Origin of the sequence: Mesorhizobium sp. LNHC221B00, assembly GCF_000502935.1 — a bacterium.
Lineage (GTDB): Bacteria > Pseudomonadota > Alphaproteobacteria > Rhizobiales > Rhizobiaceae > Mesorhizobium > Mesorhizobium opportunistum.
Genome location: NZ_AYWR01000013.1, coordinates 56,494 through 111,441 on the forward strand (window position 1 = coordinate 56,494; position 54,948 = coordinate 111,441).

The following is a 54,948-nucleotide window of genomic DNA, read 5'->3' on the forward strand; positions in this document are numbered from 1 at the left end:
CTCGAAGGAGAAATCGGGTTTCTCGACAATTTCGAAGAGAAGCGGAGAATCAGAATGCGCGCGAGCCATGTTGCGGCGAGGTTCGCATCGGTTCCGATTCTCCGCAAGTCCCTCCGGGTCGGGTGGGGCGCCGGACCGGGAGGGCACCGTCTGCTGGCCGGGGCAGGCCGGACGGGATTTCACAAGCGAAAAGGGCAGATCAAAGCAGCATCAGCTGCTCCTGGTCCTTTCCCGCGGCGACGAACTGGTCGGTTCGCAGCGTGCGCCGTTCGGCATTGAGGCCGAGCCGCTTGGCGGTGATTTCGAAGCGCCGGCCGATCTGCCAGGCATAAGGTCCGGCGCCCTTCATGCGCTTGCCCCATTCCGAATCGTAGTCCTTGCCGTCGCGCATCGAGCGGATCAGCGACATCACGTGGCGATAGCGGTCGGGATAGTGGCGCAGCAGCCAGTCCTTGAAGATCGGGCTGACCTCCAGCGGCAGGCGCAGCACGACATAACCCGCCTCGCGCGCGCCGGCAGCGCTCGCCGAATCGAGGATCCGTTCCATCTCCTGGTCGGTGAGGCCGGGGATGATCGGCGCCACCATGACCGAGGCCGGAATGCCGGCATCGGAAAGCTGCCTGATCGCTTCCAGCCGCTTGGTCGGCGTCGATGCGCGCGGCTCCATCGTGCGCGCCAGCATGCGGTCGAGCGTCGTCACCGACAGCGCCACCTTGGCGAGCCCGCGCTCGGCCATGCGCGACAGGATGTCGATGTCGCGGGTCACCAAAGCGGATTTGGTGACGATGCCGACCGGATGGCCGCGCGCCTCCAGCACTTCGAGGATCTCGCGCATGATCCGGTACTGCTTCTCGATTGGCTGGTAGGGATCGGTGTTGGTGCCGATGGCGATGGTGCGCGGCTGGTAGCCGTCCTTCGACAGTTCCTTGTCGAGTAGCCGCGCCGCGTCCGGCTTGGCGAACAGCTTGGATTCGAAATCCAGGCCCGGCGACAGGCCCATGAACGAATGGGTCGGCCGCGCGAAGCAATAGACGCAGCCATGTTCGCAGCCGCGATAGGGGTTGATCGAACGGTCGAAGGAAATGTCGGGCGATTCATTGCGGGTGATGATGGTGCGCGGCTTTTCCACCTGCACCTCGGTCTTGAATGGCGGCAATTCCTCCAGCGAACTCCAGCCATCGTCGAAGACATGACGGGTGACCGGCTCGAACCTGCCGGACGGATTGATGCCCGCCGAGCGGCCACGGTTGCGATCCGGGCGGATGCGCATGCCGCTCTGCTCGATCATCGCATTGGCCATCTCGGCCCGTCCTGCTCCGAAGGCTGCAATGTCGGCGCGCATGATCGGCTCCATCTTCGCCCGCTCCCAGGGACTGTCCATGTTGTGTCGAATCGCTCTGCTCATGAAATTATTCCTATTTCCTTGATGAGAACAAAGCAAGAACTTTCTGCGGTGCGCTGCAGGAACTGGCATCGCGGCCGTCTTTCCGCTATTCGGCTGACGATGCTCAGTGTTCTCATCGAAACCCGCAATGACGAGGAGGGTCTCGCCCGCACGCTCGGTTCGCTGATTGGCGGCGCCGTCGAGGGCGTGGTGCGCGAGGTCGTCGTCTGCGATATCGGCTCCACCGACCAGACGCATCATGTCGCCGAACATGCCGGCTGCCACTATGTGGCGAGCGGCGGTATCGCCGCCGGCATCAGGCAAGCCAAGGGCGACTGGCTGTTGCTGCTGGAGCCGGGGGCGCGGCTGGTGGAAGGCTGGACCGAAGCGGTCGTCGCCCACACAGCCCGGCAAACGATGGCGGCGCGGTTCTCGCGCTCACGCGGCAGCCGTGTGCCGTTCCTGGCGCGGGTGTTTTCGGGAAATCGCGCGCTGGCCGGCGGACTGGTGATCAGCAAGCGGCAGGCAGCGTCCTTGTCGAAGCACGCCGGCAGTGCCGAGGCGCTTGCACGCGGCCTGGCGACAAAGAAGCTCGACGCCGAGATCTGGGTAGCGCCGGCGAAGCGGGAATCGCGCAAGTGATTCTTTTGCAGCTGCACGTCTACGTCAGGGCAGCCACAATCGCCGCGCCCTCATGCATCAGCTGGCCCTGCTGGTCGGGTCATCCCGCCAAGGAGGTCTTGGACGTCTATGGCGAGCAAAGCTTGGTGACGCTGACCGGCGAAGCTGGCCTCGGCTTCGTCGAGGACCCGTCGGCTTCCACATGGGCACCGTGCCGGCGCGCACTCCGCGGCTGATGATGGAAGTCGACATCGGCGTATCCGCGCCTTCGCGCCGGCGGTTTCACGGCGAACCGGTCATCCGCTGAAAGCGGACAGGATCTCCATAGGCATCCAGCGTGCCTGTCGCCGGGCAATGCGGCCTTGCCTGCTCTCGGCATCATAGTCCATGGCCGCTGGCTCGCGGCTGAACCGCAGCCGGTCGTCCAGGGCATTGGCGATGACGATCGCCCTTGTATCCCCACTGTCGGTGGTGACCGCCGCGATATAGACGCCGCAGTCCCGGCAGATCAAATAGTCGGCGGTGCGCAATCCGAACCGGTATCTGTGCAACCGGGCGTCGTCCTCGACCGAGACGATCAATTGGCCGTTCGGATCGGCAACGGCGCGCGAGCCATGTTTGACGCAGAACGCGCATTGGCAGGCGCGGACTTCGATTTGCGAAGGGTCGAGCTCGGTTGAAAATCGAAGGCGTATGTTGCCGCAATGGCATCCGCCGGCATGCACAGTCATCGCTTCCGCCTCGTGTCAACGGCAAGGGCCGCCGCCACGAAGGGTACTTCCTCCGGCATCGGGTTTGGAATGGTCTTTCGAAGGCGAGGGCAGCCTTTTGCCTGGCAAACGCGACGTGAAACCAGCGCCTGGCCTCGGCTTTACGGAGCTGATTTGCCGCGCCGCAGGTGCTCGTCGAGGCGCGGCATGATCTCGACGAAGTTGCAGGGCATATGCCGGTAGTCGAGCTGCGCCTTCAAGATGCCATCCCAGGCGTCCTTGCAGGCACCGGGCGAGCCCGGCAGTACGAAGACGAAGGTGGCGTTGACGACGCCGCCGGTCGCCCGGCTCTGGATCGTCGAGGTGCCGATCTTGTCGTAGGAGATGCGGTGGAACACTTCCGAAAAGCCGTCCATGCGCTTTTCGAAGATCGGTTCCAGCGCCTCCGGGGTAACGTCGCGGCCAGTGAAACCGGTGCCGCCGGTGGTGATCACGACATCGATCGCCGCGTCCTTCGACCAGCCAAGCACCTTGTCGCGGATCTTGTCGCGGTCGTCGGTGACTATGTCGCGGGCGGCCAGGATGTGGCCGGCCTCGGTGATGCGGTCGGCCAGCGTCTGTCCGGATTTGTCGTCGGCGAGGCTGCGTGTGTCGGAAACGGTCAGCACCGCGACACGCACCGGAACGAAGGAACGGCTCCCGTCAGTTCTGGCCATCAGCGCCCTCCGATGCGATGCTGCGCGTCGCCGCGACGAACCAGTCGGGCTGGCGGCCGCGGATCTCGGCCGCCGCGCGCTTGGCGACATTGCCAGTCTCGAACAGGCCGAAGCACGTCGCGCCCGATCCGGACATGCGTGAAAAACCCGATCCAGCCTTGTCGAGCCATGAAAGCGCCCGGCCTATGGCGGGCTGTATCGCCTGCGCCGCCGGTTGGAGATCGTTGCGGGTGAGTTCCAGCCAGTTGCGCAGGCTGTGAAAGTCGATGCCGCGCGGCAGCGGCGGCAACGGCTCGTTGTCGCGGCGGGAAAGCGCTGCGAAGACATCCGCCGTCGAGACCGGCATGCCCGGATTGACCAGCACCAGCCCCAGCGCCGAGACGTCCGGCACCATCGACAGCTCGTCACCAATGCCGCGCGCGACCAGCGGCCTGGCCGCCAGGCACATCGGCACATCGGCGCCAAGCGAAAGCCCGATCCGCGCCAGCCCGGCGCCATCGATGTCCAGACCCCATGCCTGTACCAGCCCGCGCAATACCGCCGCCGCGTCACTGGATCCGCCGCCGACACCGGAGGCGACAGGCAGGTTCTTTTCAAGCTTGATGGCGACAGGCGGGGTCTTGTGCGGTCCGGCCTCTCCTCGCAGCGCATCGCGCGCCTTCAACACCAGATTGCCGGCGTCGAGGGGAACCTCCGGCGCATATCGCCCGGACACGGTGAAATCGTCGCTGTCGGCGAGCGCGACCTCGACCCGGTCGCCAAAACGCGTGAACACCGCCAGGCTTTCGATCAGGTGATAGCCGTCTGCGCGCCTTCCCGTGACATGCAGCGCCAGGTTGATCTTGGCGGGCGCATGCCAGGTACGCGAACCGATGTCGGTGTTCACGGCGTCAGTCGTTTGGGAGATGATGCTCAGTCCTTGGCCAGCCGGTATTCGCCGGTCTTGGGATCCTTGACCAGCGTTCCCATCGCGCCGTTGGCCGCCTGCTTTTCGGTGCGCCGCACCTTGGCCGTCACGCGCTCGGCTTCGCGCACGAATGTGCGGTAGCCGAAATAGGCGGCGACGCCAACGACGGTGAAGAAAATGATCTGCGGCATGTCAAAACTCCTCCCACGCTGGGCCGGCGAAGGCGGCCGGTCGGGTCGGTTGATGCATGTCGCCCAAAAATGTGTTCGGTTTTGGCAAGACGACAGGCACGAGACTTCAAGGCACCTATGCTAGACGGTTTTACGCGGTTTTCAAAGCCCGAACCGAGCCCACAACGCGCGCTCTTCCGCCGCATCGATGACCCCGCTGGCAGCCGCAGCGGCGATATCGGGCGCGGAAAAGCCCTGGCTCGAGCCGAACAGGCCGAAGCGGCCGAGGAAGCCGCGCGGCGCGGTAATCAGCCTGAGCTGGGTCTTCGCCCCGAACCGGGTCTTGAGCACCGTGCGCATGTCGCTGAGCGCATCGACGAGGCCAAGCTCCAGGCCCTTCTTGCCGGTCCAGAACAGGCCGGTGAACAGGTCCGGATCGTCCGTCAGCTTGGTGCCTCGCCGCTCCTTGACCAGATCGATGAAGGTCTCGTGCACCTCGAGCTGCAATGCCTTCAGCCGTTCGACGTCCTCCTTCTTCTCCGGCTTGAATGGATCGAGCACCGCCTTGTTCTGGCCGGCGGTGTGGACACGGCGCTCGACGCCGATCTTCTTCATCAGCTCCGGAAAACCGAACGAGGCCGAGACCACGCCGATGGAACCGACGATCGAGGACGGATCGGCGAAGATTTCGTCACCGGCGACCGCGATCATGTAGCCGCCCGAAGCCGCGACATCCTCGACGAATACCAGCACCTTTTTGTTCTTTTCGGTCGCCAGGTCGCGGATGCGCTTGAAGATCAGCCGCGACTGGACCGGTGAGCCGCCAGGCGAATTGATCGAGATGGCGACAGCGGGCGCTTCGAAGGAGAACGCCTTCTCGATCAGGCCGGCAGTGGAGGCAAGCGACAGGCTCGGCCGGAACGGACCGCCGCCGGCCATGATGGTGCCGTGCAGCCGGATGACCGGAATGGTGACGACGGTGGAGCGCCAGGATTTCGGCAGCAGGCGGTTGAAAAGACGTTTCACGTGGATGGGCTCTCCGGTCGATGGGTTGCAGGCATGTAGGGATTCCCCGGCCAACGGCAATGTGGTGGCCAGGAATAGCTCAATCTCCGAACAGCGAGGCGAGACCGTTGGTGATCATTTCGCTGCGCTCGTCGGGACCATTGCCCGATAGCGCGTGAAGCATCAGCGGCGGGCGGATGGCAAGCTTTCCCCGCGCCCCGAGCGTCGCCCGCACGACGATGCGGATCGCCGCCGCGTCGGGGCGAGGATGGACAGCGAGCATCTCGGCATCGCCGAAACGGCCTGATATCGCATCGAGGATGGCACCGAGTTGCTCGGGCCGCGCAATGACCGCAAGCCCGCCACGCGGCCTGACCACCGCCGCCGCACTTCTGATCCAGCTCTCGAACAGCCCGTCCTCCATGACATGGGCTTCCTTCCTCAGGGGGGCGGGGGTTGCCCGGTCCCGGGGGGCATTGAAAGGCGGGTTCATGATGACGAAGTCGAAGTCATTGTCGGCGAGGCCGGACGCCGCCCGTGCCCGGCCCGACATCGTGACATCGGCGACAAGCACCGACGCTCGATCGCTGAGATGCGCATTGCCGGGATGGGCAAGGGTGGCCGCCGCGAAGGCCGCCATTTCCGGCGCGCGCTCGACGAGCACGGCCGCCGCACCCGGGCAGCGCGACAGCACGGCGAGGCCTGCTGCGCCCGCTCCGGCACCGAAATCGGCGAGGCGTCCGCCAAAGGAGGATGGCACGGATGCCGCCAGCATCATTGCATCCATGCCGGCGCGATGGCCGCCATGCTTTGGCTGCACGAGCCAGAACCGGCCGCGATGGAAGGCGTCGACCGTGTGGGCCGGTGTGTCCGGGCCAAAGGTGTCAAGGGCAGGGGCGGCTGGGGCTGCCAACATTATTTTCCGCGTATCTCGTTGGCGATGCCGGCATCGGTCAGGATACGCCGCGCCGCGTCGGCCTTTTCGGCGTCGACCATGACGCGCCGTGGCAGGATGCCGAGCGAGCCGTCGAGCACGCTCATGTTCTGGTCGGCGACGAAACAGCCGATGCCGGCATCGCGCATCAGCGATTCGACAAAGGAGATGATGACGGCGTCGTTGGTGCGGATCAGCTCTATCATCGGGCGAAACTCTCAGTTTGCGGCGCCGATGTAAACGGCCATGCGGATTCCATGGCACACTCCGACTCAGTCTCGGCCCGCTCCGGCGTTGGCCCCGATCGGTATCGGTTGACAGCCTGTCATCGTCGCCGCGCCAATTCGCCACTTGCCGTGGCCGTATCCGCCGCCCTAGAGTCCATACGGGACTAAGGGTGCCGTCGCACGCGTTATACCAAGACGGGAGTGATTGTCGTGGGTGTCGTTCTCAACATCGAAAATGGGAAGCGGGAACCCGCGTCCATCAAGGATCTCATCGACCTGACGGCAGCCGACATGGGACGCGTCAACGAATTGATCCTGTCCAAGGCCGGCTCCGACGTCGAGATGATCCCGGAGGTCGCCAACCATCTGATCTCGTCCGGCGGCAAGCGGCTGAGGCCGATGCTGACGCTCGCAGCCGCCCAGATGTTCGGCTATTCCGGCGAGGGCCACGTCAAGCTCGCCACCTCTGTCGAATTCATGCACACCGCCACGCTGCTCCATGACGACGTTGTCGACGAGAGCGGCATGCGCCGCGGCAAGAAAACCGCCCGCATGATCTGGGGCAACCAGGCGAGCGTGCTGGTCGGCGATTTCCTGCTCGGCCAGGCGTTCCGCATGATGGTCGATGTCGGCTCGCTGGAAGCCCTCGACATCTTGTCCAGCGCAGCCTCGATCATCGCCGAGGGCGAGGTCATGCAGCTTGCCGCCGCCAAGAACCTCGAAACCACCGAGGACGAGCATTTCGCCGTCATCAAGGCCAAGACCGCTGCCCTGTTTTCGGCCGCTGCCGAGGTCGGTCCCGTCATCGCCCAGGCGACCCGCAACGACCGTGCGGCCCTGCGCTCCTACGGCATGAATCTCGGCCTCGCCTTCCAGCTGATCGACGATGCGCTCGACTATGGCGGCACCAGCAAGGACCTCGGCAAGAATGTCGGCGACGATTTTCGCGAGGGCAAGGTGACCCTGCCGGTCATCCTCGCCTACCGGCGCGGCAGCAAGGCCGAACGCACCTTCTGGAAGCGCGCCATCGAGGACAATGTCGTCGATGACGCCGGCCTGGAAAAGGCGATCGGCCTGATGACCCGCCACGGCGCCATTGCCGACACGATCGGACGCGCCCGTCATTTCGGCGAGATCGCCCGTGATGCGTTGGCGCCGCTGGAAGAGACGCCGCCGAAGTCGGCGCTGATCGACGTCATCGATTTCTGCATCAGCCGGGTGAATTGAGGGGCTGTCTTTCACGGAATTCCCTCTGGCTCGTGCCGAGGGGGAGAATCTGTGAAAGCCGTTCTCGCCGTCTCGACAAACCACCCCGTCGCAAATTATCTATAAAACATGGCAAAGGGCACGGACGACACCATCGCGGTGCGCATCGGCAAGGCGCTGGCGGACCGCATCATCTCCGGCGCGATCGAGCCGGGGGCAAGGCTTCGGCAGGATCATATCGCCGAGGAATTCAACACCAGCCATGTTCCCGTGCGCGAGGCTTTCCGCCGCCTGGAGGCGCAAGGGCTAGCGGTCAGCGAGCCGCGCCGAGGGGTGCGCGTAGCGGCTTTCGATCTCGGCGAGGTCAAGGAAGTCGCCGAAATGCGGGCCGCCCTCGAAGTGCTGGCGCTGCGCCATGCCGCGCCGCATCTGACGTCGGCCATTCTCGATCTCGCCGAGGAAGCGACAAAGGCAGGCGACAAATCCCGCGACGTCAGGTCGTGGGAAGAAGCCAACCGCGCCTTTCACCGGCTGATCCTCGCGCCATGCGGCATGCCGCGCCTGCTCGCCACCGTCGACGACCTGCACGCCGCCAGCGCCCGTTTTCTGTTCGCGGCATGGCGCTCGGAGTGGGAGACGCGGACCGATCAGGACCACAGGGCGATATTGGCCGCCTTGCGGCAGGGAAACACCGAATCCGCCGCCGCGACGCTCGGGCGGCATGTCCAATGGATTGGCCGCAAGCCGGTCAGGACGGCCTCCGGCGCGACGCGCGAAGCCTTTGCCATCGTCGGCTGAAGCACGTCGCCCAACGGGCCCCGGTTTGGTGAACGACATGCATAAAAACAAACAGGCCTGAAGCACGCCGCGGCATGCTTTTGGCAGCCTTTGCACAGCGAAGGCTTGCTATCCCCGAGGAAATGTGGATTCGATAATAGATCGAAAACGGAAATTATCTACAATTTCAATCGGTCGAAGGAATTCTCATGACAGACATCGCATTCGCGTCCCGCAAGCCGTCCTTCAGCCCGCTCCGGCTCCAGGATCGCTCGCTCGCATGGCAGGTCGGAGCCGTCGTGCTCGGCACGCTGTTCCTTGCGCTGTCCTCCTACATCGAAGTGCCCATGGTGCCCGTGCCGGTGACCATGCAGACCTTCGCCGTGACCCTGATCGGTGCGCTCTACGGTTGGCGGCTTGGCACGGTCACCATTGCCGCCTGGCTGGTCGAAGGCGCGGCCGGCTTCCCGGTCCTGGCCGGAGGCGCTGCCGGGCTGCAGCATTTCGTTGGGCCGACTGGCGGCTATCTCTTTGCTTTTCCGGTCACCGGCGCGCTTGTCGGCTGGCTGGCCGAACGCGGCTGGAACGGCAACAGGGTGGTGCTCGCCTTCGCCGCCATGCTGCTCGGCAACCTTGCCTGTCTGGTGCTCGGAACGGCATGGCTCGCTGTCATGATCGGCGCCGAACAGGCCATCACCTTCGGCTTCCTGCCGTTCATCGTCGGTGGCTTGCTCAAATCGGCGCTCGGTGCCGCGACGCTCATGGCGCTTCGCGGCAAGGCCAAGCCCGCCAATTCGTGACGATCGTCCAATCCGTGACGATCAGCCAATCCGTGACGATCAGACTGCGCGCCCACCATCTCCTTTGCCTGCTCACCTATGTGGGCAAAGGATACAGCTCTGCCTTCACCGCCAACTATGACGGGATCGCGGAGCGCCTGAGCCGGGGCGAGGATATCCTCCTCGTCTCCGGACCGGACGACATCTGCGCCCCGTTGCTCGACGAACCCGAGCCGCACTGCCTGCGCGACAGCGCGTCCGCACGCGACCAACTGGCCGCGCGGGAGGTCGAGGATCTGCTGGCCCGGCCGATCCACGCCGGCGCCCGTCTCGACCTCGACGCCGCCACGCTGGTGCGGATGCGGCAGGCATTTTCGACCGGCCTCGTGCGCAAGGCGTGCGAAGGCTGCGAATGGAGCGCGCTGTGCAGCACCGTTGCGGCCGGCAATTATCGCGATACGCGGCTGCAGCGGTTCGCGGAGACGGAAAACTGTCCTTTCTAGCCATGGTTTGTTAATCGGGTGACCCGATTGTGAATTTCAGGCGGATTGAAGCGCGACCCCAAAAAGGACATGCTTTGCCTGGAAAGATCGAGTCTACGCCGATTCCGCTGACGCGGTGACGGCGCGTGGCTGAAAGGGATACGATGCAGCAAGGACGTGCGCGCTGGCTGACAAGGCTGGCAATTGTGACGGGCATGGCGCTCTCGGCTTTGCCGGCCTATGCCAAGCAATCTACCGAGCCGGTCAAGATCTCGTCATTCTCTGGCGCCTATCTGGCGGCCCGGATCGCCGAAGGCGACAACGACCTCGACAGCGCCATCGCCTACTACAAGCAAGCCCTGGCCTTCAATCCAAGCGACACCGCGCTGCAGCAGAGCCTGATGCTGTCGCTGATCGCGCAAGGCCGCTTCGATGAATCGCTGGTCTATGCCGACAAGCTCAAGGAAGTGCCCGACGTCGAGCGCTTCTCGCGCCTGGCGCTGGCGGTCGATTCCTTCCACAAGAAGGATTTTACCAAGGCGCAGTACTGGCTCAAGCTGTCGTTGGAATCCGATCTTGATCGGCTGATCTCGGGCGTCATGTCCGGCTGGGCCGAACAAGGTGCCGGCCAGCCCGCCGACGCAATGGCCGCGATCGACAAATTGCAGGGGCCGGACTGGTTCGGCCTGTTCAAGTCCTTCCACCGCGCGCTGATCGCCGATGCCTCCAACATGCCCGAGAAGGCCGAGGCGATCTACGCCGCGACGATGCAGGATACGGCCGCCGGCGGCGCGGCTCCCGAAACCTGGATGCGCAACGCACAGGCCTATGCCTCGTTCCTGGCCCGCAAGGGCGACAAGGACAAGGCGATATCGGTGCTCGATCAGGCCGAGGCGTTCTCGCCCGGCAAGCTGGAAATCGTCACCTTGCGCGACAGGATCGCCAAGGGTGACAAGATTGCGCCCTTTGTTTCCGGCCCGTCCGACGGTGCTTCCGAAATCCTGCTCGATCTCGCCACCGCACTCAACCGTGGCGGCGGCGAGCCGTTCGTGCGCCTCTATTTGCAATATGCCTTGGCTCTGAGGCCTGACAGCGACGCGGCTCTCGTGCAGCTCGCAGCCGTCGCCGAGCAGTTGAAGGACGGCGAGGGCGCCATCGCGCTCTATCGGCGCATCCCCGACTCTTCGCCGCTGAAGCAGCTTTCGGACCTGCAGCTTGGCCTCAACCTTGCCGATCTCGACCGTCATGACGAGGCGATCACGCATCTCAAGGCTTTCGTCGACGCCCATCCCAACGACATGCGCGCCTATCTGGCACTCGGCGGGGTCTATTCCTCGAAGGAGGATTTCCGCTCGGCCGCCAACATCTACGACAAGGCCGTCGACGCGCTGAAGACGCCGACCGCGGCCAATTGGAACATCTTCTACCAGCGCGGCATCGCCTATGAGCGCCTGAAGGAATGGCCGAAAGCCGAGCCTAATTTCCGCAAGGCGCTGGAATTGCAGCCGGACCAGCCGCAGGTTCTGAACTATCTCGGCTATTCCTGGGTCGACATGAACACGAACCTCAAGGAAGGCCTGGCGATGATCCAGAAGGCCGTCGATCTGAGGCCGAGTGACGGTTACATCGTCGATTCGCTGGGCTGGGCCTATTTCCGCCTCGGCAGGTTCGATGACGCGGTGCGCGAAATGGAACGCGCCGTGTCGCTGAAGCCGGAAGATCCGGTTCTCAACGACCATTTGGGCGACGCCTACTGGCGCGTCGGCCGCAAGCTGGAAGCTACCTTCCAGTGGAACCAGGCCCGCGACCTGAAGCCGGACCCGGATGTGCTGGCCACCTTGCAGCAGAAGCTGATGAAGGGCCTGCCGCCGATCGAATCCAACACGGCGCAGGAAACCCCGAAGGTGAAGCCAGAGCCGGTTCCCGCCCCGAAAGGGTGATGTCGACCATCTTGATTGCGAGAGGGCTCCGATTTGGAGCCCTTTTTCGTTTGCAGCGACGCGCTTTAAAACAGCTTCCGGTAGACGACGAAGCCGGAGCGCTCGCCAACCTTGTCGTAGAGCTTCATCGCCGTGTGGTTGGTCTCATGCGTCAGCCAGTACACCCGACCCGAGCCGGCGGCCTGGGCGCGCTCATAAACGCCTTCGATCAGGGCCCGGCCGATGCCTTTTCCCCGCGAGGCCTCCGTGGTGAAAAGATCCTGCAGATAGCAGTTCGGTGCGATCGCCGTCGTGCTGCGGTGGAACAGATAATGCACAAGGCCGAGAAGCTGCCCGTCGTTTTCGGCAACCAGCGCATGGACGGGCTCATAGGCATCGAAGAAGCGCGACCACGTCATCGCTGTGATCTCGCCTGACAGCGCCGTTTCACCCGCGCGGCCGTAGAATGCGTTGTAGCCGTCCCAAAGCGGCAGCCATTGATCGTAGTCCTGTCGCATGATCGGGCGGACTATGATGGAACTGGGCATGGCTGGCACCGGTCGTGCATGTAAGGGGTCGAACAGATCGCAGGTTCTCGAGGCCGACAATGGGCCAGCACCCGGCAAAGTTTTCAACATCGCGCTACGTCCAAGGGCTGCCCAGCCTCGATGCGCCTTGCTTGACGCTTCGCCGCCGTGTCTCTAGGACGTGGCGCTAAGCTAGCCTTTGCTGTCGAGGCCACCCGTGACGATTGAAATGCCTGCCCATATGCATCCCAGCCGCTCTTTCCAGGGGCTGATCCTGACCTTGCACAATTACTGGGCGGCCTATGGTTGCGTCATCCTCCAGCCCTATGACATGGAGGTCGGCGCCGGTACCTTTCACCCGGCAACGACGCTGCGCGCGCTCGGCCCCCGGGGCTGGAATGCCGCCTATGTCCAGCCCTCGCGCCGCCCCAAGGATGGCCGCTACGGCGAGAACCCGAACCGCCTGCAGCATTATTACCAGTACCAGGTGATCCTGAAGCCGAACCCGCCGAACCTGCAGGAACTCTACCTCGGCTCGCTCGCCGCGATCGGCGTCGACCCGTTGCTGCATGACATCCGCTTCGTCGAGGACGACTGGGAAAGCCCGACGCTGGGTGCCTGGGGGCTTGGCTGGGAATGCTGGTGCGATGGCATGGAGGTCTCGCAGTTCACCTATTTCCAGCAGGTCTGCGGCATCGAATGCGCGCCGGTGGCGGGCGAACTGACCTACGGGCTGGAACGGCTGGCCATGTATGTGCAGGGCGTCGACAACATCTACGACCTCAATTTCAACGGCCGTGAAGGCGCTGAAAAGGTCACCTATGGCGACGTCTTCCTGCAGGCCGAGCAGGAATATTCGCGTTACAATTTCGAATACGCCAACACGGCGATGCTGCTCAGGCATTTCGAGGACGCCGAGGCCGAGTGCAAGGCCCTGCTCGACGCCGGTGCGCCGGCATCGAACGACAATTTGCCGATGCACAGGATGGTTTTTCCCGCCTACGACCAGTGCATCAAGGCCAGCCATGTCTTCAACCTGCTCGACGCGCGTGGCGTAATCTCCGTCACCGAGCGGCAGAGCTACATCCTGCGTGTGCGCAATCTGGCGAAGGCCTGCGGCGAGGCGTTTCTGAAGACGCAGGCGGGTGGATTGGCGGCTTAAAGAAAATTCCTGGAACCGCTCTGGTTTCAGACGCCTGTCATCATTTCGATCGGCAACAGGATCTGGCTGCTGGCGCCAGCCATGGTCCGCAGCGCCTGCCGCACACCTGGCATCGCGAAGGCGCCGTGGGCCTGCGCGGTGAAGCAGGCGCTGAGCGCGAGGATCTGCAGAAGTCTGGATGCCGTTTTCATGGTCGTTCAGCCAATAGTTTCCTGCCTGAGCGTGGGTCGCTTCAGCGCTGCGTTCGGTTCATGGAAATCTTTGATCCAAGGACGGGCGAGATCGCCTCGTTCCGACAGGGCTGCCAAAATTTCTGCAGGGGTGACAGCGGCCAGCCGAGTTGCTATGCCCTTTTACCTCCCCCTCGATGGGGGAGGTCGCCGCGAAGCGGCGGGGGGGGGNGGGGGTGATAGCGCGATTTCTCATGCCGAAGCTCGATCGGTTCAAGCTGCAGTCCGCCCAACGGCTTCGTGCGGCAATGACCGACGAGGAGCGCATCTTGTGGCGACATCTCTGGCGCATTCCAGTTGAAGGCACTCATTTCCGCAGGCAGGCGTCAGTCGGGATTTACTTCCCCGACTTCATCTCACACCGGCTGAAACTGATCATCGAGGTGGATGGTGCTCACCACAGTTTCGACGGCCAACAGCGCCACGACGAACGTCGAACAAAATGGTTCGAGAGCCAAGGTTATCGCGTCGTCCGCTTCTGGAACCATGAAATCAAAAACGAACTGGATTCCGTGCTCGATACGATCTATGCGGCGGTGGAAAAACGAAAATCACACCTTGGCCCGCGAGACGCCGAAGGCGCTCGATCCTGAGATGCCGCCACCCCACCCCGGCGCTGACGCGCCGACCCTCCCCATCGAGGGGAGGGTGAGGAGCCACCAATGCCTGACCTGCTTCTAGAACTTCGCTCCGAGGAAATCCCCGCCCAGCCGTGCGCCCGCAGCGCCGGAGGCGCGAGGACGCGCAAACAGGAAAATGGCATGCGGGCGGAGAAACTCTGATGCCGGATCTTTTGCTCGAACTTCGCTCCGAGGAAATCCCTGCCCGCATGCAGCGTAAGGCGGCGGGTGACCTCCGGAAAATGCTGGCCGACGGTCTGGTCGAAGCGGGTCTGACCTACGAGGCGGCGCGCGAGTACTGGACGCCGCGGCGGCTGACGCTTGATGTCAGGGGGCTGACCGCGCGCTCGAAGGATATTAGCGAAGAGATCAAGGGCCCGTCGACGACGGCGCCGGAGCAGGCGGTCCAGGGCTTCCTGCGCAAGGCCGGGCTGTCTTCGATCGCCGAGGCGCATGTCCATTCCGACCCGAAGAAGGGCGACTTCTATGTCGCCCACATCTCAAAGCCGGGCAGGGCTGCCGAACAGATCATCGCCGAACTGGTGCCCGGCATCATCCGCAATTTTCCCTGGCCGAAATCGATGCGTTGGGGGCCGGCCTCCGCGAAACCGGGCTCATTGCGCTGGGTGCGGCCACTGCAATCGATCCTGTGCACATTCGGACCGGAAACCGAGGAGCCGGTGGTTGTCGATTTCGAGATCGACGGCATCCGCTCCGGCAACGTCACCTACGGCCACCGTTTTCTTGCGCCTGGCGAAATCACCGTGCGTCGCTTCGACGACTATGTGGGCAAGCTGGAGGTGGCGAAGGTCGTGCTCGACGCCGATCGCCGCAAGGAGATCATTCTCGCCGACGCCCGCAACCTCGCTTTCGCAAATGGGCTCGACCTGGTCGAGGACGAGGGCTTGCTGGAAGAGGTGTCGGGGCTGGTCGAATGGCCGGTCGTGCTGATGGGCGAGTTCGAGCAGGCTTTCCTCGCCATCCCCGCCGAAGTCATCCGGCTGACCATCCGCGCCAACCAGAAGTGCTTCGTAACGCGCCCGCAAGGCGAGGGTGAGACACTTTCCAACCGCTTCATCCTTACCGCCAACATCGAGGCCACGGACGGCGGCAAGGAGATCGCCCACGGCAACGGCAAGGTGGTGCGCGCGCGCCTCTCCGACGCCCTCTATTTCTGGACGACCGACCAGGGCGATCTGCCTGATCTTGGCCAGCTCGAGACATCGGCGGAAAAATTCGGACTCGATTTGAAAAAGCCGCTTGACCAGCGCATGGCCCGCCTCGACCATCTCGATGTGACGTTCCACGCCAAGCTCGGCACGCAGGGCGAGCGCGTGGAGCGGATCAAGGGATTGGCCAGGGAATTGGCGCCGATCGTCGGCGCTGACCCCGCGCTGGCGAGCCGCGCCGCCATTCTCGCAAAGGCAGATCTGACCACCGAAGTCGTCGGCGAGTTCCCCGAACTCCAGGGCGCCATGGGCCGCAAATATGCGCTGCTCCAGGGCGAACATCCGTCCGTGGCAGCGGCCATCGAGGAACATTACAAGCCGCAGGGCCCGTCCGATTATGTGCCGAGCGATCCGGTGTCGGTCGCTGTGGCACTTGCCGACAAGCTGGATACGCTCGTCGGCTTCTGGGCCATCGACGAAAAGCCGACAGGATCGAAGGATCCGTATGCGCTGCGTCGAGCGGCGCTGGGCATGGTGAGGGTCATACTGGAAAACAAGCTCAAGCTTTCGCTGGGCATCGCCATCGCGGCCGCAGTCTCTTCGGCCCTCGCCGTATATGAACAAAAAGGCGAGGGAACGGAGAGCCGTGGCGTCGTCGCGATGCTCGATTCCAGCATTCGCGACTACAAGGGCGCAAGCCAGCTGTTGTCGGAAGCAGGCTTGATTTCCAACCTGTTGAAAGGTGGACTGGCCAAGGCAAGTTCGGAAACTTTTGGCTCCGCCGATCAGGAGCGGGAGTTCTTTGACGGCCAGCGTCTGATGGAGCTTGAAGCGTCGCTGTCGCCATTGATCGCCGATCTTTTGTCCTTCTTCCACGACCGCCTGAAAGTCTACCTCCGCGACCAGGGCGCACGCCACGATCTGATCGACGCCGTCATCACCCCGCGGTCCGACGACCTCCTGCAGATCGTACGCCGGGTCGAAGCGCTGGGCTCCTTCCTCGATACCGAGGACGGCAAAAATCTGCTCGCCGGCACCAAGCGTGCGGCCAACATCCTGGCTGCCGAGGAGAAGAAGAAAACGGCGATCGCGCAAACCGTTGAGCCGGCCTTGTTCCGGCAGGATGCCGAGAAATCGCTGTTTGCGGCGGTGAACCAGGCCGAGAAGCAAGCCGGCGAAGCGATTAAAAACGAAGACTTTTCCGCCGCCATGCTGGCGCTTAGCGCGTTGCGTGAACCGGTTGATTCATTCTTCGAGCATGTTCTCGTGAATGATGAGGATCTGGCCGTGCGCGCCAACCGCCTGGCGCTGCTGGCTCGCATCCGTGCGGCCACCGGTCAGGTCGCGGATTTCGCGAAAATCGCTGGTTGATCGGCCTTGAAAAATATCTTCCAACCCGCCGTTCGAGCCGGCTTATAGTCATATGGCGATGATCTCTCCGTGGCAAACGGGACGTGTTCCCCAACCCCACGGAGGCTTCCATGAATTCCGATCACGAAATCGAAGTGACAGAAGAAACCCCGGCCGCCGCCGAGGCGATTGATTCCGCTTTCGAAACCCCCCTCGACCATGCCGCCGCCGCCACGGTCGAAGCCGCCGATCACTCTGACGATGAGGACGGCGACGACGAAGGCGAAGCGGCTGATGACGCTGAAGCCGCCAAGCTCTCGGGCGACGATGAAGACGAAGAGGAAGATGAGGACGAAGACGACGCCGATGACAGCGTTAAGGCCAAAGGCGACGACGCCGAGGACGAATCAGAATCCGAAGACGGCGAGTCCGAAGAAGACGACGGCAAGGAAGAAGCGGCCTGAGATTTCAATCCGGTTCTATCGAGAAGAAAGGGCGGCGCATTAGCGTCGCCCTTTCTTGTTCCGGGATGCTGATGCAGTCAGTCTTCCAGGATGCTGACGCGTACGCTGTTTTCGTAGACGTCGACCTGGATCAGCGGCTCGCCATTGACGATGGCCCGCCTTGTCGAGGAACTCATCGCGCCGGGGCGCTCCAGCATGCGCTGCAGATCGGCGCGCTGGTCGTTGGTCCTGAACCAGCCATCAGCCTCGTCGTCGCGGTCGCGGCGATGGAATTTGTGCCAGTTGGCGCGATCCTGCCGCACCATCTGTGCCGCGCCGTCCAGCGCATAGCCATCGCTCGCCTGGTGGTCGCGGTCTGAGATACGCGCGACATAGGACCCCAGCATGTCATCGGCTTGCGCTGCATTGGCGCCGAGCAGCGACGCCAGCAGAAGCCCGGCCATGGTGACGGTTTTGGATTTTCTCATGATCAACCCCCTTTGAATGATGAATCCCGCGCCGCTTGACTAAATTCATGCGGCAGCGTCGACCGGCGAAATATGCCAGGACGAATTCGCGCGGCGATGGTGCGCAGGGCGCCGGCGCGCCGTCAAGCTGCCGGTTGACTGGCGGGCGGGCGCTACTTGACCTTGCCTACCCCGGGCGCGGGCATCGATGCGGCTGCAGGCGCGGCGGGTTTCTTTTGCGTGTCCGGCGTGGGCGCGGCCGAGGCGGTCGCGCTTGCAGGCGCAGCAGCAGGTGCGGTGGCCGCGGCCGGCGTCGTTGCTTGCACCGGTGCCGAGAAGGCGTCGCCGACGACGCCGCCACGAATGATCATCGGGTTCCGCATGAAACCATGGCGGGCTTCAGGCGCGTTCGGGATCGCGGCCACCTTTTCATAGGTGACGTCTGGCTCGCCGAGCGCAACCACGGACACCATGTCGCTCGCCTTGGCATCGGCTGCCATCATGATGACGGAGGGCGTCGAGGCCGGCGCGCCGGGAAAAACCAGCGAAGAGGCCTGAGCCCCGCATGTCAAAGCCGCCAGGGTGATCCCCAGTACGATACGCACAGACACTGATATCGCTCCCCTTTTGCCCTCGCCGCGATGATAGCGGACCGGAATTGATACCGGCTTTCGCGGAAACATAGCATTTTAGGGATTGATAAATCGCCAAGGCCGTTCTCGGCCCGGCTTGCTCAACAGCCGCCATCGTACTACGCAGCCGGCATCTGCGAGGTGACGAGAGTGGCTGAGATAATTGGCGCCGGCGAGGCGTTGGAGCGGGCGCTGGCACTGCTCCAGGGCGGCGATGTCGTCGCCATCCCCACGGAAACGGTCTACGGGCTTGCCGGCGACGCCACCAACGGCATCGGCGTGGCGCGCATCTTCGAGGCCAAGGGGCGGCCGCGTTTCAATCCGCTGATCGCTCATGTCGCCGACATGGCGATGGCCGAAAGCATCGCCCTGTTCGATCCGCTGTCGAAGAAACTGGCGATTGCGTTCTGGCCGGGCCCGCTGACCCTGGTGTTGCCGCAACGGCCCGGCAACGGCATTCATCCGCTGGTCACGGCCGGGCTCGATACGATCGCCCTGCGCATGCCTAGGGGCTTTGGCGGAGACCTCATCGCCCGTCTCGGCCGGCCGCTTGCCGCACCCAGCGCCAACTCGTCCGGCAAGATCAGCGCGACGACGGCGCAAGCGGTAGCGGCAGATCTCGGCGCACGCATCAGGCTGGTGGTCGACGGCGGCGCGACGCCGGTCGGGCTGGAATCGACCATCGTCAAGGCCGAGGCGGGACGATTGCGGCTGCTGCGGCCCGGCGGCATTGCCGCCGAGGACATCGAGGCGGCCGTCGGCATGGAACTGTTGCGCGGTGGCGGCGCCGGCGTCGAAGCGCCCGGCATGCTAGCCTCGCACTATGCGCCAGGGGCCGCGGTGCGGCTCAATGCCGGCACCGTCGCCGAGGGCGAAGCCCTGCTCGCCTTCGGCAACCGGCGGGCCGCGGGCTGGCAACGCGCCACCGCCTTCCTCAATTTGTCCGAAACGGGCGACCTGCGCGAAGCGGCGAGCAATCTCTTCGCCTACATGCAGGATCTCGACCGCAGCGGCGCGCGGACCATCGCCGTCGAGCCGATACCCTTCGATGGGCTGGGCGAAGCCATCAACGATCGGCTTTCACGCGCCGCCGCCCCTCGTGACAACACACAGCCCACGACATAGTTTTCCCACATGACCGAAATTTCACAGACACTCGATCCCGCTCTCATCGATCGCTTCGTGGCGATCGTCGGCGATAAATATGCGCTGCGCGACCCGCAGGACATCGCGCCTTTCCTCGTCGAACGGCGCGGCCTCTGGCATGGCGCGACATCGCTGGTGCTGCGGCCGGGCAGTGTCGACGAGGTCAGCCGGATCATGAGGCTGGCGACCGAGACGGGAACGCCGGTCGTGCCGCAGAGCGGCAACACCGGGCTTGTCGGCGCCCAGGTGCCGGACAGGTCCGGCCGCGACATCATCCTGTCGCTGTCGCGTCTGAACCGCATTCGCGAGATCGATGTCCTGTCCAACACGGTGACGGTCGAGGCCGGCGTCATCCTTCAGACGCTGCAGGAAGCGGCCGATGCCGCCGGCCGGCTGTTTCCGCTGTCGCTGGCCGCGCAAGGCTCCTGCCAGCTCGGCGGCAATCTCTCGTCCAATGCCGGCGGCACCGGTGTGCTTGCCTACGGCAATGCGCGCGAACTCTGTCTCGGCGTCGAAGTGGTGCTGCCGACCGGCGAGGTGTTCGACGATCTGCGCAAGCTGAAGAAGGACAACACCGGCTACGATTTGAAGGACCTGTTCGTCGGCGCCGAAGGCACGCTCGGTGTCATCACCGCCGCCGTGCTCAAGCTGTTCCCGAAGCCGAAGGGGCGGGAAGTGGCCTTTGCCGGCCTGTCGTCGCCAGAGGCGGCGCTCTCCCTGTTCGGCTTGGCCATGGACCGCGCCGGCGCTTCGCTCACCGCCTTCGAACTGATCGGCAAACGGCCGTACGACTTCACTTTGAAGCATGCACAAGGCGTGACCCGGCCGCTGGCCGAGGACTGGCCCTGGTATGTGCTGATGCAGGTGTCCTCGGGCCGTTCGGAAGAGGACGGCAAGGCGCTTATCGAGGAGGTGCTGTCGGCCGCTCTGGAGCAGGGCATCGTCGGCGACGCGGTGATCGCGGCAAGCCTCGCCCAGGCCGATGCCTTCTGGAATTTCCGCGAGGTGCTGCCCGAGAGCCAGAAGCCCGAAGGAGCCTCGATCAAGCACGACATTTCCGTGCCGATATCGTCGATCCCCGAATTCATCGGCAAAGCCGCCGGTGCTGTCGCTTCAGTCAGCCCCGCCGCGCGGGTCGTCTGTTTCGGCCACATGGGCGACGGCAATTTGCACTACAACATCTCGCGGCCGGAGGACGCCGACGACGAGGCTTTCCTGGGCCTCTACCACGCCATGAACAAGGCCGTGCACGATGTCGTCCGCTCCTTCCATGGCTCGATCTCGGCTGAGCACGGCATCGGCCAGTTGAAGCGCGACGAACTGATCGCCACCGCGCCGCCGATGGCGATCGATCTGATGCGCCGGGTGAAGGCTGCCTTCGATCCGGCCGGCATCATGAATCCGGGTAAGGTTATCTGATCCTTTCTACATCTTCCGGCTGGTGGCATTCCGATAACCATCCCTGAGATCAGCAAAATTTAACCGACTTTCTTAAGCGCGGCGGTAAGGAGCCAGCGCTAATGTTTGCCCATAACGAGGCCGGGAAAACTGGCCCGGAGAGAACCGGACACCGGCTCTCAGGAGACAGACAGGAAGGCACTCTATGAACACCGGACTTAAGCCAGTCTGGGCGGGACGCAACATGCGCCTCGACCCATTCCGACTGCCCCAGATGGTCAGCTACGCCACGCGCGACGATTATGGCGACGTGACTTTCACCATCGACCATCGCGGCGCCGTGATCCGCCGCCTGCTCGAGATGAGCGGCGTGCCGGCGATCATCGCTCTGCCCGCCAATGCGTTCCGCGGCGTTGCCGCCCGCGCAATGGAGGATCCGGACGGCAATGTCACGGTGACCCTGGAACTCCTGCACGACGACCCCATGCTGTCGGTGCCGCTGCTGGTGGCCGACGATCTTGAAGATGTTGCCGCCGACTGGCGCGCCTGGGCCGACGCCTACCGCCTGCCGATGCTGTTGATCGAATCGGATGGCATTGCCCGCACTTTGGAAGAATCGCTCGGCGCCGCCATCAAGACGCTGCCGCCGCAGGATCGCCGCAAGGGCCGCGTTTCGACCATGCGCCGTCCGCGCTTCCTCGCCCGCCGCCGGGCCGGCGACCTCGGTCTCAGGCTGGTCATCGACGGCCAGGAGATCATTTCAAGGGATTAGCTTCTTCTCCCCGTCACTATACGGGGAGAAGTGCCCGGCAGGGCGATGAGGGGCAGCGCTGACCAAAGTGTTTGGCTACCACCTCAAGACTTGGTTGAGTGTGCGTTGTGTCGCGCTGAACCTCTCGCTTCGCCTTCAAGGTCGGGGCTGCCCCTCATCCGGCTGCCGCCACCTTCTCCCCGTATAGACGGGGAGAAGGAAGGCTACACCAGCGGCTTCAGCGCCACCCATAGCGCGCCGCCGATCAAGCCGAGGAAGATCAGCCAGCCGACCTGGTTGTTCGACCGGAACAGCCGCAGGCATTGGTCGGGATTGTCGATGTCCAGAACCGTGATCTGACGGGCCATGTGCGCGCCGGCGGCGATCAACCCAGCCAGCGCCACCACCGGAGCCTGCGCCGACGCGAAGGCGATGGCGAAGCAGATCAGCGTGCCGCCATAGAGTCCTGCCAGCCACGCCTTGGTGTTGTCGCCGAACAGCCGCGCCGTCGAGCGCACGCCGACAATGGCGTCGTCCTCCTTGTCCTGATGCGCATAGATCGTGTCGTAGCCGATCACCCACAGGATCGAGCCGATATAAAGCAGGATGGCGGAGCCATCGAGATCGCCGAACTCGACCGCCCATCCCATCAGCGCGCCCCAGGAAAAGGCAAGGCCGAGAAACAGTTGCGGCCAATTGGTTATCCGCTTCATGAATGGATAGACGGCAACGATCGCCAGCGAACAGACGCCGAGCAGAATGGCGAAGCTGTTGAACTGTACGAGCACCGCGAGGCCGGCCAGGGCTTGCAGGACGAGAAACAGCCAGGCGCGCCGACGCGTCGTCTGGCCCGAGGGCAGCGGACGCGAGCGCGTGCGTTCGACCTGGTTGTCGATGCCCTCGTCGACAAGGTCGTTGTAGGTGCAGCCCGCGCCGCGCATGGCGACGGCGCCGATGAGGAACAACATGAGATACAAGGGTGCCGGCAGCAGCGAGAGCAGCGGGTCGCCGGGGCGCGGATAGGCGCTCGCCGCAAGCGCCGCCGACCACCAGCATGGCCATAAAAGCAATTGCCAGCCGATCGGCCTGTCCCATCTCGCAAGCTGCGCATAGGGCCAAATCGAGCGCGGCAACACGCGGTAGACCCAATGGCCGTTCGGCGCATCGGCGACACGGCCCTGGGCCACTTTCGACTGGATAGGTTCCATGCGCATGGAGTGGCAGCAGCCGCGGAAACCGTCAAGCGGCAAGCAGTCGGTCGGCGACCGCCAATCCGTCAGGCGGTGAAGATGTCGCGCGTTGAGAACCATGCCTTCGCCACGTCGACGAACGCCAGCGCTGCGTTCGATACCCGCTGGTGCGTGTCATAGGTGAGGATGATGCGCTGCATGGGCAGCGGATCCGACAATGGCCTGCAGACGAGAGGCAGCCCGTCATAGCTGCGGTCGCCATGCGGGCGGGTGTAGCTGACCGCGACCCCGAAGCCGTTCGCCACCATGCTGCGCTGGAGTTCGAACGAACTCGTCGCCCTGTCGGCAACCGGCGAGAGCCCACGGCCGCGGAACAGATCGAGCATGTGCTGCCAGCTGTGCGGCTGGTCCGTCGTGATCAGCGGGTAGGCGGCGAGGTCCGTCAGGCTGACCGATGGTTGATCCGCCAGGGCATGGCCCGACGGCAACAGCGCGTGCGGGCGAAGTTCGTGCAGCAGGATGCGCGCGAAATGGGTCGGCAGGCTCAAATCATAGGTGAGACCGAGGTCGATGGCCGCGTCGCCGAGTCGCCGCCCCAGCGTCTCGAAGGTCTCGTCGCGAACGACGATTTTCACCGCCGGATGGCGTTCGGAAAAAGCACGGATCAGCGCAGGTGCGAAGAACGGCGCCAGATCCTCGAAACATCCAAGCACCAACTCTCCGCCGACGGCCGAGTTGTCGGCACCCAGGCTCATCAGCTCGTCGGTCTCGGCAAGGACCTGTTTTGCCTTCACCGCCACGGTGCGGCCGAAAGAAGTCAGCGAAACGCCGCTTCCGCGCTGGCGCACGAACAGTTTCTGCCCGAAATCCTTTTCGACGGCGTCGATCGCGACCGAAATCGACGGCTGCGAAATGTTCAGCGCCTTGGCCGCACCGGTGACGCTGCCGTGGCGGGCGACGGCGACCAGATAGCGCAATTGCGTCAGGGTAAGGTTCATAGTTCAGGCCTATGTGTCAGATGAGAAGTTATTATTTTACTGAAATGAAGGAGGGCTGCGATAGTGGTCTCGATCCTGAAAGGAGGACACCATGGCTTCCCAGACTGCCGCCCGCTCAATCGACACCGGCCTGATCGATGCGGAGACGATTGCCGATTATCAGCGCGATGGCGCGGTTTGCATCCGCGGCGCCTTCAAGGGCTGGGTCGATACGATTGCCGCCGGCATCGAGCGCAACATGCGGAACCGCAGCGCCACCGCGTCTGATATCGCCAATGGCCGCGGCAGTTTCTTCGACGATTATTGCAACTGGGAACGCATCCCCGAATTCGTCGAGGTGGTGCGGGAATCGCCGGCCGCCCAACTGGCGGCGGCGGTGATGCAATCGCGCACCGCGCAATTCTTCCATGACCATGTTCTGGTCAAGGAACCCGGCACGCAGAAGCCGACGCCCTGGCATCAGGACATCCCATATTATTTCGTCGATGGCCAGCAGACGGTCAGCTTCTGGATCCCCATCGACCCGGTGAAGGAGGCGACGCTGCGCCTGATCGCCGGCTCGCACAAATGGGACAAGATGATCCTGCCGGTGCGCTGGCTCGACGACAGCAATTTCTACGCCGGCGAGGGCGACTACCTGCCGGTGCCCGATCCCGACAAGGATCCGTCGATGAAGGTGCTCGAATGGGAGATGGAGCCGGGCGATGCCATCCTGTTCGACTTCCGGACCGCGCATGGCGCGCGCGGCAACCTGACCGCGGCACGGCGCCGAGCGCTCTCGCTGCGCTGGGTCGGTGACGATGCCCATTATGTCGAGCGGCCGGGCCGCACCTCGCCGCCCTATCACGGCCATGGCATGCAGCCAGGCCAGAAATTGCGCGAAGACTGGTTTCCGGTCGTTTTCCCTGGCTGAGCGGGCCAGAATATGGGTGCCGGAATTCGGCGCCCATATTCGGCAGGGGATAGCGTTCCCGTGCGCAATTCGGGTCAAAACATCTTGATGCCTTGACCCGTCGCCCAGAGAGCAATAGCGGGTGCTCCAAGAGACTGTTTCGAAATTCGCTCTGGCGAGTCATATGGTGGTGGTTTCGAGAACCGTGGCGGAGCGGACATTTGGTCCGTGAGCAACGGAAGCGCAGAAAACGCCCCCAGGTGGCCGCCAGAGCAGAATTTCGGCATCAAGAGGTGGCCATGAACGTTCTTCTTCTGGGCTCCGGCGGCCGCGAACATGCGCTGGCCTGGAAGATCGCGGCGTCGCCGCTGCTCACCAAGCTTTACGCGGCCCCCGGCAATCCGGGCATCGGCAGCGAGGCCGAGCTGGTGAAGCTCGACGTCACCGATCATGCCGCCGTCGCCGCCTTCTGTCGGGAGAAAAAAATCGACCTCGTCGTGGTTGGCCCGGAAGGACCGCTCGTCGCCGGTATCGCGGACGATCTGCGCGCCGAAAACATCCGCGTCTTCGGGCCTTCCAAGGCTGCCGCGCGGCTGGAGGGCTCCAAGGGTTTCACCAAGGATCTCTGCGCCAGGTACAACATCCCGACCGCGGCCTATGGGCGCTTCGGCGATCTGGCCTCCGCGAAAGCCTATGTCGAGAAAACGGGCGCGCCGATCGTCATCAAGGCCGATGGGCTTGCCGCCGGCAAGGGCGTCACCGTCGCCATGACGCTGGACGAGGCACGGGCGGCACTCGATTCCTGCTTCGACGGTTCCTTCGGTGCCGCAGGCGCCGAAGTGGTGATCGAGGAATTCATGACCGGCGAGGAGGCGAGCTTCTTCTGCCTCTGCGACGGCACCACGGCGCTGCCCTTCGGCACCGCGCAGGACCACAAGCGCGTCCGTGACGGCGACGTCGGCCCCAATACCGGCGGCATGGGCGCCTATTCGCCGGCGCCGGTGATGACGCCGGAAATGGTCGAGCGCACCATGCGCGAGATCATCGAGCCGACCATGCGCGGCATGGCCAATCTCGGCGCGCCCTTCGCCGGCATCCTCTTCGCCGGGCTGATGATCACGGACAAGGGGCCGAAGCTGATCGAATACAACACCCGCTTCGGCGACCCGGAATGCCAGGTGCTGATGATGCGGCTGAAGGACGATCTGCTGGTGCTGCTCAACGCCGCAACCGACGGCCAGCTCGCACACACCTCCGTGCGCTGGCGCGACGAGGCGGCGCTCACCGTGGTGATGGCGGCGCGGGGCTATCCCGGCACGCCGGAAAAAGGTTCGGTCATCCGCGGCGTCGAAGACGCGGCGGCTGACGGCGTCCAGATATTTCATGCCGGCACCGCCATCAACGGCGGCGCACTGGTCGCCAATGGCGGTCGCGTGCTCAATGTCACCGCGACGGGCGCGATCGTCGGCGAGGCGCAGGCGCGGGCCTATGCCGCGCTCGACCGCATCGACTGGCCCGACGGATTCTGCCGCCGCGACATCGGCTGGCAGGCCGTGGCGCGCGAACAGGCGCACTGAAGCTCGAATTGTGACGGCAGCTACCGCTGGCTGCGATCGCTTTTGGTCGAAGCGGTGCTGACCGGGTCGGCCGCGGCAAAGGCGGCATCGAGTTGCGCGGGTGAACGCTGCTCGGTCCGCTTCCAGGCAACATATTCGACGATGCCGAAGCTCGGGCGTCGCGGCACGGTCTTCACGACAGGCATGCGGAAGCCGTCGCGAAATCTCGACCAGCGCGTACCGAGCACCGCGACCAGTTCCTCGAACGTCGGCGGCGTCGCGACATCGGCATAGATGAGGGTGGTCTTGCCGGCCAACGCTGCTTCGCGCGACAGCGGTACCGGTACGCTGGCGAGATAGTCTGACGGCACGTCGATCAGCCCGCCAAAAGGCCATTGCTGGTGCAGCGTGGCGGCGTCTGTCGGCGCGACGTTGACATCGATATCGTCAGGCGTGCCGGCGACCCTGTAGGGGCAACGGAAATGGCCGCAATTGGCCTGCGCCGAGAATTGCCAGAGTGCATAGCCCTGCCAGTTGCCCATTGGAAAATGCACGTCGATGTCAGGTTTGTAGCGCGCGTACCAGAGCGGCAGCCGCGACAGGAGCCGGTATTTGTAGCGGTTGTCGGCGATGAACTGTGCGGTCTTGCCATTGGTGTAGAGCACCGGGAAACGGCCGACGCGCCTGTGCACCTGGCGCACGAACTCCTCGGCATCGTCGAGCGACATCCATTGCGAGGGATCGTTGCCCTCGATGTCGAGAGCCATGAGATCGTCGGGTGCCGGTTCGGCGAAGTCGAGGAAATTGTTGGCCTGGTCGACCGGATTGCCGGGGCGGGCGAGATGATAGGCGCCCCATTTCATGCCGAGCGCCTTGGCCACGATCCTGCGCGTCTGGAACAGCTCGCGCGTCACCGCATGGCGCTTCCACAACGCCTTGCAGAGCTTCACCTCGGTGTCGCTGCCAAAGCAGAAATAGGGCGGCGGCATGCCGTCCGACGCCTTGTTGATGAAGGCGACGACGCGTTTGTCGGTGGCAAGCTGCGCCCAGTCGATGGAATTGTATTCGTAGGCATCGACCACCAAAGCGCGGTCGGCATTCTTCCACGGCTCGGAAAAATCCGAGGCCCTTGCCGCCGCCGACAGCGTCATCGTCGCCGCAAGAGCGAGAAGCGCTGTACGGCGAAGGAGGCGCACCGTCCTTTTCAAAACAGGGAACCCCCGTTGATCAAAGACAGATGCTGGACCGCTATGGTTAAGGAAATGCTTCTCTAGGACGATGCCGGCCAATGCCGGGAATTCAACGCCGGCCAAACGGCTGGAATTCAAACGGATCCGGAGCCGGCTCCTGCAGCAGCGTGCCTTCGGCTGCGCGTTTGCGGTGGTGGGCGAGCGAGCATTTTGGCGAGCATAGTATCCCTCGATCCGACCAATAGGCGGCGCCGTTTTCCAAGTCGCCATGATAGTAAGAGAATCCAGCCGCCCGGTAGGGCAGGCCGCATTCGATGCAACGGTAGGTGTCAGGTCTGGCGAGCATGGGATTGGTTCCAGTCGGCTGGTTCTGGTCTGTCGCCGGTCGAATTGATCCGGCATTGATCGAATTTAATACGTGCCGGGACGATTGCAAAATCCGCGTGACAAAATTTGACGTTTACGTGAAAAGGAAAGCGGAAGATCGCCCAAAGGCGGAGGTTTTGCGGCTCCGCGAGCCATAGGGTCCGTTGGCGGAAGGTGAGGAGGAAAGCGGCATGTATCGGGCACCCGTCGAGGATATCGCGTTCACGCTGAAGCACGTGGCCGGCATGAAATCCGCCCTCGATGCCGGCTCGTTCGGCGATCTCGGTGAGGATTTGGTCGACGCCGTTCTCGGCGAGGCAGGCCGTTTCGCCACCGAGGAAGTCGCTCCGCTTTACAAGATCGGTGACGAACACGGTGCGGTATTGAAGGACGCTTCCGTCACCACCCCGCCCGGCTGGAAGGAACTTTATCGCCGCTGGATCGATGGTGGTTGGAACGCGCTGTCCGGGCCGGAAGCGTATGGCGGCCAGGCCCTACCGACCATGCTTGGCGTCGCCGCGCTCGAAATGTGGAACTCCGCCGCCATGGCTTTCGGCATCGGCCCGACGCTGACCATGGGCGCGGTCGAAGCGCTCGACAAGCACGCCTCCGAAGACCTCAAGGCGAAATATCTGGAAAAACTCGTCTCCGGCGAATGGATGGGTACGATGAACCTGACCGAGCCGCAGGCCGGCTCGGACCTCGCCGCCTTGCGCGCCCGCGCCGAGCCGGCCGGTGACGGCACATACCGCATCTTCGGCCAGAAGATCTTCATCACTTATGGTGAGCACGATTTCACCGACAACATCGTTCATCTGGTGCTGGCGCGGCTGCCGGATGCGCCTGCCGGCACGCGCGGCATCTCGTTGTTCCTGGTGCCGAAATTCCTGGTCGGCGACGACGGCTCGCTCGGCGCGCGCAACGACGTCTTCTGTTCCGGCCTCGAACACAAGCTCGGCATCCATNATCCATGCCTCACCGACCTGCACCATGATCTATGGCGACGGTTTCCAGGGCGCCAAGCCGGGCGCCATCGGCTGGCTGGTCGGTGAGGAGAACAAGGGCCTCGCCTGCATGTTCACCATGATGAACAATGCGCGGCTTTGCGTCGGGATGCAGGGCGTGGCGGTCGCCGAAGCCGCGACCCAGAAGGCGATCGCCTATGCCAATGAGCGCCGCCAGGGCAAGGCGGCGGATTATGCCGGCACCGGCATGGCGCCGATCGTTCATCATCCCGATGTGCAGCGCAATCTGCTGACCATGAAAGCGCTGACGCAGAGCGCCCGGGCGATCAGCTATTCCTGTGCGCATGCCATCGACATGGCGCGTGTATCGTCCGGCGAGGAGGCGGCGCATTGGCGCGACCGCGCCAATCTTTTGACACCGCTGGCCAAGGCGTTTTCGACCGATGTCGGGGTGGAAGTGGCCTCGCTTGGCCTCCAGGTCCATGGCGGCATGGGTTTCATCGAGGAGACCGGCGCGGCTGCCCTTTATCGCGATGCCCGCATCGCGCCGATTTATGAGGGCACCAACGGCATCCAAGCGATCGATCTGGTCACCCGCAAGCTGCCGCTCGGTGGCGGCGAGCATGTCCATCGCTTCATCGGCGAACTGGCCGCGGTCGCCAGTGCCGTGCGCACCTCAAACCTGCAGGGGTTCGGCCGCACCGCCGATGCTCTCGACGCGGCACTCGACGACATGACGCAAGCGACCCGCTTCCTGCAAGAACTGTCGGTCGGCCGGTCGGAGCAGGCGCTGGCGGGTGCCACGCCGTATCTCAGGCTGATCTCGTTGGCCGCCGGCGGCGCCTGTCTGGCGCGGGGCGCTCTGGCCGATCACGGGCGCATCGCGCTTTGCCGCTTCTTCGCCGAAAATCTGCTTGGCGAGGCGCGCGCGCTGAAAGAACGCGTTATCGACGGTGCCGAAAGTCTCGCCATTGCCGGCAAGGCGCTGATTTCTGCCTGACGTTCACAGGGCCTAACAAGGAAGAACCGTGACAGACCACATCCTCGTCGAGCGCCAGGGCGCCATCCAGATCATCCGCATGAACCGCCCGGACAAGAAGAACGCACTGACGCGCGCCATGTATGCCAAGATGTCGCAAACATTGGCCGAAGGCGATGCCGATCCGGCCATCCGCGTCCATGTGTTCCTCGGGGTGCCCGGCGCCTTCTCCTCCGGCAACGACCTTGCCGATTTCATGGTGGTGGCCACCGGCGGCGACGGCGGCACTGAAGTCTGGGATTTCCTGATGGCGCTGGCCAGGGTCGAAAAACCCATGGTCTCCGGCGTCGACGGCATCGCCGTCGGCATCGGCACCACGCTCAACCTACATTGCGACCTGACCTTCGCCACGCCTCGCACCGTGTTCCGGACGCCCTTCGTCGACCTCGGCCTGGTGCCGGAGGCGGGATCGAGCCTCTTGGCGCCGCGCGTGCTGGGGCAGCAGGCCGCTTTCGCGTTGCTTGGCCTTGGCGAGGGCTTTTCGGCCGAGCGCGCCAAAGCCACCGGCCTGATCTACGACGTGGTCGAGGAAGGAGCACTGGAGGCCTCGGTGCTGGCGGCGGCCGGCCAGATCGCCGCCAAGCCGCCGCAGGCGCTGAAGATCGCGCGCGACCTGATGCGCGGCTCGCGCGAAGACCTCGTCGCCCGCATCGGCGAGGAAAGCGAGCACTTTCGCGAGCGGCTGAAGTCGGACGAGGCGCGGGCCGCGCTGACGGCGTTCATGACCAGGAAGAAATAGCTCGACCTTCTACCTCCCCTCGATGGGGAGGTAGGCCCGCGGGGCCGGCTGGGGTGAAGCGCCGACTTACCGCGTTCAGGGATAAAGCCGGGTCTTGTCCCAACCGCCCATGGCGTTGCGGGAAAAGACCACACGATCATGCAGCCGGAACGGCCGGTCGTGCCAGAACTCGATCGTATTCGGCACGATGCGGAACCCCGACCAGTGTTTGGGTCGCGGAATCTCGCCGATTGCGTAACGGGCCGTGTATTCGGCGACAGCTTTCTCCAGCGCGAACCGGCTTTCGAGCGGCCGCGACTGTTTCGAGGCCCAGGCGCCGATGCGGCTGCCGCGCGGCCGCGTCGCATAATAGGCGTCGGCTTCGGCATCGCTCACGATCTCGACCGGACCGCGAATGCGTACCTGGCGGCGCAGCGATTTCCAGTGAAAGCACATCGCCGCCTTCATGCTGCCCAGAATCTCCTGGCCCTTGGCGCTCTCGAAATTCGTGTAGAACACAAAGCCGCCCTCATCGAACCCCTTCAGCAGCACCATCCGCACATCCGGCATGCCTTCGGCATCGACGGTCGCCAGCGCCACGCCGTTGGCATCGTTGATTTCGCTCTTCGTGGCGTCATCCAGCCATGCGGCAAAGAGGCGAAACGGCTCGCCGGCCTCGGTAAAGTCACCGCTTGTTAACTCAGTGTCACTCATAGTTTTTCTCAAATTGCCACGGATCAGGGGGAGGTTGCCGATTGTCGCGTATCGCGCAAGCTTTTGACAGCAGGCAATGGAGCGTTATCGCTTCGGCCAGCGCGAAAGCCGCGATCGTGGTCGTCAGCCTGCCACTGGCTGCCTGTGGAGCGGGTGGCTTCAGCCTGGAAAAGGCCGAGGTCGACCGCTCGATCCTGACCAGCAGCACGTCTGCTTCCGCGGCGCCGCTCGATGCTGATCGAAACTCCGACCAGACGACGATCGGCAATGCCGTGTCCTCCGCCGACATCGAGCAGCTCGGCGGGCAGGCCGTGCCATGGGCGAATGCCGGCACCGGATCGCGCGGCTCCATCACCGAGCTCGCCGAATTGAAGGACAGCGGCCAGACCTGCCGCCGCTTCAAGGCGTCGCGCGAAAGCTTTGATGGCGTTGCAATGTTCGAGGGTGAGCTGTGCCTCGCCAGCGCCGGTGGCTGGCGCATGCAGGGCTTCAAGCCACTCTAACTTCCGCGCTCGATTTCCGCCCTTGATATGACGGTCCGGCACTGGAATTTCTTCCTATGCGAGCGCATATAGGAGGCAAGTATGGACTCAACTCATTTCCAGGGCAGGACGCATGCGCGACCCGTATGAGGTGCTGGGCGTTGCAAAGAACGCATCGGCCAAGGACATAAAATCGGCATACCGGAAGCTCGCCAAGAAACATCATCCGGACCAGAATCCGAATGATCCCAAGGCGAAGGATCGTTTTGCCGCGGCCAACCAGGCCTATGAGATCGTCGGCGACGAGAAAAATCGTGCCGCCTTCGATCGCGGCGAGATCGACGCCGACGGCAAGCCACGTTTCCAGGGTTTCGAGGGCGCCGCCGGTGGCGATCCCTTCGGCGGATTTCGTCGGCAGCAAGGGGCGGGTGGTTCGCGATTCGAATTCCGCTCGGGTCGTCCGGGCGGCGATCCGTTCGACGGCAACAGCGATATTTTCAGCCAGATTTTCGGCGACGCCTTTTCGGGCGCGCGCGGTCCCGGCATGGGCGACCGCCGCCAGCCCGCGACCGCTGCCGATCTGAACGTGACGCTCGACATCACCATCGAGGAAGCCGCGAATGCCGAAAAAGTGACGGCGATGTTCCCGGATGGCCGCAAGGTGGCGGTCAAGCTGCCGGCCTATGTCGAGGACGGCCAGACCATCCGGCTGAAGGGGCAGGGCGAGCAGGGACCGGGTCAGCCCGGTGACGCGCTGGTCAAGATCCACATCCGCCGGCATCCGCGTTACCGTATCGAGGGCCGCGACCTGCACGCCGACCTGCCGGTGTCGCTGGCGGACGCGGCACTGGGCGCCAAGGTGCCGGTCGAGACGCCGACCGGCAGGCTCGCGGTCAACGTTCCTGCCTGGTCGAGCTCGGACAAGGTTCTGCGCCTCAAGGGCAGGGGCCTGCCGGAAAAGGCCGGCGGCCATGGCGATCTCTATGTCCATGTGCGTATCATGCTGCCGGAGAGCGGCGACAGCGCGCTCGAAGCGCTGCTGCGCGGCCAAAAAGGCTGATCGACGGCTTTTGTCCCCCGAACTGTCCGGTTTGAACGCTTGAAGGGGCTTTGTGCCTGTGCGATAGGCACTCCACAAAGCAGAAGATCTTGCGGAGAGCACGCACATGGCGGGTGGACAGGGCCTGATGGCCGGCAAACGCGGCCTTATTCTCGGCGTCGCGAACAACAGGTCGATCGCCTACGGCATCGCCAAGGCGTGCGTCGACCATGGCGCGGAAATCGCGCTGACCTATCAGGGCGAGGCCTTCAAGAAGCGTGTCGAGCCGCTGGCGGCGGAACTGGGCGCCTTTGTCGCCGGCCATTGCGACGTCACCGATCCAGCGAGCCTCGACGAGGTTTTCGCCAATGTCGCCAAGCATTGGGGGGGCAAGCTCGATTTCCTCGTCCATGCCATCGCTTTTTCCGACAAGGACGAGCTGACCGGCCGCTATGTCGAGACGACGCGCGACAACTTCCTGCGCACCATGGACATTTCGGTCTATTCCTTCACCACCATCGCCAAGCGCGCCGAGGCGCTGATGACCGATGGCGGATCGCTTTTGACGCTGACCTATTACGGCGCCGAGAAGGTGATGCCGCACTACAACGTCATGGGCGTAGCCAAGGCAGCACTCGAAGCCAGCGTGCGCTACCTGGCCGTCGATCTCGGCTCCAAGAAGATCCGCGTCAACGCCATCTCCGCCGGCCCGATCAAGACGCTGGCCGCTTCCGGCATCGGCGACTTCCGCTACATCCTGAAGTGGAACGAATACAATTCGCCGCTGAAGCAGACAGTCACGCAGGAAGAGGTCGGCGATTCCGGCGTCTATTTCCTGTCCGACCTGTCCCGTGGCGTCACCGGCGAAGTGCACCACGTCGATTCCGGCTATCACGTTGTCGGCATGAAGGCGGTCGACGCGCCTGATATTTCGACGGTCAAGGACTAATTCCCTCCGACCATCCTCCGCCCAGGCCCAGGCCCGACCTCCGGAAGACCTGATGTACCCGCTGGCTTATATCGTGCGCCACGGCCAGACCGCGTGGAACGCCGAGTTCCGGCTGCAAGGGCAGGCCGACACCGATCTCAATGCCCTTGGCCGCGAACAGGCGACCGGAAACGGCCGTCGGCTGGCCGAACTTGTCCATGATCCGGAGAATTTCGATTTCGTCGCCAGTCCGATGAAGCGGACGCGCGAAACGATGGAGCGCATCCGCGCCGCGATGCAGCTCGATCCGGACGCCTATCGGATCGATCCCCGCCTCGTCGAAGTCAATTTCGGCGATTGGCAGGGATCCACCTTCGCCGAACTCGAGACCCGATATCCCGGCGCAAGCAGGACGCGCGCTTTGGACAAATGGAACTTTCAGCCGCCGGGGGAAGGCGCCGAGAGCTACCGAATGCTGCTCGAGCGGGTCAAACCCTGGTTCGATGCGCTGAACCGGCAAACCGTCTGCGTGACGCATGGCGGCGTCATGCGCACCTTGTTTCGCCTTGTGCTCGATATGGCCGAGGACGAGGCAGCGAACCTGGAGATACCGCAGGATCGCGTGCTCAAGCTCGAAGGCAAGAGCATGGAGTGGCTATAGATCACTTGATCTCTACTGCATGTCGCTCAAAAGTGGCCCCGGTTTTGGGAGAACGAAATGCTTAAAAGCAAAGAACCAAAGCGCGTCGCCTGAATCCGTTCAAACGCAACGCGCTTTAGTTCGTGTCGCTGTCCGGCAACTGCATATCGGTGACGACGTTTTCGCCATTGGTCACATCATAGGCGATCACGATGTCCATGCCCGGCTTCAGCGCGTCGAGATCGGTCTCGGCATTCAGCTTGTAGGATTTCCCGTCGTCCAGCGTCAGCGTCAGCGCGTCCTTGTCGATCTTCTTGATCAGGCCTTCGGTCTGGCCGGCGAAAGCAGCGGTGGAAAGCAGCAGCGTGGCGGCAACAGCGCCAATCAGGGTACGCATCATCGTCCTCTTTGGTCATTGCGCCGGCACGGTGGCGGCGGATCCTCAACGGCGAATGGAGCAGAGCAGAAACCAACCGAATGTGTCAAAACTAAATCCATCGGATCACAGTTTGACCCCTGTGGAAAACGCCAATAGAAGGCAGGCTTCAACCGGCTCGGCTGCCGATCAGGGCACTTTTCCATGTCTCACAACACGTTCGGCCATCTTTTCCGTGTCACCACCTGGGGTGAAAGCCATGGCGCCGCACTCGGCTGTGTGGTGGACGGCTGCCCGCCCGGCATCCGCTTCACCCGGCTGGAGATCCAGGCCGAACTCGACAAGCGCCGGCCGGGCCAGTCGCGCTTCGTCACCCAGCGCCGCGAACCCGACGAGGTGAAGGTGCTGTCGGGTTTCGTCCTCGACGAGGACGGCGAGACCATGATCACCACCGGCACGCCGGTCTCGATGCTGATCGAAAATGTCGATCAGCGTTCGAAGGACTATGGCGAAATCGCCCGCCAGTACCGGCCTGGCCATGCCGACTACACCTATGACGTCAAATACGGCATACGCGACTATCGTGGCGGCGGTCGGTCCTCGGCCCGCGAGACGGCCGCGCGCGTGGCGGCCGGCGCGCTCGCCCGCAAGGTGGTGCCAGGGATGGTGGTGCGCGGTGCGCTGGTGTCGATGGGTGAAAAGTCCATCGATCGCGCCAACTGGAACTGGAACTTCATTGGCGATGCGGAAAATCCGTTCTTCACGCCCGATCCCGCTTCCGTTCCCGTCTTTACCCAGTATCTCGAGGGTATCCGCAAGGCCGGTTCCTCGGTCGGCGCGGTGATCGAGATCGTCGCCGACGGCGTTCCGCCAGGGCTCGGCGCGCCGATCTATGCCAAGCTCGACCAGGACATTGCGTCGGGTCTGATGTCGATCAACGCCGTCAAGGGCGTCGAGATCGGCAACGGCTTCGAGGCCGCCCGCATCACCGGCGAAAAGAATGCCGACGAGATGCGCATGGGCAATGACGGCAAGCCGGTGTTCCTGTCCAACAATGCCGGCGGTATCCTTGGCGGCATCTCGACGGGCCAGGCGATCATTGCCCGCTTCGCCGTCAAGCCGACTTCGTCGATCCTGACGCCGCGAAAGTCGATCGACAAGGACGGCAACGATGTCGAGGTGATGACCAAGGGCCGCCACGACCCCTGCGTCGGCATCCGCGCCGTGCCGATCGGCGAGGCGATGGTTGCCTGCGCCATCGCCGATCATTATCTGCGCCATCGGGGACAGACGGGAAGGGAGTAGGCAGTAGGCAGTAGGCAGTAGGGAATAGGCAGTAGGCCTTTTTTTCTTTCCCCTACTGCCCTATTGCCTACTCCCTATTCCCCGCGAGCGAAGCGAGCATTCCATGCCTTACGACCAGAAGAAGATCGTCGAAGCCCTGCGTGCCTTCGAACGCGGCGAGATCGTCGTCGTCATGGACGATGACGGGCGCGAGAACGAGGGCGACCTGATCGTCGCCGCCGTTCATTGCACGCCGGAGAAGATGGCCTTCATCGTGCGCAACACCTCCGGCATCGTCTGCACGCCGATGCCGCGCGAGGAAGCCAAGCGGCTCAACCTGCAGCCGATGGTCGCCGACAATGATTCGGCCCATACCACCGCCTTCACCGTCAGCGTCGATTTCAAGCACGGCACCACGACAGGCATTTCGGCCGACGACCGCACGCTGACCGTGCGCAACCTTGCTAACGGCAATGTCGGCGCTTCCGATTTCGTCCGCCCCGGCCACATCTTTCCGCTCATCGCGCGCGAAGGCGGCGTGCTAATGCGCTCCGGCCATACCGAAGCGGCAGTCGACCTGTGCAAGCTCGCCGGCCTGCCGCCGATCGGTGTGATCTCGGAACTGGTCAATGACGACGGCACCGTCAAGCGCGGCCCGCAGGTCGCGGCCTTTGCCGAGGAGCATGGTCTCAAGCAGGTGTCGGTCGCCGATCTCATCGCCTATCGGCAACGCAAGGAAACGCTGGTCGAACGCGTGGCCTGCTCGGAGATCGACACACTCGGCGGCAAGGCGCAGGTCTTCACCTACACACTGCCCTGGGATTCCATGCATCATGTCGCCGTGGTCTTCGGCGACATTCGCGATGGGGAAGAGGTGCCGGTGCGGCTGCATTCCGAGGATGTGGTGACCGACGTCTTCGGCACCAGCCACCGGCTGGACGCCATCATGAAGACGATGGGCGAGCGCAAGCGCGGCGTCATCGTCTATCTGCGTGAGGGCTCTGTCGGCGTCGCGCACCAGGAGCGCAAGCGGCCGGCGAGCGGCGAGCGCGAGGACCATGAGGAGGCCCGCCGCCGCGAGAATGAATGGCGCGAAATTGGCCTTGGCGCGCAAATCCTCAAGGATCTCGGCATTTCGTCGATCAATTTGATCGCCTCGCGCGAGCGCCACTATGTCGGCCTCGAAGGTTTTGGCATCCATATCGCCAAGACCGAGATCATCTGAACTGCCAGTGATGATAGCGCCCGGTCCGTTCAAACCGGGCGCTTCGTGGATTATTCAGCAGGAACGACCGCCGCTTCGCATCCATCCAGTTCGCAATTGTGGATGGCTAGGCTGCTTTGCCCAAATAGCACCGTGACCAGTGCAATGGTGCCTGATGCCACCGAAACCCAGAACCCGTTCTGGGCGCCGAACGCATCCACCACCGCGCCGGCGGCGAACGACCCCAGCGCCATGCCGATGCCGATGCCTGTCATCACCCAGGTGATCCCCTCGGTCAGCATCGCTTCCGGCACATGCCGTTCGATCAGGCCGAACGCCGTGATGAAGGTCGGCGAGATCGCGACGCCGCTGATGAAGACGGTCAGCGCCAGCAGCGGCACGCTGTCGGCGGTGAGCGGCAGCAGCGTGCCGAGCGCGACCAGGGCGACGGCGATGGCAAGTTGGCGTTGCAGCGGCGCCTTGAGGTTGAGCGCGCCGACGACGATGCCCAGCGCGAACGATCCCAGCGCATAGACGCCGATGACCAGGCTCGCGGCACCCGGCTGGCCGAGTTCCTTGGTGATCGCCACGGTGCTCACTTCCGTCGTGGCGAACGTCGCGCCGATGGAGATCAGGGCGAAGGTGATGATCTGCACCGGCCGCAGGCGGATCGCCGAACCGCTGGAGCCATGAGCCACCGGTCGCACTTTCGGCTCGGTCGATCGCTGCAGGACGAAGGCCATCGATCCGACGGCGAGGAACAAGGTGCTCGCCAGCATGCCCGCCTCCGGGAACAGGCCGGCACTGAGGCCCACCGACAGGGATGCTCCGGCGATATAGACCAATTCGTCCGCCGCCGATTCGAAGGCGAACGCGGTGTTCATCTGAGGCCGGCCCCGGAAAATCTCGGTCCAGCGCGCCCGCACCATTGCCGGCATGCTGGGCATGGCGGCCGCCAGCAGCGCCGACACGAACAGCGTCCATATCGGCCAGTCTTGATTGGCCGATGCAATCAGCATGAGAAAAGCAAGCACGGAGATGATCGTGGTGGGCACGACAATTGGGGTCTGGCCACGACGGTCCACCAGCCTTGATATTTGCGGCGCCAGGAAAGCGTTGGCCAGCGCGAATGTCGCCGAGACGGCGCCCGCCAGCCAGTACTCGCCGCGTGTCTGCGACAGCATCGCCACGATGCCGATCGGAGCCATGGCAATCGGCAGGCGCGCCATGAAGCCGGCAGTTGCAAAGCCCTTGGCGCCAGGGGCGCGAAAGATTTCCGAATAGGGGTTCTGCATGATCCTGTTCCTCGACAAAGGACAATTCGACAATTACATACGAAGCGTATGAGTGTTAGGTAGACCATACGCCGCGTATGTCAATTGGCATACGAGACGTATGTGAATAGAGCCAGACGGAATGCACAAACCACGCAAGGAGATGATCGCGCAGACGCGCGCCAAGCTGATCGCCGCGGCCCGCCAGGCTTTCGGCACCATTGGTTACGCCGAGGCCTCCATGGATGATTTCACCGCGTCGGCCGGGCTGACGCGCGGCGCCCTCTATCACCACTTCGGCGACAAGAAGGGACTGCTGGAGGCGGTTATCGCCGAAATCGACGCCGAGATGGCGGCTCGGGTGAATGAGGTCGCATCGAGAGCGCCGAACCGCTGGCAACACTTCGTCGACGAGTGCACGACCTATATCGAAATGGCGCTGGAGCCGGAGATCCAGCGTATCATGTTCCGCGACGGTCCGGCCGTGCTGGGCAATCCGGCACAGTGGTCGAATGCCAATGCCTGCGTCGGTTCAATGACCGATCATCTGACCGCGCTGCAGGGGGAGGGGGTGGTCGTCCCGAGCGTCGACCCCGAGACCGCCGCACGGCTGATCAACGGCGCCAGCAGCCAGGCGGCGCAGCGGATCGCCAATTCGAACGATCCCGAAGCGACATCGAGGAAGGTGGTGGCGGCGTTCAAGCAACTGCTCGAAGGCCTGCTCAGGAAACCGGGTTCGCAGCCGCACTGAAATCCCGTCCGCGGTCCGGCGACCCACCCACGATTGACAATCTTCGGGCCGAGCGCATCCTCTCCCTCCATCTCTGAGGGGGATTCGGGGCATGTGGGATTTCGATATCGGCAGGTCGGTGTCCATCATGATGCGGACCTGGCCCTTCATTGTCTTTCGCATGATCGTCTATTTCGGCATCACGCTGGCCTACATCATGGCGACCGGCACCGGTGCCTCGGTCGGCTATGGCGTCGGCCATATCTCCACAGATCCCGACGGGCCGATGTCCTTTGCCCTATGGGGCGGCGTGGTTGGCTTCGGCGTCGTCTCGATCGCCGTCTACTGGATCCGAGAATACATCCTCTACGTCGTCAAGGCCGGCCATATCGCCGTCATGGTCCATCTGATCGACGGCCAGGACGTCCCCGGCGGCCAGAACCAGATCGCCTATGCCAGGCAAGTCGTGACCGAGCGGTTCGCCGAGGCCAATATCCTTTTCGTCGTCGACCAGTTGGTCAAGGGCGCCATTCGCACTGTCACCGGCCTGCTCGGTAGCATCGCCGCCTTCCTGCCGATTCCGGGCCTGAGCGGTCTTGTCTCCTTCATCAACACGGTGATCCGCCTGTCGCTGACCTATGTCGATGAGATCATCCTTGGCTACAACATCCGCATCAATTCGTCCTCGCCATTCGAGACGGCGCGGCAAGGCGTTGTGCTCTATGCCCAGAACGGCAAGACCATGGTCAAGAACGCCGTCTGGCTGGCGGTCATCATGTGGGGCGTCTCTTTCGTCATCTTCTTGGCTATGCTGGTTCCTGCCGCCGCAATTCTCTTCATCATGCCGGGGCAACTGGCTGGTTGGGCCTTCGTGCTCGCCATCGTCTTTGCCTGGGCGTTCAAAGCGGCTTTCATCGAGCCCTTCGCCATCGCTTGCCTGATGCAGGTCTATTTCAAGACCATCGCCGGCCAGGTGCCCGATCCCGCCTGGGACGCCCGGCTCGCCGAGGCCTCGTCGAAGTTCAGGGAACTCAAGGACAAGGCGCTGGCCTCCTTCGGCGGCTCGCGCTGGGACACGGCGGGCGCGACACGCTGATTGGCCGGGCTTGCCGGCGCGGCATCGACGGCGTTGAGGCGTGCCACCGCCGATTTGAGCCGCACCTCGCCCTGACCGCAAAAAGTCTCGCTCATGATCAATTCGGGCAGCGGCAGGCGTCGGCCCCAGCCATGCGTTTCAAGGTCCGGTTTGGGCGCAAATTCGGAGACCCGACCGACGCAGAGATAGGCGACCGGCGTTACGTGATCGGGAATGGACAACAGGCTTTTCAGCGCCCCGGCCTCGATGATGCTGACCCAGCCGACGCCGACGCCCTCGGCGCGCGCGGCCAGCCAGAAATTCTGCACCGCGCAGACCGTGCTGTAGAGGTCCATTTCCGGATTGTGCCAGCGTCCCAGCGGTGAGCCCTGCGAGCGTTGTCGGTCACAGGTGATGCAGATGTTGAGCGCGCTTTCGCAGATGCCTTCCAGCTTGAGCTTGCGGTAGAGCGCCTGCCTTTCCTGTTCGATCGCCGGCAATTCCTGCTCGCGCGCGGCGAGGAACAGGTCGCGCACCTCCGCTCGTCGTGCGGCATCGCGAATGACGATGAAGTTCCACGGCTGCATGAAGCCGACCGATGGCGCGTGATGGGCGGCAAGCAGCAGCCGCGCCAGCACCTCATCGTCGAGCGCGTCGGGCAGGAAATGGCTGCGCACGTCACGCCGCGTGAACATGGCGCGGTAGACCGCGTCTCGCGCCATCTGGTCAAATCCGTCGCTACCATGAGCGGTCATGTGTTCCGGCATCGCTTGTCCCCTTGCGATTGCTATCGATGCCAGCCGCCTGACCATGCGGATGACGATGTCTGCCAGGCCGGTCTTCTGGCTTGGGATCAACCCGCGTCCGGTGCCTTCCCGTCATCGACAGTGGCATTTACCGGCGCGGTCCCCCTCACAGCGTTGGGCACGCCACGGGATTCAACCGTGTTCCCGATTCTCCCGCTTGCGGCGGGCACCAGGCAGTGTCGGCGACCTTACGCCGAACCGCCCGGGGCGCCAATCCCCGCAGCGACGCCAATGGACGCAGACGTGATTTTCCCCAGCGATCGAGCCGCGATGCATGGCCATCGCGGCGCCGGGGCACTAGATAGGGAGCATGGCCACTCGTCTCTACACGCATCCGATCTTCCTCGAACACATCACGCCGCCTGGCCACCCCGAGCGGCCGGATCGCTTGCGCGCCATCGAGCGCGTGCTCGACGACGAGGCCTTTGCCGCGCTCGATCGTGTCACGGCGCCGGAAGGTGACGAGGCCACCATCCTCTACGCGCATCCCGCCGATTTCGTCGCCCGCGTGCGCGCCGCCATCCCTGACCAAGGCATCGCCCGGATCGATGCCGACACCACCGCCAGCCCGAAGAGCTGGCAAGCGGCGATCGCGGCGATCGGCGCCGCCAATGCCGCCGTCGACGATGTCTTTGAGGGCCGCGCCGACAATGTGTTCATCGCAGCGCGGCCTCCCGGCCACCATGCCGAAAAAACCACGGCCATGGGCTTCTGCCTCTTCAACACGGCGGCCATCGCCGCGCGTTATGCGCAGAAGAAGCATGGCGTCGAGCGCGTCGCGGTCGTCGACTGGGACGTGCATCACGGCAACGGCACGCAGGACATTTTCTGGGATGATCCCTCGGTGCTCTATTGCTCGACGCATCAGATGCCGCTCTACCCCGGCACCGGCGCGAAAAACGAGATCGGCGCCGGCAATATCGTCAACGCGCCGCTGGCGCCGCAGACCGGCAGCGAGGTGTTTCGCGATGCCTTCCTGTCGCGCGTGCTGCCGGCGCTCGACAATTTCGCGCCGGATTTGATCGTCATTTCCGCGGGCTTCGATGCGCACCACCGCGACCCGCTGGCCGAGATCAACCTGACCGAGGACGATTTCGACTGGGCGACCGGCCAGCTGATGCAGCGTGCCGCGCGCCACAGCGGCAACCGGCTCGTCAGCCTGCTCGAGGGCGGCTACGATCTGCAGGGATTGGCATTTTCGGTCGCCGCCCATGTCGGGCGACTGATGAAAGGATGAACGATGGCTGGTGAGACCAACGAAGACGTCAAGGCGATGAGCTTCGAACAGGCACTCGACGCGCTGGAGAAGATCGTCGATGATCTGGAGCGTGGCGACGTGCCGCTCGACCAGTCGATCAAGATCTATGAGCGCGGCGAGGCGTTGAAGGTGCATTGCGACCGGCTGCTGAAGGCCGCCGAGGATAAGGTCGAGAAGATCAGGCTGTCGCGCGACGGCAAGCCGGTCGGGACGGAGCCGCTCGACGCGGACTAAAGCAATTCCAGGAAAAGTGTGAGCCGGTTTTCCGTCCGGAATTGCGTTAAAACAAAGAGATAGAACCGCTCTTGGCGCGCGGTCTCACCGGTTTTTGGACACGATCATGACTAAGGATAGAGTTCGTCCCGATTGAAACGGCTCCAGGACAAGAGGAGATACGGAAGCGATGTGCAGAAACATCAAGACCCTGTTCAATTTTGATCCGCCGGCAACCAACGACGAAGTCCGCGACGCGGCACTTCAGTTCGTCCGCAAGCTGAGCGGAACGACGCGGCCCTCGAAGCAGAACCAGCACGCGTTCGACCATGCGGTCGAAGTCATCGCGGCATCGGCGCGCGAGCTTCTCGATTCGCTTGAAACCAACCAGCATCCGCGCAATCGCGAAGAGGTTGCGGCCAAACTGCGGGCAAAGGCGGCGATCCGCTTTGCCTGATGTGGCCAGGGCGGTCCTTGGCCGCTGACAAGGAGAGTTCATGAGCTTCTTCCCCGGGGAGGATCCCGAAGCCGGCGACGCCTTCGCAAGCGACCAGATCGAGCTGATGGTCATCCCGAATGCCAAGGACATTGGCGGCTTTGAAGTCCGCCGCGCCTTGCCGACCGCCAAGAGACGGCTGGTCGGTCCGTTCATCTTCTTCGATCGCATGGGCCCGGCCATCCTGCGCGCCGGCCAGGCGCTCGATGTCCGCCCGCATCCGCATATCGGCCTGTCGACGGTAACCTATCTGTTCGACGGCAAGATCCGCCATCGTGATTCCCTCGGCACCGAAATGGTGATCCAGCCCGGCGACGTGAACCTTATGACCGCCGGCCGCGGCATCGTGCACTCCGAGCGCACGCCGGAAGAACTGCGCGGCGCGCCGATGTCGATCTCCGGCCTGCAGACATGGCTGGCGCTGCCCGACAACAAGGAAGAGGTGGCGCCGGTGTTCGAGAACACCGCTGTCTTGCGGCTTCCCGATATCGACGCCGAAGGCGTCAACGGCCGCATTGTCATCGGCGATTTCCAGGGACTGCGCTCCCCGGTGCGCACCGACTCGGAGACGCTCTACGCCGATCTCAGGCTAGCGCCGGGCGCCAGCGTGAAAATCCCGGCCGATGCGGAAGAACGCGCCATCTATACGCTGGAAGGCGAGGTCTCGATTTCGGGCGATATCTTCCCGGCCGAACGTCTCTTGGTGTTCCGTCCCGGCGACGAGATCATCGTATCGTCTCAAACCGGTGCGCATTTCATGCTGTTCGGCGGCGCCTCGCTCGGTTCGAAGCGGTATATCTGGTGGAATTTCGTCTCTTCGTCCAAAGAGCGCATCGAACAGGCCAAGCAGGAATGGAAGACGGGCCGCTTCGATATCGTTCCAGGAGATGAAGAAGAGTTTATTCCGCTGCCCGAAAGCTGAAGAAGGTCGGCGAGGGGACCTGATCGATCCGCGTCACCGACACGCATTTACTTTCGCCGGCCGGCGGCCTATCCCGCCGTTGAACAGAAAGCCCGAGCACCCGTGAACGCAACGCCGCATACGCCGCTTCTCGACAAGGTCCGTATTCCGGCGGACCTGCGCGCGCTTGACGAGAGCGAGCTGCCGCAACTGGCGTCCGAACTTCGCCTCGAACTGATCGATGCCGTGTCTCGCACCGGCGGTCACCTGGGTGCCGGCCTCGGCGTGGTCGAACTGACGGTGGCGCTGCATTATGTCTTCGACACGCCGGATGACCGGCTGATCTGGGATGTCGGCCACCAGGCCTATCCGCACAAGATCCTAACCGGCCGCCGCGACCGCATCCGCACGCTGCGCCAGGAAGGCGGTCTGTCCGGCTTCACCCGCCGCGCCGAGAGCGAATACGATCCCTTTGGCGCTGCCCATTCCTCGACATCGATATCGGCTGGCCTCGGCATGGCCGCCGCACGCGACCTCTCCGGTGGCCGCAACAATGTCATCGCCGTCATCGGCGACGGCGCCATGTCGGCCGGCATGGCCTACGAGGCGATGAACAATGCCGGCGCGCTCGATGCCCGTCTCATCGTCATCCTCAACGACAACGACATGTCGATCGCCCCGCCGACCGGCGCGATGAGCGCCTATCTGGCGCGGCTTGCCTCCGGCAAGGCCTATGCCGGCCTGCGCGACTTCGGCAAGAAGCTGACGTCCTACCTAGGCAAGCGCGCCGACCGCGCGATTACAAGGGCGGTCGAGCATGCACGCGGCTACGTCACCGGCGGCACGCTGTTCGAGGAGCTCGGCTTCTATCACATCGGCCCGATCGACGGGCACAATCTGGAGCATCTGATCCCGGTCCTGAAAAACGTCCGCGACAATGGCGAAGGCCCGGTGCTGATCCATGTCGTCACCCAGAAGGGCAAGGGCTATGCGCCGGCCGAAGCCGCCGCCGACAAATATCACGGCGTCAATAAGTTCGACGTCATCACCGGCACGCAGGCCAAGGCGCCGGCCAACGCGCCGGCCTACACCAAGGTGTTCGCCGAAAGCCTGATCCAGGAGGCCCGCGAGGACGACCGCATCGTCGCCGTCACCGCCGCCATGCCGAGCGGCACCGGCCTCGACCTGTTCGGCGAGGCGTTCCCGGCCAGGACCTTCGATGTCGGCATTGCCGAGCAGCATGCGGTCACCTTCGCGGCCGGCCTCGCCACCGAAGGCTACAAGCCGTTCGCGGCGATCTATTCGACCTTCCTGCAGCGCGCCTACGACCAGGTCGTCCACGACGTCGCGATCCAGAAATTGCCGGTGCGTTTCCCCATCGACCGCGCCGGCTTCGTCGGCGCCGACGGCGCCACCCATTGCGGCGCTTTCGACATCACCTTCCTGGCAAGCCTGCCGGGTTTCGTCGTGATGGCGGCGGCCGACGAAGCGGAGCTGCGCCACATGGTCCGCACCGCGGCGAGCTATGATGACGGCCCGATCGCCTTCCGCTATCCGCGCGGCAACGGCGTCGGCGTCGACATGCCGGAACGCGGCTCGGTTCTTGAGATCGGCAAGGGCCGCATTATCAGGGAAGGCACCAAGGTCGCCCTGCTGTCCTTCGGCACGCGTTTGCAGGATTGTTTGGTCGCCGCCGAGGAACTCGGCGCGGCCGGGCTTTCCACTACGGTCGCCGATGCTCGCTTCGCCAAGCCGCTCGACCAGGATCTGATCCGGCGGCTCGCCCGCTCGCACGAGGTTCTGGTGACGGTGGAGGAGGGGGCAGTGGGCGGCTTCGCCAGCCACGTGCTGCAGTTCCTCGCCCATGAAGGATTGCTGGAAAGCGGCCTCAAGGTGCGCCCGCTGGTGTTGCCCGACACCTTCACCGACCACGCCAAGCCGGAAAAGATGTATGCCGATGCCGGTCTCGATGCCGACGGCATCGTGCGCACCGTGTTCACCGCGCTGGGGCATACGGCCCACGCCCAGCGCGCCTGACTCGACATATCAAGCGCTTGAATCGGTTTGCCGGCTTGATTTCATAACCCATTGTTAACACTGTCGTTTGGCGTTTTGCTTACCGTGTCTCCTAGCCGTTTTTCAACGGCGCCCTGCTACATCGGAGCCAGGCAGGGAGACAATGGGAATGAAGACGCTTCTGTGTGGCGCGGCTTTTCTGGCCGTCATCGCGGCACCCGCGGCGGCCGAGACCAGCTATGACCGCAACCTCGAAAAGGCGGCTGTGGGCATTGTCGCCGGCAAGATGGGCGATATCAGGGGCGGCTTTTCCTACAAGCAGGTGCCGCAATTGGTGGTCGTGCCGGACCCCGCGCCTACACCCCCGGCTGAGCATCCGCGTGAACAAGCTTCAGGGGGGCGGGGCGACGGCCTGTCTCCAGCCGTCGACCGGCAAGTGCCCCGTACCATATTCTAGAACCACATGTCGCGTACGCAGCGGCCGTCTCGCGGCAGATCCTCAAAAGTGTCGAAGCCGTCGAAATGGTCGATCGGCAAGTCGGCGACGGCCTCGGGAGGCGCCAGCCGCACATTGACCGCGATGCGTGTTCGCCCGGGGGGCATCGTCGCGCAATCCGCGCCAGGCCAGCACGCAGGCGCAGGTCGGGCAGAACAGGATTTCGAGCGATGGCGTGTTCTTTCCGGCGCGCGTATAGCTGCCCGCCGGTCCCGATACGCGGATACGTTCGTCGACATAGTCATAGGCCCAAAGCACGCCGTAGCGACGGCAAAGCGTGCAGTTGCAGGCCGTGATCGGCCCGGGATCGCCTTCCAGGGTCCAGTGAGTTGCGCCACAGTGGCAAGTTCCTGTCAGCATTCGTTCTCCCCCGGGATGTTTCGACGACAGCTCTCCTCGACCACCATTTTGCCGGACCTGATGCGATGCATGCAAGCCGCGACGCGGCTCGATGCGTTCGCTGCACTTCCCTGTCTCGTCCAATGTCCTTGCCTTCGCTGCCGGCTTTCGCCATGAAGGCCAATGAATTCGCCCCTGCCAGCCAGTGCCCGCCAGCGGCTCGACGACCTGCTCGTCCAGCGCGGGCTGTTTGCCAGCCGCTCGCGGGCACGCGATGCGGTCGAGCGCGGCACGGTGACGGTCGACGGTGTTATCGCACGCAAGCCCGGTCAGAACGTCTCGCCGCAATGTCTTGTGACCATAGATGATCCGGCGCAAGGCTATGTGTCGCGCGCGGCGCTGAAGTTGCTCGGCGGCCTTGACCATTTCGGCCTCGACCCCGCTGGAAGCGAGGCGCTGGACGTCGGCGCTTCGACCGGCGGCTTCACCCAGGTGCTGCTCGAACGCGGCGCATCCCATGTCACGGCGATCGATGTCGGTCACGGCCAGATGCATGCCGATATTGCCGGGGATTCGCGCGTCTCCGTCGTCGAGGGACTGAACGCCCGCGATCTCACCGCTGCCGATCTTCACGGACGCATCCCGGATTTCATCGTTTCCGATGTCAGTTTCATCTCGCTGAAGCTGGCGCTGCCGCCGGCACTCGCCATTGCAAAATCCAGTGCGAGGGCGATCTTTCTGGTCAAGCCGCAATTCGAGGCGGGTCGCGAAGCGATCGGCAAGGGCGGTCTGTTGAAAGATCCCTTCGACGCCGCCCGTGTCGCCGGCCTGCTGCAGGACTGGCTCGACGCCGTCCCCGGCTGGCGCTCGCTCGGCCTGTATCTGTCGCCGATCGAAGGTGGCGACGGCAACCGCGAATTCCTGCTCGGCGGGGTCAAGGATCGATGAGCGCACGCTTCACCATCAAAAAGCTTGGCGCCCAGGGCGACGGCATCGCCGAAACCGAAAGCGGCGATCTGTTCATTCCCTTCACGCTGCCCGGCGAAACCGTCACCGCCGCGCGCGAAAGGGATCGCGCCATGCTGATGGCAGTGCTGGAGGCCTCGCCGCTGCGCATCGATCCCGCCTGCCGCCATTTCACCGAATGCGGCGGCTGCGCCCTCCAGCATTTCGAGGCCGAAGCCTATCGCCAATGGAAACGCGACAAGGTGGTCCACGCCCTGAAGGGCATCGATTGCGACGTTGGCGAACTGGTCGCCTGCGCGCCGCACACGCGCCGCCGTGTGGTGCTTGCCGCCCGGCGCACCGAGACAGGCATGCTGCTCGGCTTCAATCGCCACCTGTCGCCGGAAATCATTTCCATATCCGAATGTCCGATCTCGCTGCCCGAGATCGTCGCCGCGCTCGACCGGCTTAAGGCGCTCGCGGACTTGATCTGCGCCGCCACGAAATCGTTCCGGATGGCGGTGACCGTGACCGGTTCCGGCATCGACGTCGCCGCGCATGAATCCGGCAAGCTCGGCGAGAACCAGCGCCGCATCGCCTCCAATTTCGTCATGGCGCAGGGCTTTGCCAGACTGTCCATCGATGACGAGATCATCATCGAACCGCGGAAGCCCGTGGTCATGTTCGGCAGCGTCGCGGTTGCCGTGCCGCCCGGCGCCTTCCTGCAGGCTACCGAGGCAGCCGAACAGACCATGGCCGATATTGTCGGCGCCCATCTGAAGCGTGCCAAGAAAGTCGCCGATCTTTTCGCCGGCTGCGGCAGTTTTGCCTTGCGATTGGCCGCAAAGTCGGAAGTGCACGCGGTGGAAGGCGATGCGGCGGCCCTTTCTGCGCTCGACCGCGGATCGCGTTTCGCGACCGGCCTGAAGCGGGTGACGGGCGAGCGCCGCGACCTGTTCCGGCGGCCGCTGACATTCAAGGAGTTGAACGCCTTCGACGGCCTCGTCTTCGACCCGCCTCGCGCGGGCGCCGAGGACCAGTCGAAGCAGATCGCCCGCTCGGATGTTCCCTTCGTTGCCGCGGTGTCCTGCAACCCGGTGACGCTGGCGCGCGACCTGCGCATCCTGATCGACGGGGGCTACGCCTTGAAAAGCGTGACGCCGATCGACCAGTTCCTGTGGTCGCCCCATGTCGAGGCCGTCGCCTTGCTGGAGAAACCGAGGCGACGCCGGTAGTCCGATGCCGCTGGCTCGCGGAAATTTGTGAAGCCTGTGCTCTTTCGACGAAATTGCGCCCCAAAGCCGCCGCGTTGCGTCTCTTTATTTTTGCCCGGTTCGGGAAACATTGCGGCCCCTCCGGCGTTGTCAGGCTGAAGGGACGACGGATGGCGGATTGCAATGCGGACGCTTCATAAATTCGTTGGTCTCGTCGTCTTTCTCATCTTTTTCGCGGTCACCGCTGCGACCGGGGCGCTGGCGCAAGGTGAAAAGCGTCTGGCTTTCGTCATCGGCAATGGCGCCTACAAGGCCGGAGAACTCGCGACGGCCGCCAATGACGCCGGCCTGATCGCGCAGACATTGCAGGCCGCCGGGTTCGACGTGGTCGGCGCGCGTGACGTGGACCAGGACTCGCTGCGCGGCGCGTTCCGCGATTTCATGGGCAAGGTGTCCGCCGCCGGTCCCGACGCCGTCGTTTTCATTTATCTCTCAGGCCATGGCGTGCAGTTCGAGGGCGAGAACTACTTCCTGCCGGTCGATGTTCAGATCGCCAATCCAAACGATATCCCGCTTCAGGCGATGCGGATATCCGATATCACCAGGCCGCTGTCCGGATTGCCGACCAAGGTCAATATCGTCGTGCTCGATGCGGCGCGGCCAAATCCCTTCCCAAAGTGGAAGGAGCCGCTGGCCGGTGGCCTTGCCTTGGTCGATCCCGATCCGAACATGCTGATCGCCTTCAACGCCGCTCCGGGAACCGTCGCGCCAGAGGGCAAAGCGCCCTACGGAGCCTACGCCAAGGCGCTTGCCGAGATGATGCGCGAAGGCGGCCTGTCGCTACGGGACGTGTTCGACCGCACGCGCCTGCGCGTCAGCGAGGTTACGCAAGGCGGGGAACTGCCATGGAGCGCTTCGAAGATCACGGCGCCTTTCGTTTTCTTCGAACGCAGCGCGGATGCTCCTCCGCCGAAGGTTTCGGCCGCGGAGACCCGGGCGGCGCGAACCAGGCCGATCCGCGATTTCGACCCGCGTGACGCCTATGTTGCCGCCCTCGAGCGCGACACGATGCGCGGTTACGACGATTTCCTCGATGCCTATCCGCACGATCCGATGGCCAAGCGCGTACGCGCCATCATTGCCGCCCGGCGTGAGGCGATCACCTGGCGCGAGACCTGGATGACGGACACGCCTGAAGCCTACTGGTCCTATCTGGAGCGCTACTCGCGCGGCCCGCATGCTTGGGACGCGCGCCGCCGGCTGGAGCATTTCGACGCGGAGCTGGAACCACCGGAGAGCTTTGACGTCATCGTCTACGACGTGGCGCCACCGCCGCCCGAGGAAATTATCTATGTCGACAGTCCAGTAGTCTTTTTCGACGACTTCGATTTCGCGCCGCCACCGCCGATCACGGTGATCTTCCTGCCGCCGCCGCCGCCGGATTTCGTCGTGCTTGAGCCGCCGCCGCCGCCGGTCGATGTCTTCGTCTTGCCGACTCCCGTGTTCGTGCCGATACCCGTGTTCTTCAACCCGCCGCGCCACATCGTGCCGCCGCCGAACGACATCATCTTCAACAACATCCACAACACGACCGTCATCAACAACATCAACACGACGATCAAAAACGAGACCGATCAGGCCGCGCAGCCAAGTGCCGGTGTTCAGGGTGGCCGCACCACGGGCCGGCAGACGACCGGAGGCGCCGTTGGCGCCCGCGCGGATGCGCTGGCGGCCAGGGTCGCGCTGCCGCCGCCGCTGCAGAAGAAGGCGGCCATGTCCCGTCAGATCACCAATCAGCAACAGGGCGACCGGAAACAGGGCGGCCAGAAACAGGGCGGCGAGAAACAGGGCGGCGAGAAACAGCGCGTCATCGAGGGCCAGCAGTCCGGCACTGCTATTCCGCAGTCCGAGATCCGGTCCGCGACGGGCAAGCTTTCGCGCGACCATGCCCTGCCTGGAGCGAACGGCAAGAGGCTGCCGCTCGTCAACGGCAAGCCGGCACTCAAAGGTCGGAACTTACCTAGCGACCAGAACCTGCCTGGCGACCAGAACCTGCCTGGTGACAAGTCAAGGAAGCGTTTGAGCGAGCGGGGCGCGGCGGGTGGCAACAACCAGCAGGCCACTGGAAACGCCGGCGCCGCCGCTGCCGGCAAAAGCAATGAGCAGACCAGAGCCGGCAATGCCCAGGGCAAGAATCGCAAGCTCCGCAAGTTGCCGGCCGTCAATGGCATGCCGGCCGAGAACCAGCCGAGCGCGCGGGAGAAGTTCCGGAAGAACAATCCGAACGCCTTCTCCGATGAGAGCAGCGGCAGGCCGAAGAAGCTGAGCCGCAAGGACCTGTCAGCCGGCCGCTCTGTTTTCGAATCGGGTGATCAGGGCTCGACCGCAGCCAAAAAGGGCAGGAAATTCCGCAAGCTGCCGACCGTCAACGGTATCCCGGCCGAGAAGCGGCCGCGCGTTGAGGAGCGGTTCAGGAACAACAATCCGGACGTGTTCTCCGAGCGGAACAACGGCAGGCCGAGGAAGCTGATGCGCAGGGATTTGTCTCCCGGCCAGTCCATCGTCGAACCCGGCGAGCAAGGTTTGGCCAACAGGAGCGACAGGGACAGGAAGTTCCGCAGGCTGCAGAACGAAGAAGGGTCCGCCGGTGGCGAGGTCGACGTCCAGCGCAACTCCAAGGTCAACAGGCCGGACGAGAACGCGCAGCGCCGGTTCAGCCAGGAAAGGCAGAACGAGCAGGTGCTGCGGCCGCAAAGACAGGAACCGAAGCCGGAATTCCGAGAGCAGCCGAGACCTCAGATGCAGGAGCGGCGCTTGCCGCAGCCGCAGGAGTCCAAGAAGAAGCCATCTTGCGGGCAAGAGGGCCAGCCGTCCTGCAACCAATAGGCTGGTCGCAGCGGAAGCATTTCCAGGAAAAGGCTCATAGTTCGGCTGCTCGGTCTGAGAGCCTGGCGACACGTCAGGTTTTCGGAGTGCCGCCGCGCTGGTTGATCGACATCCAGATGTTCGGGTTCTGCTGCGACTGGCGTTTCAGGAAATAATAGCCAGTCGCGTTCCAGGGCCGGATTTCATCGGCCAGGTTGTCCAGGACGAGATCGCCCCTGTCGGTCTTCACCGTCAGGATGGTGTGGCCTTCATTGTGCAGGTCGCGAACCACCGTCATCAGCAGCGCCTGCCGGGGAAATCCCGCTTCCATGAGAAGCTTGCGCTTGTAGAGCGCGTAGATCTTGCAGTCGCCCTTGCCGTCCACCGGATAATCCCAGTGGTCCATCATCGTGCCCCAGTGTTCGTAGTTGCTGACCGGTTTGATGGCGCGGTTCGCCTTTTGGTTTATCCGCTTAAGGGTCCGCAGGTTCTGCGCGGTCAGCTTGACGCTCGTGGCCGGCAGGGCGGGCACCTTGCACTCATTCGGCTTGCGACGGCAGAAATCGACCCAGCCATAGGGAACGCTGGTGCGTCCTCCAACGGCGGCGGAGCGCAGGTCGATCGCGATCGGCTGCGCGTTCGTGGCCGGAACCGACGGCCGCTTGAACAATGTCGACTGCGCCGCGGAGGGGTCGACAGATAGCGATGTCGCACCGATCAACGAAACAAGGCCCAGAAGGAAGGAAGAGGTCAGGACGCCAGGGGAACGCAGCACTGCAAACACCACCGCAACGAGAAGACTGGCGACGAGTTAATGCGGAAACGCCGGCCAAGGCAATTGAACAATTAATAATTTGCTAACACGATCGTGTTCGGAGCCCGCTAGGCCTCTTGCACGCCGCCATGCCTTGCAGCCCGAGCAGACTTGACGAGTTTGCGGTCGAAGGTGGCAAATCCCGAGCAATGCGCGGACTTGCCGAGATGCAGTGCATCCGCGAAATCCATCCCCGTCTCGGCCAGATCGAGGGCGGATGAGACGGTGGTGGCATCCTCCATCTCGACAGTTGGGAGCCCGCCGAACGCCCGCAGAGCCCGCGCTACTTCGGCCTGTCCGTAACCATAGGCACTGCGCAGCACCCATTCGACTTCCAGGATCACCGTGGTGGTGGCAAAGACCGACTGACCGTCGATCAACTCTCGGGCGCGCGGCGATTGCTGCGGATGGTCGCTCGTCAGGTAACGAACGATGACATTGGTATCAATCGCGAGCATGGCGTCGCCGCGCCTCGGCAAGCACGCCCGCGTCCATTTCTTCAAGCGTCTTCGGTTTGCCGCTGCGGGGCAGGGAACCAAACACCTCTTCCGGGCGCGATTCGGCAAAAGCCGGCGCAGGCTTCAAAAGGACGCCCTCCGGTGTGTCCTCGACCTGCAGGCGCGTTCCGGCACCCCAATCCCTCCGCTTCCGGATTGCACTGGGCAGGATGACTTGTCCCTTGGTCGAGACAGTCGTTGTGAGTTTTTCGGAAGCGGCCATTGTGGCTTACCTCGTAAGACGAAGGTAAGATACGTCGCAGCCGAACCGAATTCAAGCCCTGAAAGCCGATCGGGATCGTGAAACGGCGCCCGCCCTCAAACCCGGGTGCCGCCGACCGTCATCTGGTTCATCCTGAGATGTGGTTGGCCGACGCCGACCGGCACGCCTTGTCCGGCCTTGCCGCACATGCCGATGCCATTGTCGAGCTTCATGTCGTTGCCCACCATCGAGACGCGGTGCATGGCGTCGGGCCCGTTGCCGATCAGCATCGCCCCCTTGATCGGCTGCGTTACCTTGCCGTTCTCGATCAGGTAGGCCTCGGTGCAGCCGAACACGAACTTCCCGGACGTGATGTCGACCTGGCCGCCGCCGAAGGAGACGGCGTAGATGCCGTTCTTGACGGAGGCGATGATCTCGTCGGGCTCCATGTCGCCCGCGGTCATGTAGGTGTTGGTCATGCGCGGCATCGGCTGGTGCGCGTAGCCTTCGCGCCGGCCGTTGCCGGTTGCCTTCATGCCCATCAGCCGGGCGTTCTGACGATCCTGCATGTAGCCGACCAGTCTGCCATCCTCGATCAGCACGTTGCGGGCCGAAGGCGTGCCTTCGTCGTCGACGGTGAGCGAGCCGCGCCGCTCGGGGATGGTGCCGTCATCGACGACGGTGACGCCCTTGGCGGCGACCTGCTGGCCCAACAGGCCGGCAAAGGCCGAGGTCTTCTTGCGGTTGAAGTCGCCTTCCAGGCCGTGGCCGACGGCTTCGTGCAGCATGACGCCCGGCCAGCCGCTGGAGAGCACGATGTCGAAGGTGCCGGCCGGGGCGGGGATCGCCTCGAGGTTGACCAGCGCTTGCCTCAGCGCCTCTTTTGCAGCGTGTTTCCAGCTGTCCTCGATCAGGAATTCGCCGAACGCCTTGCGCCCGCCCATGCCATAGGAGCCGCTCTCCTGGCGGTCGCCATCGCCGACCACGACCGAGACGTTGATGCGGACCAGCGGCCGGATGTCGCGCACCATCTGGCCGTCGGCGCGCACGATCTCGACATGCTGCCAGGAGGCGGCGAGCGAGGCGGTTACCTGGCGCACGCGCGGATCCTCGGCCCGCAGCCAGGCGTCGATTTCCTGCAGCAGCTTTGCCTTGGCCTCGAAGGAAGGCGAGGGGATCGGGTTCTCCTCGCCATAAAGATGGCGGTTGGTGCGGGCGGGTGCGGCGGCAAGCGTGCCGGAATAGCCGCCCTTGACGGTCGAGACGGCATCCGCCGCACGCAGCAGCGAGGCCTCGGACAGGTCGCTCGAATGGGCATAGCCGCTGGCTTCACCCGCGACCGCGCGCAAGCCAAAGCCCTGGTCGGTGTTGAAATTGGCGGTTTTGAGCCGGCCATTGTCGAACATCAGCGCTTCGCTCTCGCTGTATTCGAGGAACAGTTCGCCGTCATCGGCGCCGTTGATGGTCTCGGCGACGATCTGCTTGATGCGATCG

At 63.9% G+C, this 54,948-nt stretch carries 57 protein-coding genes, 4 pseudogenes and 1 riboswitch (2 of these 62 cut by a window edge); of the genes and pseudogenes, 35 read left to right on the forward strand and 26 right to left on the reverse strand.

Annotation, left to right across the window (positions count from 1 at the left end):
* Positions 1-69: the beginning of a ribonuclease HII gene (locus X741_RS149170; protein WP_023778641.1), read on the reverse strand. The gene continues 627 nt to the left of window position 1, outside the view; only the first 69 of its 696 coding nucleotides appear in the window; the start codon lies at positions 67-69; its stop codon lies off the left edge, out of view.
* A 130-nt stretch (positions 70-199) separates the two neighbouring features.
* The gene (locus X741_RS149165) at positions 200-1,354 is read right to left on the reverse strand and encodes a PA0069 family radical SAM protein (RefSeq protein ID WP_023778642.1); all 1,155 of its coding nucleotides are present in this window, start codon (positions 1,352-1,354) and stop codon (positions 200-202) included.
* Between the two features lie 150 nt (positions 1,355-1,504).
* On the opposite strand from X741_RS149165, the gene X741_RS149160 reads away from it, so the two are divergent.
* Positions 1,505-2,026: a glycosyltransferase gene (locus tag X741_RS149160; RefSeq protein ID WP_023778643.1), complete on the forward strand. Its 522-nt coding sequence runs from the start codon at positions 1,505-1,507 to the stop codon at positions 2,024-2,026.
* 25 nt (positions 2,027-2,051) lie between these two features.
* Positions 2,052-2,312: pseudogene (locus X741_RS1000000171065) on the forward strand (hypothetical protein); the annotation flags it as partial.
* Here the strand turns inward: X741_RS1000000171065 and X741_RS149150 are convergent.
* From X741_RS149150 to X741_RS149120, 7 genes are all read right to left on the reverse strand, one after another.
* Complete coding sequence (locus X741_RS149150) at positions 2,302-2,736, reverse strand: hypothetical protein (RefSeq protein ID WP_031250198.1); 435 nt, start codon at positions 2,734-2,736, stop codon at positions 2,302-2,304. The pseudogene X741_RS1000000171065 and the gene X741_RS149150 sit on opposite strands and share 11 nt — an antisense overlap.
* 140 nt (positions 2,737-2,876) lie before the next feature.
* On the reverse strand, positions 2,877-3,431 hold the full coding sequence (moaB, locus tag X741_RS149145) for a molybdenum cofactor biosynthesis protein B (RefSeq protein WP_023778646.1): 555 nt from the start codon (positions 3,429-3,431) through the stop codon (positions 2,877-2,879).
* The gene (locus tag X741_RS149140; RefSeq protein ID WP_023778647.1) at positions 3,418-4,317 is read right to left on the reverse strand and encodes a 4-(cytidine 5'-diphospho)-2-C-methyl-D-erythritol kinase; all 900 of its coding nucleotides are present in this window, start codon (positions 4,315-4,317) and stop codon (positions 3,418-3,420) included. Before X741_RS149140 ends, moaB begins: the two co-directional genes overlap by 14 nt.
* Before the next feature lie 26 nt (positions 4,318-4,343).
* Positions 4,344-4,529: a membrane protein gene (locus X741_RS149135; protein ID WP_013896713.1), complete on the reverse strand. Its 186-nt coding sequence runs from the start codon at positions 4,527-4,529 to the stop codon at positions 4,344-4,346.
* 141 nt (positions 4,530-4,670) lie between these two features.
* A complete protein-coding gene (locus X741_RS149130) occupies positions 4,671-5,534 on the reverse strand; it encodes a S49 family peptidase (RefSeq protein ID WP_023778648.1) in 864 nt (287 codons plus the stop codon).
* A 79-nt stretch (positions 5,535-5,613) separates the two neighbouring features.
* Positions 5,614-6,429: a methyltransferase gene (locus X741_RS149125; RefSeq protein WP_023778649.1), complete on the reverse strand. Its 816-nt coding sequence runs from the start codon at positions 6,427-6,429 to the stop codon at positions 5,614-5,616.
* Positions 6,429-6,653: a DUF2007 domain-containing protein gene (locus X741_RS149120; protein ID WP_013896710.1), complete on the reverse strand. Its 225-nt coding sequence runs from the start codon at positions 6,651-6,653 to the stop codon at positions 6,429-6,431. Before X741_RS149120 ends, X741_RS149125 begins: the two co-directional genes overlap by 1 nt.
* A gap of 231 nt (positions 6,654-6,884) precedes the next feature.
* On the opposite strand from X741_RS149120, the gene X741_RS149115 reads away from it, so the two are divergent.
* The 5 genes from X741_RS149115 (at position 6,885) to X741_RS149095 (ending at position 11,858) form a co-directional block, all read left to right on the forward strand.
* Positions 6,885-7,901 (forward strand): polyprenyl synthetase family protein, encoded by a 1,017-nt coding sequence (locus X741_RS149115; protein WP_023778650.1) that lies wholly within the window; start codon positions 6,885-6,887, stop codon positions 7,899-7,901.
* 108 nt (positions 7,902-8,009) lie between these two features.
* Positions 8,010-8,678 carry a GntR family transcriptional regulator gene (locus X741_RS149110; protein ID WP_023764537.1) on the forward strand — a complete coding sequence of 223 codons (669 nt, stop codon included), beginning with the start codon at positions 8,010-8,012 and terminating at the stop codon, positions 8,676-8,678.
* A 188-nt stretch (positions 8,679-8,866) separates the two neighbouring features.
* The gene (locus tag X741_RS149105; RefSeq protein ID WP_023778651.1) at positions 8,867-9,457 is read left to right on the forward strand and encodes a biotin transporter BioY; all 591 of its coding nucleotides are present in this window, start codon (positions 8,867-8,869) and stop codon (positions 9,455-9,457) included.
* Between the two features lie 32 nt (positions 9,458-9,489).
* Entirely contained in the window at positions 9,490-9,939 is a 450-nt protein-coding gene (locus X741_RS149100) for a DUF1284 domain-containing protein (protein ID WP_023778652.1), read from the forward strand.
* Between the two features lie 143 nt (positions 9,940-10,082).
* A complete protein-coding gene (locus X741_RS149095) occupies positions 10,083-11,858 on the forward strand; it encodes a tetratricopeptide repeat protein (RefSeq protein ID WP_023778653.1) in 1,776 nt (591 codons plus the stop codon).
* A 65-nt stretch (positions 11,859-11,923) separates the two neighbouring features.
* Here the strand turns inward: X741_RS149095 and X741_RS149090 are convergent, their stop codons facing one another.
* Positions 11,924-12,385, reverse strand: coding sequence for a GNAT family N-acetyltransferase (locus tag X741_RS149090; protein WP_023778654.1), 462 nt, complete (start codon positions 12,383-12,385; stop codon positions 11,924-11,926).
* A 208-nt stretch (positions 12,386-12,593) separates the two neighbouring features.
* Between X741_RS149090 and X741_RS149085 the strand changes: the two genes are divergently transcribed.
* Entirely contained in the window at positions 12,594-13,526 is a 933-nt protein-coding gene (locus tag X741_RS149085; protein ID WP_031250199.1) for a glycine--tRNA ligase subunit alpha, read from the forward strand.
* Positions 13,527-13,552: 26 nt separating this feature from the next.
* Here the strand turns inward: X741_RS149085 and X741_RS1000000170435 are convergent, their stop codons facing one another.
* Positions 13,553-13,717: a hypothetical protein gene (locus X741_RS1000000170435; protein WP_023778655.1), complete on the reverse strand. Its 165-nt coding sequence runs from the start codon at positions 13,715-13,717 to the stop codon at positions 13,553-13,555.
* A gap of 233 nt (positions 13,718-13,950) precedes the next feature.
* Between X741_RS1000000170435 and X741_RS149080 the strand changes: the two genes are divergently transcribed.
* From X741_RS149080 to X741_RS149070, 3 genes are all read left to right on the forward strand, one after another.
* Positions 13,951-14,349 (forward strand): DUF559 domain-containing protein, encoded by a 399-nt coding sequence (locus X741_RS149080; protein WP_023778656.1) that lies wholly within the window; start codon positions 13,951-13,953, stop codon positions 14,347-14,349.
* A gap of 188 nt (positions 14,350-14,537) precedes the next feature.
* On the forward strand, positions 14,538-16,916 hold the full coding sequence (glyS, locus tag X741_RS149075) for a glycine--tRNA ligase subunit beta (RefSeq protein WP_023778657.1): 2,379 nt from the start codon (positions 14,538-14,540) through the stop codon (positions 16,914-16,916).
* A gap of 110 nt (positions 16,917-17,026) precedes the next feature.
* Complete coding sequence (locus X741_RS149070) at positions 17,027-17,359, forward strand: hypothetical protein (RefSeq protein ID WP_023778658.1); 333 nt, start codon at positions 17,027-17,029, stop codon at positions 17,357-17,359.
* Between the two features lie 77 nt (positions 17,360-17,436).
* On the opposite strand, the gene X741_RS149065 is transcribed toward X741_RS149070, so the two are convergent.
* Positions 17,437-17,826, reverse strand: coding sequence for a hypothetical protein (locus X741_RS149065; protein ID WP_013896699.1), 390 nt, complete (start codon positions 17,824-17,826; stop codon positions 17,437-17,439).
* 152 nt (positions 17,827-17,978) lie between these two features.
* The gene (locus X741_RS149060) at positions 17,979-18,416 is read right to left on the reverse strand and encodes a hypothetical protein (protein WP_023778659.1); all 438 of its coding nucleotides are present in this window, start codon (positions 18,414-18,416) and stop codon (positions 17,979-17,981) included.
* 171 nt (positions 18,417-18,587) lie between these two features.
* On the opposite strand from X741_RS149060, the gene X741_RS149055 reads away from it, so the two are divergent.
* The 3 genes from X741_RS149055 to X741_RS149045 all read left to right on the forward strand — a co-directional run bounded on the left by X741_RS149055 (position 18,588) and on the right by X741_RS149045 (position 21,753).
* Entirely contained in the window at positions 18,588-19,562 is a 975-nt protein-coding gene (locus X741_RS149055) for an L-threonylcarbamoyladenylate synthase (RefSeq protein ID WP_023778660.1), read from the forward strand.
* A gap of 9 nt (positions 19,563-19,571) precedes the next feature.
* Entirely contained in the window at positions 19,572-21,002 is a 1,431-nt protein-coding gene (locus X741_RS149050) for an FAD-binding oxidoreductase (protein WP_023778661.1), read from the forward strand.
* A gap of 184 nt (positions 21,003-21,186) precedes the next feature.
* Positions 21,187-21,753, forward strand: a complete 567-nt coding sequence (locus X741_RS149045; RefSeq protein WP_023778662.1) for a DUF6101 family protein — start codon at positions 21,187-21,189, stop codon at positions 21,751-21,753.
* Between the two features lie 203 nt (positions 21,754-21,956).
* Here X741_RS149045 and ubiA read toward each other — a convergent pair whose 3' ends face one another.
* Both ubiA and X741_RS149035 read right to left on the reverse strand, forming a co-directional pair.
* The gene (gene ubiA / locus X741_RS149040) at positions 21,957-22,940 is read right to left on the reverse strand and encodes a 4-hydroxybenzoate octaprenyltransferase (RefSeq protein WP_023778663.1); all 984 of its coding nucleotides are present in this window, start codon (positions 22,938-22,940) and stop codon (positions 21,957-21,959) included.
* Between the two features lie 68 nt (positions 22,941-23,008).
* Positions 23,009-23,920: a LysR family transcriptional regulator gene (locus X741_RS149035; RefSeq protein WP_023778664.1), complete on the reverse strand. Its 912-nt coding sequence runs from the start codon at positions 23,918-23,920 to the stop codon at positions 23,009-23,011.
* A 91-nt stretch (positions 23,921-24,011) separates the two neighbouring features.
* On the opposite strand from X741_RS149035, the gene X741_RS149030 reads away from it, so the two are divergent.
* Complete coding sequence (locus X741_RS149030) at positions 24,012-24,833, forward strand: phytanoyl-CoA dioxygenase family protein (RefSeq protein WP_023778665.1); 822 nt, start codon at positions 24,012-24,014, stop codon at positions 24,831-24,833.
* A 278-nt stretch (positions 24,834-25,111) separates the two neighbouring features.
* Positions 25,112-26,389, forward strand: a complete 1,278-nt coding sequence (gene purD, locus X741_RS149025) for a phosphoribosylamine--glycine ligase (RefSeq protein WP_023778666.1) — start codon at positions 25,112-25,114, stop codon at positions 26,387-26,389.
* Between the two features lie 20 nt (positions 26,390-26,409).
* Here purD and X741_RS149020 read toward each other — a convergent pair whose 3' ends face one another.
* Both X741_RS149020 and X741_RS149015 read right to left on the reverse strand, forming a co-directional pair.
* Positions 26,410-27,519: a glycoside hydrolase family 25 protein gene (locus tag X741_RS149020; RefSeq protein ID WP_023778667.1), complete on the reverse strand. Its 1,110-nt coding sequence runs from the start codon at positions 27,517-27,519 to the stop codon at positions 26,410-26,412.
* Between the two features lie 148 nt (positions 27,520-27,667).
* Entirely contained in the window at positions 27,668-27,904 is a 237-nt protein-coding gene (locus X741_RS149015) for a hypothetical protein (protein ID WP_023778668.1), read from the reverse strand.
* A 211-nt stretch (positions 27,905-28,115) separates the two neighbouring features.
* Between X741_RS149015 and X741_RS01000000166875 the strand changes: the two are divergent.
* Together X741_RS01000000166875 and X741_RS149010 are read left to right on the forward strand one after the other, a co-directional pair.
* Positions 28,116-29,889 (forward strand): annotated as a pseudogene (locus tag X741_RS01000000166875) (acyl-CoA dehydrogenase family protein).
* A gap of 28 nt (positions 29,890-29,917) precedes the next feature.
* Positions 29,918-30,667 carry a crotonase/enoyl-CoA hydratase family protein gene (locus X741_RS149010; RefSeq protein WP_023778669.1) on the forward strand — a complete coding sequence of 250 codons (750 nt, stop codon included), beginning with the start codon at positions 29,918-29,920 and terminating at the stop codon, positions 30,665-30,667.
* Between the two features lie 75 nt (positions 30,668-30,742).
* Here the strand turns inward: X741_RS149010 and pdxH are convergent, their stop codons facing one another.
* Positions 30,743-31,360, reverse strand: coding sequence for a pyridoxamine 5'-phosphate oxidase (gene pdxH / locus X741_RS149005; RefSeq protein WP_023764516.1), 618 nt, complete (start codon positions 31,358-31,360; stop codon positions 30,743-30,745).
* A gap of 41 nt (positions 31,361-31,401) precedes the next feature.
* On the opposite strand from pdxH, the gene X741_RS149000 reads away from it, so the two are divergent.
* The 4 genes from X741_RS149000 (at position 31,402) to X741_RS148985 (ending at position 34,470) form a co-directional block, all read left to right on the forward strand.
* Positions 31,402-31,863, forward strand: coding sequence for an RT0821/Lpp0805 family surface protein (locus X741_RS149000; protein ID WP_023778670.1), 462 nt, complete (start codon positions 31,402-31,404; stop codon positions 31,861-31,863).
* Between the two features lie 112 nt (positions 31,864-31,975).
* On the forward strand, positions 31,976-32,902 hold the full coding sequence (locus X741_RS148995) for a J domain-containing protein (RefSeq protein WP_023764514.1): 927 nt from the start codon (positions 31,976-31,978) through the stop codon (positions 32,900-32,902).
* Between the two features lie 106 nt (positions 32,903-33,008).
* Positions 33,009-33,830, forward strand: coding sequence for an enoyl-ACP reductase FabI (gene fabI / locus X741_RS148990; protein ID WP_023778671.1), 822 nt, complete (start codon positions 33,009-33,011; stop codon positions 33,828-33,830).
* A 52-nt stretch (positions 33,831-33,882) separates the two neighbouring features.
* Complete coding sequence (locus tag X741_RS148985; protein ID WP_023778672.1) at positions 33,883-34,470, forward strand: histidine phosphatase family protein; 588 nt, start codon at positions 33,883-33,885, stop codon at positions 34,468-34,470.
* Positions 34,471-34,585: 115 nt separating this feature from the next.
* On the opposite strand, the gene X741_RS148980 is transcribed toward X741_RS148985, so the two are convergent.
* Positions 34,586-34,846 (reverse strand): DUF1344 domain-containing protein, encoded by a 261-nt coding sequence (locus tag X741_RS148980; RefSeq protein ID WP_013896681.1) that lies wholly within the window; start codon positions 34,844-34,846, stop codon positions 34,586-34,588.
* A 183-nt stretch (positions 34,847-35,029) separates the two neighbouring features.
* Between X741_RS148980 and aroC the strand changes: the two genes are divergently transcribed.
* Positions 35,030-36,130, forward strand: coding sequence for a chorismate synthase (aroC, locus tag X741_RS148975; protein WP_023778673.1), 1,101 nt, complete (start codon positions 35,030-35,032; stop codon positions 36,128-36,130).
* 103 nt (positions 36,131-36,233) lie between these two features.
* The gene (gene ribB / locus X741_RS148970) at positions 36,234-37,334 is read left to right on the forward strand and encodes a 3,4-dihydroxy-2-butanone-4-phosphate synthase (RefSeq protein WP_023764511.1); all 1,101 of its coding nucleotides are present in this window, start codon (positions 36,234-36,236) and stop codon (positions 37,332-37,334) included.
* A gap of 50 nt (positions 37,335-37,384) precedes the next feature.
* On the opposite strand, the gene X741_RS148965 is transcribed toward ribB, so the two are convergent.
* A complete protein-coding gene (locus X741_RS148965) occupies positions 37,385-38,608 on the reverse strand; it encodes an MFS transporter (RefSeq protein WP_023778674.1) in 1,224 nt (407 codons plus the stop codon).
* Between the two features lie 121 nt (positions 38,609-38,729).
* Here X741_RS148965 and X741_RS148960 point away from each other — a divergent pair, with 121 nt between their 5' ends.
* On the forward strand, positions 38,730-39,338 hold the full coding sequence (locus X741_RS148960) for a TetR/AcrR family transcriptional regulator (protein WP_023778675.1): 609 nt from the start codon (positions 38,730-38,732) through the stop codon (positions 39,336-39,338).
* Between the two features lie 91 nt (positions 39,339-39,429).
* Positions 39,430-40,413, forward strand: a complete 984-nt coding sequence (locus X741_RS148955) for a hypothetical protein (protein ID WP_023778676.1) — start codon at positions 39,430-39,432, stop codon at positions 40,411-40,413.
* 116 nt (positions 40,414-40,529) lie between these two features.
* On the opposite strand, the pseudogene bluB reads toward X741_RS148955, so the two are convergent.
* Positions 40,530-41,204: pseudogene (bluB, locus tag X741_RS1000000171070) on the reverse strand (5,6-dimethylbenzimidazole synthase); the annotation flags it as partial.
* 2 nt (positions 41,205-41,206) lie between these two features.
* Positions 41,207-41,387: riboswitch (cobalamin riboswitch) on the reverse strand.
* A 121-nt stretch (positions 41,388-41,508) separates the two neighbouring features.
* Between bluB and X741_RS148950 the strand changes: the two are divergent.
* The 6 genes from X741_RS148950 to X741_RS148925 all read left to right on the forward strand — a co-directional run bounded on the left by X741_RS148950 (position 41,509) and on the right by X741_RS148925 (position 46,539).
* A complete protein-coding gene (locus tag X741_RS148950; RefSeq protein ID WP_023778678.1) occupies positions 41,509-42,435 on the forward strand; it encodes a histone deacetylase family protein in 927 nt (308 codons plus the stop codon).
* A gap of 3 nt (positions 42,436-42,438) precedes the next feature.
* Positions 42,439-42,690: an exodeoxyribonuclease VII small subunit gene (locus X741_RS148945; RefSeq protein ID WP_013896673.1), complete on the forward strand. Its 252-nt coding sequence runs from the start codon at positions 42,439-42,441 to the stop codon at positions 42,688-42,690.
* Between the two features lie 169 nt (positions 42,691-42,859).
* Entirely contained in the window at positions 42,860-43,126 is a 267-nt protein-coding gene (locus X741_RS148940; protein WP_023764504.1) for a DUF2277 domain-containing protein, read from the forward strand.
* A gap of 40 nt (positions 43,127-43,166) precedes the next feature.
* A complete protein-coding gene (locus X741_RS148935; RefSeq protein WP_023778679.1) occupies positions 43,167-44,087 on the forward strand; it encodes a pirin family protein in 921 nt (306 codons plus the stop codon).
* Positions 44,088-44,189: 102 nt separating this feature from the next.
* Positions 44,190-46,103 (forward strand): 1-deoxy-D-xylulose-5-phosphate synthase, encoded by a 1,914-nt coding sequence (dxs, locus tag X741_RS148930; RefSeq protein WP_023778680.1) that lies wholly within the window; start codon positions 44,190-44,192, stop codon positions 46,101-46,103.
* Between the two features lie 148 nt (positions 46,104-46,251).
* The gene (locus X741_RS148925; protein ID WP_023778681.1) at positions 46,252-46,539 is read left to right on the forward strand and encodes a hypothetical protein; all 288 of its coding nucleotides are present in this window, start codon (positions 46,252-46,254) and stop codon (positions 46,537-46,539) included.
* On the opposite strand, the pseudogene X741_RS01000000166880 reads toward X741_RS148925, so the two are convergent.
* Positions 46,536-46,938: pseudogene (locus X741_RS01000000166880) on the reverse strand (GFA family protein). The gene X741_RS148925 and the pseudogene X741_RS01000000166880 sit on opposite strands and share 4 nt — an antisense overlap.
* Before the next feature lie 162 nt (positions 46,939-47,100).
* Here X741_RS01000000166880 and X741_RS148920 point away from each other — a divergent pair.
* The 3 genes from X741_RS148920 to X741_RS148910 all read left to right on the forward strand — a co-directional run bounded on the left by X741_RS148920 (position 47,101) and on the right by X741_RS148910 (position 51,962).
* A complete protein-coding gene (locus X741_RS148920) occupies positions 47,101-47,865 on the forward strand; it encodes a TlyA family RNA methyltransferase (protein WP_023778683.1) in 765 nt (254 codons plus the stop codon).
* Entirely contained in the window at positions 47,862-49,097 is a 1,236-nt protein-coding gene (locus tag X741_RS148915) for a class I SAM-dependent RNA methyltransferase (protein WP_023778684.1), read from the forward strand. Before X741_RS148920 ends, X741_RS148915 begins: the two co-directional genes overlap by 4 nt.
* 162 nt (positions 49,098-49,259) lie before the next feature.
* Positions 49,260-51,962, forward strand: coding sequence for a caspase domain-containing protein (locus tag X741_RS148910; protein ID WP_023778685.1), 2,703 nt, complete (start codon positions 49,260-49,262; stop codon positions 51,960-51,962).
* A 73-nt stretch (positions 51,963-52,035) separates the two neighbouring features.
* On the opposite strand, the gene X741_RS148905 is transcribed toward X741_RS148910, so the two are convergent.
* The 4 genes from X741_RS148905 to tldD form a co-directional block, all read right to left on the reverse strand.
* Positions 52,036-52,716, reverse strand: coding sequence for a transglutaminase-like cysteine peptidase (locus X741_RS148905; protein ID WP_031250201.1), 681 nt, complete (start codon positions 52,714-52,716; stop codon positions 52,036-52,038).
* 107 nt (positions 52,717-52,823) lie between these two features.
* Positions 52,824-53,213, reverse strand: coding sequence for a type II toxin-antitoxin system VapC family toxin (locus X741_RS148900; protein WP_023778687.1), 390 nt, complete (start codon positions 53,211-53,213; stop codon positions 52,824-52,826).
* Positions 53,200-53,475, reverse strand: a complete 276-nt coding sequence (locus X741_RS148895) for an AbrB/MazE/SpoVT family DNA-binding domain-containing protein (RefSeq protein WP_023778688.1) — start codon at positions 53,473-53,475, stop codon at positions 53,200-53,202. Before X741_RS148895 ends, X741_RS148900 begins: the two co-directional genes overlap by 14 nt.
* 95 nt (positions 53,476-53,570) lie before the next feature.
* Positions 53,571-54,948: the 3' portion of a metalloprotease TldD gene (tldD, locus tag X741_RS148890; RefSeq protein WP_023764493.1), read on the reverse strand. It continues 35 nt past the right edge of the window; only the last 1,378 of its 1,413 coding nucleotides appear in the window; its start codon lies off the right edge, out of view; its stop codon occupies positions 53,571-53,573.

Excerpts from the sequence above, each read along its gene's own strand:
- X741_RS149165 (WP_023778642.1), bottom strand. The coding sequence starts at position 1,354 with ATGGAGCCGATCATGCGCGCCGACATTGCAGCCTTCGGAGCAGGACGG.
- X741_RS149160 (WP_023778643.1), top strand. The coding sequence starts at position 1,505 with ATGCTCAGTGTTCTCATCGAAACCCGCAATGACGAGGAGGGTCTCGCC.
- X741_RS149150 (WP_031250198.1), bottom strand. The coding sequence starts at position 2,736 with ATGACTGTGCATGCCGGCGGATGCCATTGCGGCAACATACGCCTTCGA.
- moaB (WP_023778646.1), bottom strand. The coding sequence starts at position 3,431 with ATGGCCAGAACTGACGGGAGCCGTTCCTTCGTTCCGGTGCGTGTCGCG.
- X741_RS149135 (WP_013896713.1), bottom strand. The coding sequence starts at position 4,529 with ATGCCGCAGATCATTTTCTTCACCGTCGTTGGCGTCGCCGCCTATTTC.
- X741_RS149125 (WP_023778649.1), bottom strand. The coding sequence starts at position 6,429 with ATGTTGGCAGCCCCAGCCGCCCCTGCCCTTGACACCTTTGGCCCGGAC.
- X741_RS149120 (WP_013896710.1), bottom strand. The coding sequence starts at position 6,653 with ATGATAGAGCTGATCCGCACCAACGACGCCGTCATCATCTCCTTTGTC.
- X741_RS149110 (WP_023764537.1), top strand. The coding sequence starts at position 8,010 with ATGGCAAAGGGCACGGACGACACCATCGCGGTGCGCATCGGCAAGGCG.
- X741_RS149105 (WP_023778651.1), top strand. The coding sequence starts at position 8,867 with ATGACAGACATCGCATTCGCGTCCCGCAAGCCGTCCTTCAGCCCGCTC.
- X741_RS149095 (WP_023778653.1), top strand. The coding sequence starts at position 10,083 with ATGCAGCAAGGACGTGCGCGCTGGCTGACAAGGCTGGCAATTGTGACG.
- X741_RS149090 (WP_023778654.1), bottom strand. The coding sequence starts at position 12,385 with ATGCCCAGTTCCATCATAGTCCGCCCGATCATGCGACAGGACTACGAT.
- X741_RS149085 (WP_031250199.1), top strand. The coding sequence starts at position 12,594 with ATGCCTGCCCATATGCATCCCAGCCGCTCTTTCCAGGGGCTGATCCTG.
- X741_RS1000000170435 (WP_023778655.1), bottom strand. The coding sequence starts at position 13,717 with ATGAAAACGGCATCCAGACTTCTGCAGATCCTCGCGCTCAGCGCCTGC.
- X741_RS149080 (WP_023778656.1), top strand. The coding sequence starts at position 13,951 with ATGCCGAAGCTCGATCGGTTCAAGCTGCAGTCCGCCCAACGGCTTCGT.
- glyS (WP_023778657.1), top strand. The coding sequence starts at position 14,538 with ATGCCGGATCTTTTGCTCGAACTTCGCTCCGAGGAAATCCCTGCCCGC.
- X741_RS149070 (WP_023778658.1), top strand. The coding sequence starts at position 17,027 with ATGAATTCCGATCACGAAATCGAAGTGACAGAAGAAACCCCGGCCGCC.
- X741_RS149065 (WP_013896699.1), bottom strand. The coding sequence starts at position 17,826 with ATGAGAAAATCCAAAACCGTCACCATGGCCGGGCTTCTGCTGGCGTCG.
- X741_RS149050 (WP_023778661.1), top strand. The coding sequence starts at position 19,572 with ATGACCGAAATTTCACAGACACTCGATCCCGCTCTCATCGATCGCTTC.
- X741_RS149045 (WP_023778662.1), top strand. The coding sequence starts at position 21,187 with ATGAACACCGGACTTAAGCCAGTCTGGGCGGGACGCAACATGCGCCTC.
- ubiA (WP_023778663.1), bottom strand. The coding sequence starts at position 22,940 with ATGGAACCTATCCAGTCGAAAGTGGCCCAGGGCCGTGTCGCCGATGCG.
- X741_RS149035 (WP_023778664.1), bottom strand. The coding sequence starts at position 23,920 with ATGAACCTTACCCTGACGCAATTGCGCTATCTGGTCGCCGTCGCCCGC.
- X741_RS149030 (WP_023778665.1), top strand. The coding sequence starts at position 24,012 with ATGGCTTCCCAGACTGCCGCCCGCTCAATCGACACCGGCCTGATCGAT.
- purD (WP_023778666.1), top strand. The coding sequence starts at position 25,112 with ATGAACGTTCTTCTTCTGGGCTCCGGCGGCCGCGAACATGCGCTGGCC.
- X741_RS149020 (WP_023778667.1), bottom strand. The coding sequence starts at position 27,519 with ATGACGCTGTCGGCGGCGGCAAGGGCCTCGGATTTTTCCGAGCCGTGG.
- X741_RS149015 (WP_023778668.1), bottom strand. The coding sequence starts at position 27,904 with ATGCTCGCCAGACCTGACACCTACCGTTGCATCGAATGCGGCCTGCCC.
- pdxH (WP_023764516.1), bottom strand. The coding sequence starts at position 31,360 with ATGAGTGACACTGAGTTAACAAGCGGTGACTTTACCGAGGCCGGCGAG.
- X741_RS148995 (WP_023764514.1), top strand. The coding sequence starts at position 31,976 with ATGCGCGACCCGTATGAGGTGCTGGGCGTTGCAAAGAACGCATCGGCC.
- fabI (WP_023778671.1), top strand. The coding sequence starts at position 33,009 with ATGGCGGGTGGACAGGGCCTGATGGCCGGCAAACGCGGCCTTATTCTC.
- X741_RS148985 (WP_023778672.1), top strand. The coding sequence starts at position 33,883 with ATGTACCCGCTGGCTTATATCGTGCGCCACGGCCAGACCGCGTGGAAC.
- X741_RS148980 (WP_013896681.1), bottom strand. The coding sequence starts at position 34,846 with ATGCGTACCCTGATTGGCGCTGTTGCCGCCACGCTGCTGCTTTCCACC.
- aroC (WP_023778673.1), top strand. The coding sequence starts at position 35,030 with ATGTCTCACAACACGTTCGGCCATCTTTTCCGTGTCACCACCTGGGGT.
- ribB (WP_023764511.1), top strand. The coding sequence starts at position 36,234 with ATGCCTTACGACCAGAAGAAGATCGTCGAAGCCCTGCGTGCCTTCGAA.
- X741_RS148965 (WP_023778674.1), bottom strand. The coding sequence starts at position 38,608 with ATGCAGAACCCCTATTCGGAAATCTTTCGCGCCCCTGGCGCCAAGGGC.
- X741_RS148960 (WP_023778675.1), top strand. The coding sequence starts at position 38,730 with ATGCACAAACCACGCAAGGAGATGATCGCGCAGACGCGCGCCAAGCTG.
- X741_RS148955 (WP_023778676.1), top strand. The coding sequence starts at position 39,430 with ATGTGGGATTTCGATATCGGCAGGTCGGTGTCCATCATGATGCGGACC.
- X741_RS148950 (WP_023778678.1), top strand. The coding sequence starts at position 41,509 with ATGGCCACTCGTCTCTACACGCATCCGATCTTCCTCGAACACATCACG.
- X741_RS148945 (WP_013896673.1), top strand. The coding sequence starts at position 42,439 with ATGGCTGGTGAGACCAACGAAGACGTCAAGGCGATGAGCTTCGAACAG.
- X741_RS148940 (WP_023764504.1), top strand. The coding sequence starts at position 42,860 with ATGTGCAGAAACATCAAGACCCTGTTCAATTTTGATCCGCCGGCAACC.
- X741_RS148935 (WP_023778679.1), top strand. The coding sequence starts at position 43,167 with ATGAGCTTCTTCCCCGGGGAGGATCCCGAAGCCGGCGACGCCTTCGCA.
- X741_RS148925 (WP_023778681.1), top strand. The coding sequence starts at position 46,252 with ATGAAGACGCTTCTGTGTGGCGCGGCTTTTCTGGCCGTCATCGCGGCA.
- X741_RS148920 (WP_023778683.1), top strand. The coding sequence starts at position 47,101 with ATGAATTCGCCCCTGCCAGCCAGTGCCCGCCAGCGGCTCGACGACCTG.
- X741_RS148915 (WP_023778684.1), top strand. The coding sequence starts at position 47,862 with ATGAGCGCACGCTTCACCATCAAAAAGCTTGGCGCCCAGGGCGACGGC.
- X741_RS148910 (WP_023778685.1), top strand. The coding sequence starts at position 49,260 with ATGCGGACGCTTCATAAATTCGTTGGTCTCGTCGTCTTTCTCATCTTT.
- X741_RS148900 (WP_023778687.1), bottom strand. The coding sequence starts at position 53,213 with ATGCTCGCGATTGATACCAATGTCATCGTTCGTTACCTGACGAGCGAC.
- X741_RS148895 (WP_023778688.1), bottom strand. The coding sequence starts at position 53,475 with ATGGCCGCTTCCGAAAAACTCACAACGACTGTCTCGACCAAGGGACAA.